Genomic DNA, 57,671 nt, shown 5'->3' on the forward strand with positions numbered 1-57,671 from the left:
CACTTATTATTGGTTTGACGGCGTTGTTCCTGCTGGTGGTCTTTACCGTACCCGCCTGTTTGGGATATGCCGTGACTTCAGGGGGACAGCAACAGGGATTTAATGTTGATATGACGACATTGATAGCTTTGTTAGTGTGTCTGATCCCGACCACCATCGGCGGACTTTTAAGCGCCATCGGGATCAGCGGGATGGACCGGCTGGTGCGCCGCAACGTGTTGGCTACCAGCGGACGGGCGGTGGAGGCGGCCGGAGACATAGACGTGCTGCTGCTGGATAAGACCGGCACCATCACCTTTGGCAACCGGATGGCCACCGACTTTATCCCGGCCCGGGGCGTCACTTCCGGTGAGTTGGCTTCCGCCGCCCAATTGGCCTCGCTGGCCGACGAAACACCGGAAGGCCGTTCCATCGTGGTGCTGGCCAAGCAGCAGTATAACCTAAGGGAAAGGAACCTGTCCGAGCCCCATGCCCAATATGTCCCTTTTACGGCCAAAACAAGGATGAGCGGGATTGACCTGACCGAAGGCGACCGGGTGCGGCAGATCAGAAAGGGAGCGGCCGATGCCATCCTTGGCATGATCCGCAGCCAGGGGGGCTCATTTCCCGATGAGGTGGCTAAGGCCGTGGAATCCATATCCCGGCAGGGCGGCACGCCATTGGTGGTTTCTGACAACCGGCAGGTGCTGGGGGTGATCCAGCTGCGGGACGTGGTCAAGGGGGGGATCAGGGAGCGTTTCGCCCAGATGCGGCGGATGGGGATAAAGACGGTGATGATCACCGGCGATAACCCCCTGACCGCGGCCGCCATCGCCGCCGAGGCCGGGGTGGACGACTTCATGGCCAATGCCACGCCCGAGGATAAGATGGTCAGGATCAAGCAGGAACAGGCCAAGGGCAGGCTGGTAGCCATGACCGGGGACGGGACCAATGATGCCCCGGCCCTGGCCCAGGCAGATGTGGGTGTGGCCATGAACACCGGGACCCAGGCGGCCCGGGAAGCCGGCAACATGGTGGACCTGGACAGCAATCCCACCAAGCTGATCGAGATCGTGGAAACCGGCAAACAGTTGCTGATGACCCGTGGGGCATTGACCACCTTCAGCATAGCCAACGACGTTTCCAAATATTTCGCCATCATCCCGGCTATATTCGGAGGGCTTTACGCGATCGCCGGCCGTTCCGGCCCGCTGTCTGCGCTGAATATCATGCGGCTTTCCTCGCCCCAGAGCGCGGTGTTGAGCGCGGTGATCTTCAACGCTCTGATCATCATAATGCTGATACCCCTGGCCCTGCGAGGCGTGACCTACCGCCCGCTGGGGGCGGCGGCATTACTGCGCCGCAATTTGGTGGTCTACGGTTTGGGCGGTCTGATAGCGCCATTCATTGGCATCAAGATTATTGACCTGATGATCCATTGGCTGAGAATAATTTAAAGGCAGATATGAGAAGAATATTTTTTATCGCATTAAGACTGTTCCTACTGATGACGGTCATCACCGGGCTGCTTTATCCGCTGGCGGTCACCGGCCTGGCAACAACCTTGTTCCCCAAAGCGTCCCGGGGCAGCTTGGTCACCAGAAAGGGCGAGGTGGTGGGATCATCACTGCTGGCCCAAAGCTTCGACTCTCCCGCCTATTTCTGGCCCCGGCCATCGGCTTGCGGTTATGGCACCATGCCCTCGGGGGCCAGCAACCTGGGTCCCACCAGCAAGGCCCTGCGGGTCCAGATCGCTGGGCGCATTCGCTCATGGGAAGCAGGAACCGCAACTGACGGGGTTCTTTTTCCGGAAATGGTCAGCGCTTCCGGTAGTGGACTGGACCCGCATATCAGCCCGGAAGCGGCCAGGGCTCAGCTGGCCGGAATTGCAAAGGCCCGACGGTGGAACCCGGAACAGATGGAAGCCGCACGGCAGACTTTGGGCGAATTTACCGAGCACCCCCTGCTCGGATTCATCGGACAGCCCCGTATCAACATTTTCTTGTTGAATTTGGCAATGGATAAGATATAATACCTCTATGGCTGAAAACACCAAAGATAGCCTTTCCCCGGCCCCGGTCTCCCAAACGGGACGGTTGAAAGTATTTCTGGGTATGTGCGCCGGAGTTGGCAAAACGTACGCCATGCTTCAGGATGCCCGGAGGGAACTGCAGGCCGGCCGGGATGTGGTGGCGGCTTTGGTGGAGACCCATGGCCGGCGGGAGACCCAGGCGCTGTTGGAAGGATTGCCCCGGATACCCAAGCTTAGGACAAGCTACCGCGATATCACGCTGGAGGAGATGGACCTGGATGCGGTGCTGGAAAGAAGGCCCCAGCTGGTGCTGGTAGACGAGGCGGCCCATACCAACATCCCCGGCAGCCGGCACCCAAAACGTTACCAGGACATCGAGGAGCTCCTGGCCGCCGGCATTTCGGTCTACACCACCCTCAATGTTCAGCATCTGGAAAGCCGGGCGGACGTGGTCCGGCAGATAACCGCGGTGATGGTCCATGAAACGGTGCCCGATTCGCTGCTGGAAAGGGCCGATGAGATCCAGGTGATAGACCTGACACCTGATGACCTGCGGGAGCGACTGGCCGAAAAAAAGGTATACCTGGGGCCGGCCGCGGACATCGCCGCCGTTAATTTCTTCAAATCCGAGAATCTGACCGCCTTGCGGGAGATGACCCTGCGGGTGGCCGCCGAACACACCGACAAATCGCTGAGGGACGAAATGCGGGTGCGCGGGATCGACGGCCCCTGGAAAGCCGGGGAACGACTGATGGTCAGCATAGGTGCCAGCCCTTATTACGAAAGCCTGATCCGCTGGACCCGGCGGGTGGCCGGGGCTTTGGACTGCGGCTGGCTGGCGGTGTACGTCGAAACCGATGTCCCTCTGGGAAAAGCAGAGACGGAGGATCTGACCGGCAACCTTTCCCTGGCCCGGCAGCTTGGGGCCGAGGTCATCATCGTGGCCGGGCATAATATGGCCCAGACCCTGCTGCGGGTGGCCCGGGAGCACAATGTCAGCCAGATAGTCATAGGAAAATCCCAGGAGCCATGGTGGCATTCCCTGATGCACGGCGGATCCCTGGCCCAGAGGCTCATCCGGCATAGCGGCCTGATAGATATCTACATCGTACAGCCGGATAAAACGCAGACCAACAAACAAGCCCCCTTCCGGCCGAAAATCTCTGGCACCCCCCAGGCCTGGCTGGCAGCTGGCGGCATCACCGCCGTTCTGACGGTGATCTTTCTCCTATTCTCCCGGACCATAGGATATGCTGCCATCGCCCCGCTTTACCTGCTGTGGGTGGTGATAGCCGGGCTGAAATTCCCGCGAAGCATAGTGCTTACAGTGGCGGCCGTCTGCGCTTTGCTGTGGAATTACCTTTTTATCCCGCCCCAATATACCTTTGACATCAGGAATTTTCATGATGTCACCATGTTCTTGATGTTCTTCGTGGTGGCGCTGGCCATCGGCCAGTTGACCGCCAAATTAAAGGCTACCGAGTCCACCGAGCAGAAAAGGGAGCGCCGGACCGCCGCGCTTTATGAATTGGCCAAACAGGCCGCTCTAGCTCCGGAACTTAACACCGGGCTGGAAGCCGGGGCCAGGCTGGTGGAAAATCTGCTTAACAGCCGGATCGCCCTGACCTTGCGGCAGCCGGACCGCAGCCTGGCTGCCCAATCACATCCGGCAGGGTCGCTGGAATTGAGCCCCAAGGAGTACAGCGTGGCCGCCTGGGTTTTTAGCCGTGGCCGGCCGGCCGGCCGGTTCACCGACACCTTAACGGATGCGGCAGCACTGCATCTGCCGCTGCAGGCCCGCACCGGGATATACGGCGTGATATCGGTTCAGCCGGTGAGAAGCAGGGCCTTCGACATCAGCGAACGTGATTTGTTGGAGGCACTGACCGGGCTGATCGCCGCCATCCTGGAAAAGGACCATTTCATCCAGGCCTTCAACCGGGCCGAGGTGATCGTGGCCTCGGAACAATTGCGCCGGGCCTTGTTCGACAGCGTTCCCCACGAATTGAAGACCCCGCTGGCTGCCTTGAAGACCGGATTTGAAACCCTGCTTATGCTTACTAAACCGGAAAACGAGGCAGCGGTTGAAGCCCGAGCGGAAGTGCGCGGTGCTTTGCACCGGATGCAGGTAGTGGTAAATAATCTGCTGGACATGACCAGGATCCAGGCCGGAGTGGTGCGGCCCAAGCTGGATTGGGCCGATGTCGAAGATGTAGTGAACGCAGCCGTAGATCTGGCTGGGGATGCTCTTTCCCGGCACCGGGTCATCGTCCGGATAGGGGAAAATGTGCCGGCGATGAAAATTGACCAGGCCCTGCTGGAGCAATCTATATGCAACCTTCTGATCAACGCCGCCAACTGGGGTCCGCCGGGCTCTGGAATCACCATCGTGGCTGGCGTCAAACAGGGAAGGTTTAAACTGTCAGTAACGGATGAGGGACCTGGTATACCCGAGCGGGATCTGGACAGGGTGTTCGATAAATTTTACCGGGCTTCCAATGCCCCCACCGGCGGCACCGGCCTGGGCCTTTCCATAGTCGAAGGTTTTGTGAAGGCTCACGGGGGAAAAGTAACGGTAAACAACCGGCCCGAGGGCGGGGCAGAATTCGGCATCGACCTGCCTGTGGAAACCATGTTAATCGGGAAAGAAGAGGCCCAGAATGAAACCTAAGACCAAAGCCCTGATCATAGACGATGAGAAGGCTATCCGGCGGCTGATACACCTGGTGCTGGCCGAGCACGGCTATCAGGTGTTCGAGGCCGAGACAGCCGGGCAGGGACTCAGCGAGGCCGCCCAGCGCAAGCCCGATGTGGTTCTCCTGGACCTTGGCCTGCCTGACATGGACGGGCAGGATGCCCTGAAAAGGCTGAGGGAATGGAGCAATGTCCCGGTATTGATCCTTTCGGTGCGCAGCGGTGCCGAGGAAAAGGTCAAAGCCCTCAACCAGGGAGCCGACGACTATATCACCAAACCGTTCGACGTGCCGGAACTGATGGCCAGGCTTAATGCCATCCAACGCCGGGCGGCGGACACCACCGTCGATCCGGTCTTTGCCGCCGGGCCGCTGATGATTGATTTCAAAAACCGGGTGGTTCAGGTGAATCACAAGGAAGTCAGCCTAAGCTCCACCGAGTACGCCCTGCTGCGAATACTGGCCCAGCACCTGGGAAAGGTCATAACCCACAAACAGTTGCTGCGGGAAGTATGGGGAACCGCGGCCGAGGACCGTTCTCAATATTTAAGGGTATATATGACACATTTAAGAAAGAAGATAGAAGGTCCGGCCGGGAAAAGGATGATCAAGACGGAAGTGGGCATCGGCTACCGGCTATCTGTTTAATCTTCCGAATATAGATATAACTAAAACAGCCCCACCTCCGTTGAGAGATGGGGTGGTGCGCTTGGGCGTAGGGCAAAATCATTTTTCCGCTAATTGAATAATAGTCCGTTGCCGAAGGTCTGGGATGTAGATATAGCCCTTGTATTCTCAGACAGCGATTCGGTCTTTGTCCACTACCCTAGCCAGTGATACAAAAGAGGCAACCCATTGGGTTGCCTCTTTTGGCTTGGTCGATCAATCCTTATAGACGCAAACCCGGTTCCTGCCGTATCTTTTGGCCTTATAGAGGGCCACATCGGCCGATTTTAACAGCCCGTCCACTGTTGCTTCCTTGGATGCCGTAGCGGATATGCCTATCGATACCGTGAAGAAGACGGCATCGCCCCCGGGGAGGGTGACCGATGTCTCGGAAAGTTTTTCCCTGATACGCTCGGCTATAGTTTGGGCCTGGATTTTGTTGGTTTCGGGAAGAACTATGGCAAACTCCTCCCCGCCCATGCGGGCAAAAATGTCTATGTTGCGGATCATGCCCAGGCAGGTCTTGCAGAGCGCCTTAAGCACCTGGTCTCCGATATCATGCCCGTGCGTGTCGTTGACCTTTTTGAATTTGTCGATATCCAGCATCAGAAAAGCCATCGGTCTGCTGGATCGCTTGCCTCGCGACAGCTCCCGCCCGGCCAGTTCGAAGAAATGGCGTCGGTTGCTGATGCCGGTCAAATGGTCGGTCTGGGCCTGCCGTTCAAGCTCCTTGGATTTTTCCACCAGTTGATCCTTTATTTTCAATAGCCGGCCGGCCAGCAGTGCAATGCCGATCAGCAGTCCGAAGATCAGGACCAGGCCGGCGATCTGATAGAGGCATTGCTCCCTCCATTGCTCGAGGTCCTCCTTGACGGCCGAAGATACTACCACTATATAGGGAAAATCCCCTACCTTATAAAAGGCGCTAATCCTTTCCTGTCCGTCCCAGGGAGACACAGTTATGGACTGCAGCATTTTTATACTTTTGGATAAAAAAACCTCCAAGACCGGATAGTTTGCTTTCTTTCCTTCGGCCTTGGCAATCTTAGGTATGTGCAGCAACAAGATCCCGACCGGATCGACCACGGCTATGGCCCCGGTATTTGCAAAATCAGCGTCCCCAAAAAGACCGGCCATCTGTTTTGCGTAAAGGCCGGCATAGATGACCCCGAACAGGCCATTTCGCCCCTCCATCCGGATGGCGCGGGAATAGGCGAACCATATGTCCTTGGTGTTCAGTTCTTCGAACGCTCCCGAACAGTGGATATCCTCGTCGGGATGCGATGATAGATAGGAAAAGTACTCCCTGAACGAGCGGTCGGCCCCGATGCTTTCCTTGACCGGCCCGGACCGGTCAACCCCGCTGACAAAGACGCCCTTGGCATTCATGATACCCAGTCCGAATATCCAGGGATGGGTGTTGATCTTTTTCAACAGAACCGCATTCAGCTTGTCCGTGGCCTCTTTATTTGGGCCGTCTATAAGACGGGGCATCCTGCCGTTGACATCGTCATGGATGCCGCGCATGATGTAGTCGATCTCCCTGAGTGCACCCGATAACCGCTGGGCGGAGATCTTGGCGATATTGGCATTCCGCTGTTTGGCGTTTTCGATCAGAGTTTGGCGGGTATGCACCAGTTGATAGACCTCCAGAAGGCCAATCATCGCCCCTGCCAGCAGGGCCAGCAACGGAAAATAGTTCTTTTTGATCTCGATCTTCACAATGATCATGCTCCGGTAAACAACATCGCTGATTCGATGTTCTGAAGAAGGGTGGGGTTAATCCACTGCTGGGCCATATTTGACCTTTTCTTTGCCCTGTGCTTTTAATGCTATCACTCCATACAGCATTTGTCAACTATAAATCCAGCATAAAGTCGCACCATTTTCTATCTTGAAAATTAAGCGGGCCGAAGCAAATTGCTTCGGCCCGCTTCTACAAAACAAGTTATTCGCCCTCCAGGGCCCGCAGGATCTTGTCCAGCTTGATATTTATCTTATCCAGCTCCTTTTGCACCTGGTCTCCGCTGCCCTGGCCGGAATGCTCCCGGGGGGCAAACCGGTCGGGCCTGGAAAACCGCGGGCGCTCGGGCCGGTCAAAGCGCCGGGGCGCCTCCGAGCCCTCCATTTTCCTGAAGCAGTCACGGCAGTAGATGGGCTTGCCTCCGGTGGGCTTGAAGGGGACCTCGCAGCTTGTTCCGCAGCTATCGCAGGTGGCCGGATGCATCTGTTTATCAAAGCTCCCTTTGCCGAAATCCTTCCCCCCGCGGGGGCCGAACTTTTTGGGGCCCCGGCTGGGGGGTCGGCTGGAACCCTTTTTTTCAAATTTGTTATCGCGATCGAATTTTTTCATTTTTTCTTCCATTATCTATTATTTAATTAAGGTCAGGGCCATCAATACCGGCCACCCCTTTGAGATAAGTATACACCGGTTGAGCCTTAATTACAAGCCTAAATGGATAGGGTGGTTTACCGGCTTTTGCCGATCGGCACCGGGTAAGGCCCGCGGTTTTTTGACTATTGACTTTTGGGGGATAATATTATAGAATATACATCTGTTCAATTAAAATACTGGGTTTGCTTGACCATAAAAGAGGCGGGATCTCACACATAATCTGCGGCGCTATCGTCTAGTGGCCTAGGACGGATGGTTCTCAGCCATCAAACCGGGGTTCGATTCCCCGTAGCGCTACCACATAAAGGGATGCCTCTTGCGGCATCCCTTTATTATAAATAATGATTTTACCGCCTATTTACATTTACAATTTTCCCCCTTATAATGATAAGGCAAGTGTTTGCTGGATTGGTATCCATCAATAATAGATATATTTTAACCATAAATAAGGATGACATCATGGATACTTTCATCAGATTGTTGGGCGACCGGGTCCGCAAGCTGCGGAAAGCCCAGGGGCTCTCCCAGGAGAAACTGGGAGAGAAGGCCGGTTTTGATTACCGCTACATAGGCTTTATCGAGCAGGCCAGGGTCAACCCCACCATCAAGACCCTGGAGAAGGTGGCTAATGCCCTTAATGTATACCTTTGCGACCTCTGTCCCAGTGAGGAGGATCTCAACAAGAACAAAAAGGGCGTTCCCGCCCAGGCCACCGAGCGGGAGAAAACCCTGTCCAAGATCATGCGCCACCTGAACAAGATAGACAACAGCAAACTGAAGAACATAGAACGCATCATCAAGATCACGGTAGAGAACGACAATTGATCAGTCCGCCCCAACGGAAAAGACCGGCATAAAATGCCGGTCTTTTTTATTTTGGGCCAACCTCTATGATGGTTTCATTCATCCGTTCTCATAACCTGCCAATTACCTTCGGCCTGGGAAATAAAAAGCCCAGCCAAAACAACCACCATTCCTATTATCTTTTGCCAGCCGAAGCTCTCCCTGAACCATAAATAAGAAAACACCGCCGTAATAACCGGAATGATATTTGCAAAAATGTTGGTCCGGCTTAATCCCAGCTCCCGGACCGCCACGGTTATCAGCAAGAAAGCCAGGGTAGAAGCAAAAAGGGCCAGGTTAAGCAGGGTTATTATAAGGTCCCTTCCGGGAACGATGCTGATGAAATTCTTAAATCCCAAGAACATAAAGATCGGTAAAAACAAAAGCCCTCCGATGATATTCTGGTTCCTTACTATTACCAAAGGGGAATAGACCGCCGAAAGTTTCTTGAGCATTATGCCATAAAATACCGCACTTATTACAGCACAAAATAATAGCAGAATTCCCTTCAGCGAACCGGATAAAGAGCTTTCCGGACCGCTGATCATCAGCACCACCCCGGCAAAAGATAGGATAAGACCAATTATATTGACCGCCTTGAGTTTTTCCTTAATAAAATAAAAGGCTATTACCGGCGTCACAACAGGGATGGTCGAGATTATAATGGCAGCGGTGGTGGGAGAAACCAGCCTTATCCCATAGCTCTCGCCCAGGAAATAACAGAATGGCTCAAAAAAAGCCAGCAGCAGGAATTTTTTCAGGTCTCCGGAACGGATTTTCTGTTCCTTCTTAAAGACCCATATGAAAATCCCCAAGAATACAGCCGCCAGCACCACTCGGATGAATACCGTCGTTATCGGCTGATAATACTGGTAGGTTTGCTTCATCCAAATGAACGAGAACCCCCAGAAAAATGACGGAATTACCGCACAGGAGTATATCAGTAGTTTATTCTTCAATGCTATTGGTGCTTCTGGCCGAAAAAGCGATCTTTGGCTTCCTTGATCACCATAACCGCTGCAGCTTTGTCCTGCCAGCCTTCAATCCGGACGCTCTTTCCCTCCAAATCCTTGTAGATGGAGAAGAAATGGTTTATTTCTTTTAGCAGGTGCGGCGGCACATCATTTAGCGAATTACAGTGGTTCCACAAAGGATCGGTGGTAGGAACACAGAGGATCTTCTCATCCTGCCCTTTTTCATCAAACATGACAAAGACCCCGATGGGCTTGGCCTCAATGACGCATCCTGGGAAGGTCGGTTCCCAGACCAACACCAGGACATCCAGGGGATCGCCGTCCAATGCTAGGGTATTGGGAATGAAGCCATAATCGCTGGGATAATGCACTGAGGAGAATAGCATGCGGTCGAATTTTATAGCACCGCTTTCCTTATCATATTCATACTTATTGCGGCATCCCTTTGGAATCTCTATGGTAACTGTGATGACGCTGTTTTGGATGTTCATATTTCCTCCACTGTGTTTTTAGTATTCACCCGCATATGATCTGGTATTGGCATTGTCCGCAGCTGCGCTCGTTTTTGACCGGTTTGAAATTGCCCGCCCGGATGTCCTCCACCGTTCGGTTGACTGCCGCTTTTATCTCTTCCATCTGTTTTTCGCTCCTTGCCGTGCTTATTTTCTCCCCCTGTTTAACAAAGTAAAGCGAATATATTTTCGGTTTAAGTCCCAAAGCCTGGTGACAGGCCAGGGCATACACCGTAAGCTGCTCGTCCTTGTCCACCTCTTTCTGGGGTCGGCTTTTTCCGGTCTTGTAGTCTATGACCTCGTAATCACCATCAGGCAATCGGTCTATCCTGTCTATCCGCCCCACCAGCTGGCAGCTTGCCAGCCTTACGGAGAATTCCTTCTCCAGCATTTCCGGGACGGATTCCCGGCGGGCATCCATCTGGCAGTACTTCTCCAATAATTCCAGGCCTTCCTGATACATCGCCTGCTCATGTTCCTGGCTTTTGTATCCCACCGGCACCCAGCGTTTACGGTATATCTCCTTAAGCTGTTCTCCGTTGATGCTTTTGCCGGCGGCTAGATTTTGATGATATTCATTCAAGGCATCGTGGATGCTTTTTCCGAAGCTGGCATTGTGGGCCGGGGTCTCCGGGATCTTGAGGATATATTTCAACTTGTAGAATCTGGGGCATTTTTCATAATCCTTGAACTGGCTGTAGGAAAAACGCGTTACCTCCGCTGGCGACGGGGGGGGACTCTGCTCCCAGACCAAGGCTTTGGTCTGGGCCGCCGCTGGCAGCAGCCCCACCCCGGCCGGGATCATTTGGGGCGGAGTTTCCCCCAAAGCCTCGGCAATGAAGCCAGACGGCTTGAACAGCTTTTTGGCGGTATACATTTCAGCCGCGGTCAGATACAGCTGCTCCCTGGCCCTGGTCAGGCCCACATAGAAAAGCCGCCTCTCCTCCTGAATATGAAAATCTCCGGCCGGCTTATCCTCGGGGACCAATTCATCGGGCAGTTCTATCTGGTCGCTCAGGTTCCTGCCCGGGAAACGCAGGTGCGCCAGCTGCACCATGAACACCATCGGATATTCCAGGCCCTTGGCCGAATGGACCGTGGAAAGTGTCACCACGTCAACATCCTCGATCACCGCCTGGGCCGGATCGTCCCCGGCCTCGTCCATCAGCTTTAGCCACTCGGCAAACGCCTTTACCGTCCGGTCTCCACTCAATGATTCGAACTGATTGAGCTTGGCCAGGAACAAACCGATGTTCTTGATCCTGAGCTCCTCCTCCGGGGTCTCGGGGAAGCCGCCGATGCGGGCATAATTGGTCTGCCGGATGAAATCCAGCAGGACCAGGGAGGCCGGCTGTCTCCGGGACAGCTCCAGGTGGGTCTCTATCAGATCCTTTATTTTCTTGATCTTTTCGATGCTTTCCGGGGTGATGGCATTCAGAGCCGAAAATCCTTTTTTCTCGGTGTGGTGGTCATCGGATCCAGCTGCCTCAGCTTTTGCCTTTTCGCTGGGATTGGCCGCTGCATCCATGGTTTCATACAAAGGCTGATTGATCAGCCGGGAATGGGCCAACAGCCGGGTGATATCCTCCATCGGCAGTTCAAAGCATTCCAGGGTCAACAACCTGAACAGGGCGGCGTTATCGTAAAAATTGTGCAGCACCTGAATGTAGGCTATCAGGTTCTTCACTTCCTCCAGGTCATAAAGTCCGCGGTTGCCCACCAATTGGTAGGGGATGCCCCGCTGTTTCAAGGCGGTTACGAACGGCAGCAGATGATCGTTGTTCCGCGACAGAATGGCGAAATCCGACGGTCTCCGCCCTCCGCCCTGCAGATGCCGCCAGATCTCTTCGGACACCCAGGAAGCCTCATCCTCGGCTGATTTAAAGGATAGGTACCGGATGTCGTTATCCGCCTTTCCGGCCAGGGACTGGAGCTTCTTATCCACCCTCTCCGATGCCTCCAGCCGGTCGGGGTTGTTGAACTGTATCAAACGATAGGCGGCATCCAATATCCTCTGACCCGAGCGATAGTTGTCGGTGAGCACCACGGTTCTAGCTTCCGGAAAATCCCTTCGGAATTGCAGGATATTGCTGATGGATGCCCCCCGGAACTTGTAAATGGACTGGTCGTCATCCCCGCAGACGGTTATATTTTTCTCCTGTCCCACCAGCAGTTTCAGCATCTGGTTCTGGCTGTAATTGGTGTCCTGATACTCGTCCACCAGAAGGTATCTGAACCGTTTCTGATATTTCATGCCAAGGCCGGGCTTTTCTCTGAGGGCCTTCAGGCAGTAGGTCTGTAGGTCGGCAAAATCCATGAAACCATGATCCAGCATCAGTTTTTGGTAGCCAAGATAAGCCCGGGCCACTTCCAGCTGTTTCGCAGCATCCTCCAGGGTGGCCTTATCATCGCTTTTAAGATCCGCCGCTTTTTTATCGTTGTCCTCCGCCCATTGTAAATATCTCCCGGCTGAAATATCCTCGTCCTTGGCTCTGGAGATGACCCTCAGCAGGGCATGAATGAACTGGGCCGGATTTGACAGCGGCCGGTAATAATCCAGCTGAAATTTGAATAGATTCTGCCGGACGAACAGCCAGACCTCGGGCTCGGTCAATATCCGGTAACTGGTATCCAATCCTATCTCCAGGCCGTCCTGGCGCAGCAGCCTCTCGCAGAACGAATGGAAGGTTGATATCCAGATCTCCTCGTGCCCGATGGGCAGTCCGGCGTCCACCCGGTCGGACATCTCCCGGGAGGCCTTCTCGGTAAAGGTCAGAGCCAGTATCTCCGAGGGCTTGGCCTTCTTTGATTCTATCAGATATCTTATCCGCTCGGTGATCACCCTGGTCTTGCCGGTGCCGGCCCCGGCAATTATCAGCAGCGGCCCATTCCCATGCGTGACGGCGCTTTCCTGTGATCTGTTTAATCCCCTGGCCATATCAGCTCATTCCCCTTGGCATTCAAAGATATTTTTCCCGGCTCATTTCCCGATCCCGAAAAGGCCGAGAATAAAGGCATATTCAAAGGCCTCCTCCTTAAGGTAATCGAACCTTCCGGTCAAGCCCCCGTGGCCGGCCCCCATATTGGTTTTCAGCAACAGAAGATTATTATCGGTCTTAAGGGCCCTGAGCTTTGCCGTCCATTTGGCCGGCTCCCAGAAGCCCACCCGGGGGTCGTTCAGCCCGGCGGTTATCAGCATGTTGGGATAGTTCTGCCTTTTTACGTTATCGTAGGGCGAATATGATTTCATATAGAAGTAATAGGCCGGGTCTCCGGGGTTGCCCCATTCCTCGTATTCAGCGGTGGTCAGGGGGATGGAAGGGTCAAGCATGGTGTTGATGACGTCCACGAACGGGACATTGGCCACCACTCCCTGGAAAAGATCGGGCCGGATATTGGCCACCGCCCCCATCAGCAGCCCCCCGGCGCTGCCTCCGGTGATCACCAGTTTGTCCGGCGAGGTATACTTTTGAGATATCAGGTATTCGGCACAGGCAATGAAATCGGTGAAGCTGTTCTTCTTGTTCAGCAGCTTTCCCTGGTCATACCACCGGCGGCCCATCTCCCCGCCCCCCCTGACATGGGCTATGGCATAAATAAATCCCCGGTCCAGCAGGCTCAGGCGGGCGCTGGAGAAATAAGGATTGCTGCTGGCCCCATAGGCCCCGTAACCTTCCAACACCAGGGGGCTCTTGCCATCCGTCAACCGGCCCTCCTTATAGACCAGCGAGATTGGTATCATGGCGCCGTCACCGGCCCGGGCGAAGATACGTTCGCACCGGTAGTCATCCTGGTTATAGCCGCCCAGCACCTCCTGTCTTTTCAGTGATTCCTTGGCCCTTTTTCTGACATCATAGTCGTAAACCGTGCTGGGAGTGACCAAGGAGGTGTAGGAGAACCTCAGTTTGTATGACTCGTATTCCCAGTTGCGGCTGGGCCAGAAGCTGTAGTCCGGCTCCGGGAATTCCACATAATGTTCGGTACCGTTTTTACTGTCGATGATCCTTATATTCTTCAGGCCGTTGCGCCGTTCATATACCGCCATGAAATCTTTGAAGGCATCCACCCCCTCCAGCAATACGGAGTCGCTCGGGGCGATGAACTCCTGCCATTCTCCGCCCGCTTTGACCGAAGCTCTCAGCACCTTAAAATTGACGGCGTTTTGGTTGGTCAGAACATAAAAATACCGGCCCTGATGCTCAAGGTAGTATTCGATCCCCGGCCTTCTGGGTGATAGTATTTTCAACCCGCTCCGGGGCTTGTCGGCTTCGATGTAGCGCTCTTCGGTGGTGGCCTTGCTGGAGATATGGAGCACGATGTATTTCCGGCTGCGGGTCTTGAACAGCTCCAGGGAGTATTTAGGGTCGTCCTCCTGGTAAAGCAGAGCGTCACTCGATTGTGGTGTTCCCAGGATATGCCGGTAAAGGCGATAGGGCCGGTGGGATTCGTCCAGGGTCAGGTAGAACAGGGTCTGGGCGTCGTTGCCCCATTCCAGGCTGTTGTCGATCCGGGCAATGCTGTCGGCCAGGGGCCGTCCCTGCCTGATGTTTTTAACATGAAGCGAGTAGTATTCCGATCCGGTGGTATCCAGGGTATAGGCCAGCATCTTTTGATCGGGGCTGATCCGGTAGGAACCGACATCGAAATATTGGTGCCCCTGGGCAGCGGCATTTTCATCGAAAAGGATCTCCTCGCCGGCAGGCCGCCTGTCTTTTTTCCGGCAAAATAAAGAGTATTGCCGGCCCTGTTCGGTCCGGTAATAATAAAAATAGTTCCCCATTTTTTCCGGCACCGTCAGGTCGGTCTCCTTGATCCTGCCCCGCATTTCCTGATACAGGATTTCCTGGAGTGCCTGGGTGGGCGCCATCACCGCTTCGGCGTATTGGTTTTCCGAAGTCAGATACCTGATGACCTGGGGGTCCTCCCGCTGGCGCAGCCAACGGTAGTTGTCCCTCCGGATATCTCCGAACAGGGTGTCCGAGACGGGGACAATTGAGGCCTCCGGCGGCTTTGGGAGATGGGTCCCGGGCTGGGCAAATGAAAGGGAGGCGCACAGGGCCGCTGCCAGCATCGCAGCTGTCCAATATTTTTTCTCCATCGATCCTTTTTCTGCCTTCAAAATTGAAAAACAGGGCGCTAAAACGCCCTGTCAGTCCAGCTTCTCTTTTATCAACTCCAGAACGTCCGGCATTTCGGCCTTGATGAGATCCAGGGTCCTTAAGTAATCCTCCAGGGTTCCCCCGATGGGATCGGGGACCCCGTCAGGGGATAACAGCTTCACTTCATTTTCGGGAACCAATATTTTGACGTCCCGGCGGTGCTTCTCTTCCATGGCTATTATCAGGTCCGCCTGCCGCACCAGGCCCTGGGTGCAGGACGATGACCGGTGGCTGATGATGTCAAAGCCGTTCCTGGATGAGGCCTGCTGGGAGTTGCCCATGGCCGGCATTCCCGGCAGGGCGCCGGTCCCGCACGATCTTACCACAACCCTGTCCTTCCATGTCTTGGGAAGGATATGCTTCAGGTAGCCCTCGGCCATGGGGCTGCGGCAGGTGTTGCCGGTGCAAACGAACAGCACCTGTATTTTGCTGAGTTTCACCGGAATTCCGATCTGCTGCTGGATTTGGTTCGGAGAGACGGCCCCTTTCCGGAGGATCACCGGATGATCTCCGGTTATGTCCAGCACGGTCGAAGGACAACTTCTGGTTATCTGGCCTCCGTCCAGCATCAGGTCCGCCGGACCCGGCAATGAATCCATCACCTCCTGGGCGGAAAATGACTCTGCAGCCCCGCTGCGGTTGGCGCTGGTGGTCGCCAGCGGCATTCCGGATGCCTGGATGATCTCCTGCAGCAGGGCGTTGTCCGGGACCCGGAGCCCGATGGTCCCTCCCTTGTCAAGTTTCCAGCCGACCACCCGGTCGGAAGCCCTGACCACCAGGGTCAGCGGCCCCGGCCAGAATGCCCGGAGCAGCTTTTCAGCATAGGCCGGAAGCTCTTTGGAATATCGCTGGATCTCCCCGGCCGAACCGATGAACAGTATCAGGGGGTTTTTGAAATCCCGTCCTTTTAATTTGAATATGGCCCGGACCGCCTTGGCCGAATCGGCCCGGCATCCCAGGCCATAAACGGTGTCGGTGGGAAAGGCGATGACCCCTTCTTCCTTCAGGATACTGGCCGCCCGCCCAACGGCAAAAGAGCCCGGCTGGCCGGACTCCACCTTGATGATCAAACCTTTTTTACGGCCGAACATGGATTGCTTCTAATCTTGATTCAACTTCTTCAATTTGGTCTTCAGGAGCTGCCTTTTGATGGTGCTTAGATGATCTATGAACAGCACCCCGTCAAGATGGTCGGCCTCGTGCAGGAACACCCGGGCCAGGATGTCATCAGCCTCATACTCCAGGGCATTGCCGTCAAGATCGAAACCCGACAGGGCGATCTTCTTGGGGCGGCTTACCTCGGCATAGATGCCGGGGAAGCTCAGGCATCCCTCCTCGTAAATGACCTCCCCTTCCCTCAGGTGTATCCGGGGGTTTATCACCACCAGCGGTTGTTTGACCTTCTCGTCCAACAGCGGCAGGTTGATGATGCAGATCGATTTGGATTGCCCCACCTGCGGGGCCGCCAGCCCCAGGCCCCTGGCCTGGCTGAGGGATTCCACCATCCCCCTGGCCAGCCGGGCTATCGAGCCATCGATATTCTCTATGGCCTGGGTTTTTTTTCGCAGCACCGGATCGCCGAAGATCCTGATGGGCATTATTTTATTGTCTTGCCCGATCACTGGAAAGCCCTACTTATTTTCGATCTTGGAGGCCACGGTTGATTTCTGGACCTCTATTTTGACGTTCTCGTCGATCTTCAGGACCACGATGTTCCTCTGTTCGTCGACCCCGACGATGGTGCCGTGGATGCCCCCGGCCGCCACCACCCTGTCGCCCTTCTGCAGGGTGTTCAGCATCTCCTTGTGCTTCTTCTGCTGTTTCTGCTGGGGAAGTATCAGCAGCAGATAGATGATCACGAACATGATGATGATGGGCAGCAGTCCCATCAGCCCCCCACCCGAACTGCTTCCGGACGGCGCTCCGCCCTGTCCCAATGCAAATGCTATTCCTAACAATTTGGTATCCTCCTTTAATGTTTATTTTAGTGATTTTGGCCCGAAGGCAAACGGCAGTAATTTCTTCAGGGTGGTTTTGACAGTTCCCTTCTTGCCCGGCATGATGACCGATATATCCGGGGCGAATTCATTAAGCACCTGGCGGCAGGCCCCGCAGGGGGCGGTAGGTTCATTGCTGCTGGACGCTATGGCTATGGCCAGAAAATCTTTCTCCCCCTCGGACAGGGCCTTGAAAACGGCGTTCCTTTCGGCACAGCAGGCCAGGCCGTAGGAGGCATTCTCCACATTGCATCCGGTGTATATTCTGCCGCTCTTACCCAACAGGGCGGCTCCCACCTTGAACCCAGAGTATGGCGCATAGGCCTTTTGACGAACCTTTTTTGCAGCCTCGATCAGGCTTTTAGCGTTTAGAGGATAGGGTTTAGGCATTTTTTATGCTCTCCAAAAAAAATCTTGGCATCTTAACGGTTTATCAAACCCAAAAAGCTCTGCACGTGCTCCAGGCCGGCTATCTCAAACATCTCCGCCAGGGTGGCGGCTATGTCGGAAAAACTTTCTCTGACGCCCAGATCGATGCCGCTTTTTAATCCCGGTCCGTAGACCAACAGCGGCACATATTCCCGGGAATGGTCGGTGGATGATGTGGTGGGATCGTTGCCATGGTCGGCGGTAATGATCAGGATGTCTTCTCCGGTCATTGCTTTGAGCAGGCCGGGCAGCCAGGCATCGAAATCCTGCAGCCCCCGATAAAACCCCGCCACATCGTTACGGTGGCCCCAGGTCATGTCGAATTCCACCAGGTTGGCCATCAGCAGGCCCCGGGAGAGCTTTGGCCAGGCGTCAATGATCTTGGCCATGCCGTCATGGTTGTCATCACTGTGGAGGCTCTGGGTCAGCCCCTGGCCGGCATACAGGTCGTGGATCTTGCCCACCCCCACCACCTCCAGCCCGGCTTTTTTAATATGATCCAGAATGGTGGGCCGGGGCGGCTGGAGCGAAAAGTCCTGCCGGTGCGCTCCCACTCTCTGGTAACTGCCGGAGGTCCCGATGAAGGGCCGGGCTATCACCCGCCCCACCGCATGCTCACCGGCCAGAATATCCCGGGCCTTCCGGCACCAGTCGTAAAGCTGTTCCAGGGGGACCACCTCCTCGTGGCAGGCTATCTGAAAGACGCTGTCGGCCGAGGTGTAGATTATCGGGAGGCCTGTCCTGACATGCTCATCGCCCAGTTCCTTGATGATCTCCGTCCCCGAGGCGGTCTTGTTGGCCAGAATATCCCGGCCGATGGCCTTTTTGAACGGGTCGATGACCTCCGGAGGAAAACCTTGGGGGTAGGTGGGAAACGGCTTTACGGTCACCAGCCCGGCCATCTCCCAGTGCCCGTCGGTGGAGTCCTTGCCCGGCGATCTTTCGGCCATCTTGCCGAAATTGGCCGAGGGCTTGTCTGACGGCTCCATTCCGGCCAGGGGGATGATATTGCCCAGCCCCAATTTTTGCAGATGGGACAGCTTAAATCCCCCCGGTATCGCCCGGGACAGGTTGCCCAGGGTATTGCTGCCGCTATCCCCGTATTTTGCCGCATCGGGCAGTTCCCCCACCCCGCAGCCGTCCAGCACTATCAGCACCGCTTTTCTCATAATCTTTTTTATTATCTCATATTTTTTCATGATTGTAAATAGCAAAAGCCCCCCGCCATAGGGCGGGGGGCTTTATTAAAGGAATACCTTACTAGTACACTTCTAAACGGATGTTGTCAATATAAAAGCCTTCAGAAGGCCAAACGTTGCCCACGGCATCGGTGTCAAAGGCCAAGGCAAAACGCACTTTTGTTCCCAAATAAGCATTTACTGACCAGCTTGCAATTGACCATCCGGGTGAGTTGCCGCTCCAGGTTAATAACGTTGTCCAACTGGCTCCGTTATCGGTGGAGGCGATAAGCCGGCAGGCATCGGCCGCGCCATCGGTGTAATACCATCTATCATACCGTAAACGGCAGTTGCTGTAGATGTTATAGGCGGTAAGGTCCATCTCCGGCATCATCAGGGTATCGTGAACCGCGGTGGGGCCGGCCACCAGATAGCTGGAGTCGGCATCCACCCCGCAATGCCAGGCATATAGACCGCCGTTATTAGTATTTGCAGATACGCTTCGGGTGCTGCGATGCCATAGCTGGGGAGTGGTCCCCCGGGTGGTCCAGCCTACGTTTCCATCCTCTGCCATGTCGTTGAACAGGATCATCACCAGGCCGGAATTGTAATTGATGGAGGCAAACAGGTCGTCGGAAACCTGATAGGTGCCCTCGCCGGTGGTATAGGCGGCCTCGCCGGAGATGCCGTTGTTGTTCTGGTCCAGGTAGAATCCGGCGGTGTCGCGCACCAGACGGCTGACCCACAGGTAGCCCGAACCGTCGTAGTTCTCCAGAGAGTAGCGCACCCCCATGGTGTCGGGAAGGATGCTGATGCTGCCCGGGATGTACTCGGTGTAATCGGCGTTATTGTAGATCTTGATATTGGAGGTGTTGAGGGTGGCCGGGTTCATCTTGCGGGTGAACCGGATCACCAGGCCCCGGTTGGCATCCACATAGGCGGTGGACAGCACCCGCAGGTTGGTGTTTTGGGTCGGTATGCCGCCGTTGCGGGGATCGAAGGTGCGGAATTTGATCCGTTCCCGGTCCAGGAACTCGTTCTCGGCGTCTCCATTGTTGTTGCCGTCAAGCATGTTGCCCTTCATGTCCTTTATGGTGGTCCTGACGGTGAAGAAATAATCGTTGGAATCAACCAGAACCGTGGCCAAGGGCCGGAACCGGACTATGTACAGGGTGGGGGCGAACGATTCCTCGACATACATGGCCGGCAGGGTGACCACCTGGCCGTTGGCCTTGGTCAGCACGAAGGCGTCCTGGGTGATGCTGGCCCGGTCGACGCTGTCGTTGTCCATGATCCATATCTCGATGGAATCGGTGGTGCTGAAATAGATGGCATCGTTGGTGGGCCTGGCCATAGCCACCGTGGGAGGCGTAACGTCATAGGCCGCGGTGGTAGTGGTGAAGCCGGTGAACTGCTCCCTGTAAAAGTCCTGCGGGTCCACCCAGTCGTTGCCGTTGCCGTCCAGGGCGTGTCCGTGGATATCCCTGGCCCCGGTGGTGACCGTTACCAGATATCTGGCGTCGTCATCCCAGCCGTTGGTGGCTTTGATGGTGGCCTTTTTGGAGGCCTTGTCATAGCTTACGGTGTAGGTCAGGGGGGTGGCCAGGTGCTCCACCTCCTGCAGCAGGATGGTGCTGGTGTTTATGGTCGAGGGATTCATATCGGCGTCGAACAGCACCACTATCTCATCGTAGGTCGGCGACTCATAAAGGGCATTATTGCCGTCCCGGGTGTTGATGCTCAGCACGGTCGGACCCTGGGATTCCATGGCGGTAGTCGGCAGGTAGGAACTGGTGATCGGTTCGAACGGGTTCTCCTTCTTGCCACATCCCACGATGACGGCCCCGATCAAAAGGACAACAGTCAGAGTATATAAGGCTTTTTTCATCTCTTTTGCTCCTCTCTTTTAGAATTTAAATACGGCTGAAAGCTTCCAATTGGTCAGGTCGTTCAACTGGGCGAAGCCCATGAAGTCCAACTGCAGGTTGGGGGTAACCTTCCATCCAGCACCGTAGGTGTATTTGGTATCGCTGGTCGCTTCTTTGAGCGTCCAGGATTCTCCGGTTACATCATCCAGCGGGTTGGGATCGTAAGCGGTGGTAGTTGTGCCGTCGCCATGGCGGGAAACTATGGTTACCATCTCACTACCGCCAGTCAGGGTCTCGTTGCGGGTGTTATTTAAATTGCTGATCTGATGATCGGCTCCCAGACGGAAGACGATATTGTCGGTCAGATTGAACTCGACTCCCACCGGCAGTGAAAGCAGGTATCCAGCCTCGGTAGTTTTGTTTTCCCACGCTTCGCCCCAGCTTAGAGTTGAGTCATAACTGGCCGGCAATGTAGCATTATTAAATTCGCGATATGTAAAGACCTCCCGCTCAGCCCGATCACTGGTCTGGGTCATCTCCGTGCTGCTGGTGGTGAAGCCCAGCCCTATGGCGAATACGGCCTTCTCCAGCTTGGCGGTGTTGACCATCCGGAAATCTATCTGATTCTGGGTGTATTCCCCGGTGACCGCGTCGGTATAGCTCGCGGTATAATAATCCGAGTTCACGGTCACGTTCTGCTCATGATAGGTTCCCTCCCAGGTCGCCTCATCCGCGGTGTAGCCCAAATGGGTGAACTGCAGGTCAAAGCGGGTGTTAACGTCGTCGGTCCACTTGTAGACATAGGCGCCGCCGCCGGAGAAGGCGGTCCCGGAATATTTTATGTCATTGTTCCAGTCCTCGGTCTCGCCGTAGCTGTCGCCGCCGGGATAGGCCGAAGCGAAGGTATAATCATACTCGTCGATAAACTCGACGCCACCCATGCCGATGGCCAGCCGCAGGCTGAGGTCCATCTTGTCGTTCATCGGCTTCCAGACCGAGGTGCCGATCCAGTTCTCGGTCTGGGTCATGGCGTAGCTGCCGGTATCGTTGCCGGTCTCGGTATAAATGGTCTGGCCGGTGATGATGTTCTGCTCTGAGAGGTCCCAGTTGCTGAAAGCATCCTCTTTGTATGATTGGGCGGTGCGCTTGAAGGCCAGGCCCAGCCTCATATCGTTGACCTGCTTGGCCCATCCCAGGAAATAATCGGTCTGGCCTTCCTGGCCCTGCCACTGTTCTTCTTCCTTGGTGGTTTCCCTGAAATCGTATCCGGGATTGGTCCCGGGATCGATATCGGTCAAGGTCACATTTTCAACAACCTCGCTGTCGGCCTCCATTATGTAGTTGCGGGAATACAGCAGGCCCAGTTTGCCGTAGCCGAAGATATCCGAGGTTCCGCCCACCACATAGGTGCCGGCATCGGAGGGATTGAACTGTTCCTCGTTCTTGTTATAGATGTTGGCCAGGTTGGTGTACAGGTACTTGCCATCGATCAGGTCGATCCGGGCCGGATCCAAGAAACCCCAGCGGCCCAGCATCAGGTCCAGGTTATCTTCCAATAACCCGGCGGTCGACTGGTTGCGGAACGAATTGTACCAGGGATAGGTTTGTTCAGCTGACATCTGGGCCAAAGCTGTTGACGCTATCGCTAGTAAAACCAGGATAGTCAAAACTTTTGCTCTCATTTCTCCTCCAATTATTAGTTTGGCTTTAGGTTGATGATATTAATGTAAATTAAATTGATCCCTAACCTAAAATTTACGGTGAATTGGAACCTCACCCCCTTTCGTCTTTAATGTTATAATAATACATTTAGATAACATTCATGTCAAGCATTAATTTATAAAATTATTGACTATTTTTACCCAGATGGTATAATAATAAGACAAATTGATAATTTTTTAGGTTTATGAAAAAGACTCTGCCCTTGATGATATTCGGATTCCTGTGGATCGTATCCCTGGGATGGTTCGGATATCAAAAAGCCGGCTGCCAGAAACCGATCTCCACCCTGCAGGGCGATACCACCGCCTACAAGGAGATCTGGCACGGCATCTATTTCTCCGGGCAAAAGGCCGGCTACTCGGTGACCGTCACCCAAAGGCTGGATGACGGAGGACGCCAGGTCAGCAACCGGGCTTTTTTAAGGATCAGCATGATGGACACCCCCCAGCAGATCAAGACCGCCACCAGCTACCAGCTGGACCGGAATTATTTCCTGCAGGACTTCGCTTTTGTGATGGAGGGAGCCGCCGAGATCAATGTCCACGGCCGGGTGAACGGCAAACAATTGGACATTGATGTGGCCACCGGCGGACAGAACCAGCGGCAGACCATCAAATTAGACGGGCCGGTATACCTGCCGGATGCCATCGAGCCGATGATCGCCAATAAAAGCATAAAAAAAGGCAGTAAATATAATTTCTCCACCTTCGACCCCACCTCCCTGTCGCTCCAGCCGGCGGTGATCGAGGTTCAGGCCCAGGAGAGCCTTAGGATCGATGACCAATCACACTGGGCCACCAAATTGAGCCTAGAGATGGCCGGCACCACCAGCACCATCTGGGTGGACTCGGCGGGAAATACCATTAAAGAGAACGGGCCGCTGGGCATAACCCTGGTCCGGGAGACCAAGGAATCAGCCCTGCAGATCCCGGCTGATGACACCGGGATAGACCTGCTGACCCAGCTTTCGGTCCCGGTCACTGGGATGGCTTTGGACAAACCCCGGGATATTGAGTATCTTAAGATCAAAATATCCGGCCTGGATATAAGCCGGATGGATATTGCCGGAGGTCGGCAACAGATTCTGGATATCAAAGAGCAGATAGTTTCCATATCAGAATTGAGAGGCAATATACTGGACGCTGTTCGGCCCGACAGTTTAAAAAAATATCTGGAGCCCACCGCCCTGATCCAATCGGACGATAACCGGATCAAAGGTACTGCCAAAATGATAATCGGCAAAACCCAGGGAAGCTGGGAAAAGGCCCTGGCCATCAGCCAATGGATCAACCAGAACCTGGTCAAACAGATGACCGTCAGCCTGCCCTCGGCGGTGGAGGTGCTGTCGTCCCGGCGGGGGGATTGTAACGAGCACGCCACCCTGTTCGCCGCCCTGGCCCGGGCCTCTGGCATCCCGACCAAGCTGTGCCTGGGCGTGGTCTATATGGACGGGCGGTTCTATTACCATGCCTGGAATGCCGTGTACTGCGGCAACAAATGGATAGAGCTGGACCCCACCTTCGGCCTTAACCCGGCCGATGCCGCCCGGCTGCGGATCATCGAGGGCGACCTGTCCCAGCAGAACCGCCTGCTGCCGGCTTTGGGGAATTTGAAAATAGAGATATTGGAGTCCCGATGACCGCCGGGATAGAATTGATCCGGGCCGTCAAAAGATTCGGAAACAAGACCGCGGTGGACGGCCTCAGCATCAGCGTGGCGCCGGGGGAGATCTTCGGGCTTTTGGGCCCCAACGGGGCCGGCAAAACCACATCCCTGAAGATGCTGGCCGGGCTGATGAGACCCGACCAGGGCGGCGCCGCCATCTGCGGGATGGACATCCAACGGGAGCCTGAGAAGGCCAAGATGCAGCTGGGCTACATCCCCGATGATCCATTCATCTACGAACTGCTGACCGGCCGGGAGTTTTTAAGGCTGGTGGCCCACATCTACCAGATCCCGAAAGGTGATATCGAGCCCCGAATAAACCTCCTGGCCGAGGAGCTGGACGCCCCGGCCTGGCTGGACCAGCGCACCGAGGGCTATTCCCACGGCATGCGCCAGAAGGTGGTCATCGCCGCGGCCATGCTGCACGACCCCCTGGTCTATCTGATAGACGAGCCGATGGTGGGCCTGGACCCGGCCAGCATGATCACGGTGCGCAATATCTTCAAACGGGAGGCCGCCAGGGGCAAGGCCCTGCTGATCTCCACCCACACCCTGTCGCTGGCCGAGGCGGTCTGCCACCGGATCGGGATCATCGCCCAGGGCAGGCTGGTGGCCCTGGGGACCCTGGACGAACTGCGGGAGCTCTCCCAGAAGAAGCACCAGGGCCTGGAGGATCTTTACCTGGAATTCACGGCATAAAATTATATTTTTGGATATTAATTTATGTCATATTGGCTATCAACAAAAGACAGGGATGGATCAAAACGTATAGTTTTGTTTGATATCCCTCCTTTCATTCTGGTCATTTGTACGGGAATATTCGCAGCCATAACGATACCCAATATCTTTGTCCATCCCAAAGGTTCTTTCATTATCATTTGGACAGTGCTAATTACCGGACTCATCCTGTTTATAATCACTAAAATCACAGTTTTCAAAAAAGGTCTCTTGATGTCTTTTGGTACTAAAGCTATGACCCCTTTTTATCGCAAGTTATATTATATAGGCTATACATTGATTGTTTTGGGGTGTTTGGCGTTGCTTTTATATATTAAATTTGCGTAACATTTATCTGTCATTCCCGCATAGGCGGGAATCCAGCAAAAATATGGATCCCTGCCGGAGTTTACACTGGATTAAATGAAGCGTAGGAATGACAAGCCTGATTCTTAATTATCAAAAGATTCTTCGGCTTGTCAGGCAAGTAGACAGACTCAGAATGACGGAAGGGTTAATCAAAGCCCGTACCCCCAATATCTAACATCTAAAACCTATTATCTATTAAGATGGCTCTTGAAGGCAACATATCGGAATTCAGCCTGCCGGAGATACTGCAGCTGCTGTCCAGCCAGCGCAAGACCGGCGTGCTGCAGCTGGAGCAGGAGGGCGACAGCGCCGCCTTCGATTTCGAGGAAGGGAAGATCACCGGCGGTTTCTACCGCCGGAAGGACCGCCAGGAATTCCTGGGCGGCTACCTGTTCAAGACCGGGCTGATCACCGAGAGCGCCCTGGCCCAGGCCGAGGCCCAGCAGGAACGGCTGAACATCCCCCTGGAGGAGGTGCTGATCGAGAAGGGTTTCATCTCGGAGGAGGATTTCACCGAGGTCATCCGCTTCAAGATCCAGGAGATCATGGACGAGGTCTTCATCTGGGTGGAGGGGCATTATACCTTCGACCTGAAGACCCGGCTCTACACCCAGAGCAAGTACCCGGTCAGGCTGGACACCGACGGCTTTCTGCTGGAGGGCATGCGCCGGCTGGACGAATGGATGAGGATCCGGTTGCTGATCCCCTCCTCCGAGACCATGGTCCACCTCAAACCGGGATTCCGGCCCGAGGGGCTCAACCCAGAGCAGGAGAAGGTCCTGGAATTTCTGGGATCCCGGCATCTGGCGGCCGGCAAGCTGGTGGAGATCAGCGGCCTGGGCAAGTTCATCACCTGCCAGACCATCGTCGAGCTGGCCGAGATGGGCGCCATCAGCATCATTCAGACCAGGCCGGAGCAGGCCAAAACGGGGGTCCAGGGGTTCAACGCCGCCGCCCAGGCCAGCGTCATCAGTTTGATGCTGAAGCACCTGGGCTCGCTGATCCGGCGTTTGTCCGTCTATCCCTTCAACAATCCCCGGGTGCTGTCGGCCCTGGAGGAATTCTTCTACCTGTTCAACGGCCTGGGGCTGGCCGAGGAGGGTCTGTCCATCGTTCCCGGCCTGGATGGCGCCAGGATCAACGGCCAGTTGATAGATCCCCGGCATGACCTGATAACCCAATTCGGCCTGTACTTGAACCAGCGCCGGATAGAAAAGCTGGAATTGCTACCCCAGCTGAAGAACGACGAACTGCGGACCTTCGCCTACCTGCTGGCCATGCCTTCCGACCTGGTGCAGATGCTGGACGGGCCAGCAGCGCTGATAAAAGGACACCACCTGCCGCACATCCGGATCGAGCATTCCCGGCAGCGCCTGGAGCCACTGATGCAGAACGAGCGGGTCTTCGTGATCCCCAGCCGCTTCATGGAGCTGCTGGACGACCAGGATAACGAGGCTATCAGGCAGAAGGACAGCCGGCATCTGTTCGAAAGCCTCAAGCAGGTGATACAATTCCCGGCTCCGCCCCTGGCCCCGGAGGACAGCCTCAAACTGGAGGAGGCCGAGAACTCCGCCGAGAAGGCCTTTGGGGTTTACAGCCGCGGGGGCCGGGAGAAGTACATCGAGAAGACCGTCCAGGTGCTGATGCGCCTGCCGCCCGCCGCCCGTCTGGCCTTCCTGAAGCGCAAGGTCAACGATGTCCGCTGGCTGTTCCAGCTGGACAACGTGACGGCCATCTCCCGGGACCAGTTCGACCGCATCTTTGCCGGCTCGAAAAAAAAATGAACCTGCCGCTCTACATCAGCCGGCAGAATCTTAGGGGCTCCTTCAGGAAACTGCTGGAGCCCCGGCCGGGAAAGTTGCTCCAACTGGCCTCCTATCTCTTCGCTTTGACCCTGTTCCTGGCCGGCGGCTACCTGCTGTTCCACCGGCTGTTCGCCTACCTGCTGGCATTGGAGGCCATCGGGCGGTCCCTGCTGTTCCGCCTGCTGTCCTCGTCTTTTTTGACCTTCTTCATCATGCTTTTTTTAAGCAATCTGATCACCTCGCTGTCCACCCTGTTCCGCTCCCGGGAGGTGGATTTTCTGCTGTCCACCCCCCTGCCCCCAAAAGCGCTTTTTGAGTACAGCTTTTTCAAGACCTTCTTCTACAGCTCCTGGGCCACCTTGATCCTGGGACTTCCGCTGACCGTGGCCCTGCTGGTGACCCTTAAAGCCGGCCTCTGGGGCATCCTACTGGGCCTGGCCCTGCTGCCGCCTTTTGTGGCCATCCCGGCCGCCCTGGCGGTCTCGCTGCTGCTGGTGGCAGTAAGGGTCTTCCCCAGATTGAGCCTGCGGCATCTGCTGGCCGGCCTGCTGGCCTTCCTGGCCCTGGCCTCCTGGACCTTCTTCGCCTTTGCCCGGCCCCAGGGGCTGTCCATCTCCCAGATAAACACCATGCCCGAACTGGAGAGTTATATGTCGTCCCTGGCGGTGGTCAATTCCCCGCTGCTGCCCAGCACCTGGATCACCGAGGGACTGATGGCCGGAGTGGGGGGCGGCATCTCCACGGCCCTGGGCCGGCTGTGGCTGCTGGCCATCACCGCCCTGTTTTTGACCTCGCTGTGCCATTACCTGAGCCAAAGGTTCTATCTGAACAGCCTGACGGCCCGGGTGACCGGCTCCCCGATGGAGGTCTACGGCTCCAACCGCCGGCTGACCTCCTGGTGGGCCCGAAAATTCCCCATCGCCGCCAAGGACAGCCTGCTGTTCCTGCGCGACCCCACCCAGTGGGCCCAGGGCCTGATCTTCATCTCCCTGCTGGTGATCTACCTGGGCAGCCTGCGCCGCTATCCCATGTTCTTCACCTTTCCCATGTGGAAGGTGGTGATCACCTTCATCAATTTCGCCTTTGCCGGGTATATCCTGGCCACCCTCTCGGTGCGTTTCGTCTTCCCGGTGATCAGCCTGGAGGGACCCACCCTGTGGTTCATCAAATCCTCCCCCATAAAAGGATACAGATTGTTCGCCGAGAAGGCCTTCGTCAGCATCATCGTGGCCCTGGTGTTGACCGAGACCTTGAGTTTGATATCCAACCAATTGCTGCACACCATGCCGGGCTTGAAGGTGATCAGCCATATCAGCCTGGGACTGATGTGCCTGGTGCTGACCAGTCTGACCATCGGGCTGGGGGCGATGATACCGGATTTCAAGGAGCGCAACCCCAGCAAGATCGCCTCCGGGCTGGGCGGCCTGCTGGCGGCCCTGGCGGGCCTGGCCTATGTGGCCCTGTCCATTGTGGTGTTGGCCTGGCCGGCCTATTTATATGCCATGAACCAATGGAGAAGCCGGGTGAACTACGGCCAGGCGCTGGTGATATCCTTCGGGATATTTCTTTTGTTGTCGGGCATCGCCATGTATCTGCCGCTGAAGTTCGGGCTGAAGAGGATAAAAGAGATGCAGGTATAATATATTTGTAAAACAAAAGCGGCTGGAGGAAACTCCAGCCGCTTTTCAATTTATCCCCCGTCTCCTTTATGGGGTCCCCGCCGGGGGCGACCAATCCTGCCTGGCAGGCAGTTAGGGGCACGATGCATCGTGTCCCTACAGTAATTTGCCAACCTTAGATGTTTCTCTTGCAATGATTATTTGCCAGAATAAAATTCTCTGTGTTCTTTGTGCGCTTTGTGGTAATAAATCCTGGATTCCCATTGGAATTTATCCCGCACTTGATGCGGGACGGGAATGACACGTTGGGATGACAACCGGGTCAGGGCGAACGGCCGTTCGCCCTGACTACAAATTGGGAAACGGTTCTGGATCCCCAACCCTACCCTTCCCTCCCCTCGAGGGGAGGGTTAGGGAGGGGTCAAATAAAACCCCCTTCCCGCATCGGGAAGGGGCAGGGGTTAGGTCGCCCCGTCAGGGGCGGTCTCTTATTTCCCCGCTATATTCACATCCTTGAACATCACTGCCGGGGTGACAAAACTCCCCCGCGACACCACCATCTCCTGGTCATCGGACAGCTCCACCACCTGGTCCTTGAGCATCTCATAGACATTGCCCGAGATCATCACGTCCTTCACCCGGCCGGCGATCTTCCCGTTCTCTATCTTGTAGCCCAAAGCGATATTGGCCGAAAAATCCCCCGCCAGCAGGTTGCTCTGCCCGGCCCCCAGAAAATCGTAGACGATGATGCCGGACTTGATGTCCTTTATCATCCCGGCCAGTTTGGCTGTTCCGGGCTTGATCACCAGATTGCTGACCCCCGGCGACGGCAGGCTGCTGAAATCGCGGCTGGCGTGGCCGGTGGATTTCTCTCCCAGGATCCCGGCGGTCTGCAGGTCGTAAATAAAGCCCTGGAGCACCCCTTGGTCGAACAGCTTCATTTTGGCGGTGCACACTCCCTCGTCGTCGTAGGGCGAGGAGCCCACGGCATATTCGTAGCCCGGGTCGTCGCTGATGGTGATCTTCTTGTTCAGAATATCCTGGCCGATCTTGCCGGTCAGGGGCGAGGCCTTCTTCTGCACCTGCTTGCCGTTGACCCCCATCCCGATGGCCAGCCACAGCAGATAGGCGGCGTCGGTGGAGAATATCACCGGCATCTTTCCGGTGGCGACCGCCGCCGGCTTCTGGGCCTCCCTGTAGAGTTTGGCGATCTTGCCGGTTATTTTGGCGCCCTCCCGAGTCAATTGACAGCCGCTTCTCCCGTCGCCCACGTACAGCAGGCCGTTGGGGGTGACCGCCATCCCGGAGATGCTGTGGGAGAAACCGCTTTTCCGGTAGGAGACATCCAGCCCTTTGCTGTTGGCCAGGTAGACCTCGGTCAGGCCCTGGCGCAGGGTGACATCAAGTTTGAGTTTGGGGGCCTTTTGTTTGAGCGTTTCGATGTTCTTCTTCCCCTCGGCGATGGCTTGGTCGGAAGTATATTTCTCTAATTTTGGGTCGTATATCGCGGCCTTTCTGACCGAGCATTTACCGGGGAATTCAAAGAAGGCCTTTTGGCCGAAACCGGCGCTGGCCACGGCATTGTCCACCAGTTGGTCTAATTTCGACAGATCGGTGGTGGAGGAGAAGCCTATCCGGCCGTCCTTGATCACCCGCAGGCCCAGCCCGGTGCTCTCCTTGTGTTCCACCGAATGCAGTTTCCCGGTCCTGAACTCCACCGGCATGGACTGTCCGTGAAAGGCTATCACCTCGGCCGACTGGACCCTGCTCCGGCACTTGGCCAATACTGTATCTATGATGTTCTTCATCTATTTGCCTCCGATCACTACGTCTTTTATTCTGATATGCGGTCCGCCGTCCGATACCGGCAGGGGCATCTGCCCGCCCTTGCCGCAGCCCCCCAGTCCGCCGTGCAGCTGCAGGTCGTTGCCGATGGCGTCGATGTTCTTGAGGGTGACAAAGACGTTGCCGGTCAGGATGACGTCCCGCACCATCGGGCCGATCTTGCCTTTTTTGATCCGGTAGGCCTTCATGGCCGAAAAGGTGAACATTTCGGTCTCGGTCATTCCCCCCAGGGCCGACACCACGTACAGCCCGTCCTCGATCTCACCGATCATTTGCTCGAACTTATAATTGCGCGGCTCTATGTAGGTGCAGCCCATCCGGACGATGGGTTTGAACTGGTAGCTGATGGCCCGTGAACTGCCGGTGGGCTTTTCGCCCATGATCCCGGCGGTCTCCCGGGAATGCAGCCGCCCCACTAAAAGACCGTCCTTCACCAGGTAATTCTTTCCCGATGGCACGCCCTCCTCGTCGTAGGCATAGAACCCTCTCTGGCCGACAATGGTGGCGTCGTCCAGGATGGTCAGATCGTTGTTGCCGAAGCGGGTGCCCAGCTTCATCAGCTTCTGCAGTTCCTTGTTCTGGTATATCTCGTCGGCCTCCGACAGGTGCCCGAAGGCCTCGTGGGCGAACACCCCGCACATGATGGGGTCTATCACCACGGTATATTTTCCGGAGGAGACCTTTTCCGCCTTGACCAGCTCCCGGGCGTCGCGCACCGCCTGCTCGGCCTTATGCTCCTGGCCCAGGGCGGTGCTGTATCCCCTGGTGTCCCCCACCGAGGCATGGGCCCGCTGGACGTTGGCCCCCTCCTTGGCCACCGCGGCAAAGGCCGCCCCGCAGTAGATCCTTTCCTGGGTGATATAGCTGCCCTCGCTGTTGGCGTAGGTCTGCTTTTTAAAGACATCCTCGTACCGGGTGTTGGAGCTGATGATGCCGGGCGAGTCCATGATCAGGCCGTTGTACCGCTCGGTCAGCTCTTTTTTCTGGGCCAGCGATATTTTGCGGGGATCGTCCTTTAGGCTGACCCGGACATGGTCCCGAACCGGCTTGACCTTGGCCAGCTGGGACCGGCCCCTGCCCACCTGCCTGGCCGCCTGGCAGGCCTGGGCCACCTTATGGTCCAGCTGTTCCAGGGAATTGAACGAGGAGAATCCCCAGCCGCCCTTGTGCAGGGCCCGGACGTTGCCGCCGAAGGAGTTGTTTACCCCGATGTTCTCCAGCTCGCGGCCCACGTAGTTGACCGAGGTGACGGCCCTCTCCTCCAGCCGTATCTCCAGGTAATCCACCGCCCCCAGCCCCAGGGCCTTTTTGATCACATTCTCCATGAAGCTCCTTTTTCAGACACTTATATTTGAATTTTAATTTTTACCATTTGTATTAAAACTCTATCCCCTTCCTGGCCGGCACCCCCTGCTGGTAATAATGCTTGACTTCTTTGACCTCCGAGACCAGGTCGGCCAGCTTGATCACCTTGGGATTGGCATCCCGCCCGGTGATCACCAGCTCCATCTTCTCTGGCTTTGTGGCTATCAGGTTCAGCACATCTTTGAGGGGAACCAGATGGAAATCCAGGGCTACGTTCAGTTCGTCCAGGATGATCATGTCATATTTACCGGAACCGATGGCCTTGGCCGCAAAGGCCAGTCCCTCCCGGGCGCCCTTGATGTCGGCCGGGGCCGGGTTCTTCTTGTCCACGAAGCTGGGCCGGCCGAACTGCTTGATGGTGAAGCCCGGCAGTTTTCTGGCGGACCTCAGTTCCCCGTAGTTGACCTTGCCCTTCATGAACTGGACCATCAGGATCTTTTTCTTCTGTCCCGAGGCCCGACAGGCCAGCCCCAGGGCCGCGGTGGTCTTGCCCTTTCCGTTGCCGGTGTAAACCTGGATCATGCCCTTCATTTGATAATATCCTTATATTAATAATATCATAATTTGCCAGCCAACGCCACCGTGGCCTTTGCCTTGATGGTGCCGTTACTGGAGGTCCCTTTGGCCTCCAGCAGGATCACGTAGATCCCCATGGGACATTTCCTTCTGTCCTCATCCCGGCCATCCCAGGCATAACAGCCGTCTTTGGCCGAATGATAATTATTCAGCAGGTTTCGCACCCGGCGGCCCAGCCGGTCGTATATGCTGATGTTCACCACCGCCTCATCCCAGGGCAGCTTGTAATTGAGGATGGTATGATCCTCAAGGCCGTCATCATCCGGGGAGAAGGGGTTGGGGCCGGCCGTGATCTCGGCGCCGAACGAGCAATTCTCCAGGTAGATGCTGTTCCGTCTGCCGGGGGTGGAGCCGAAGGGGTCCTTTGACAGCCCCCAGCTGGCGGCGGTATTGGATATCAGGAGCGGATTGATCCTCTCCAGGGTTTTTCCCTGTCCCTTGCCCCAGTCGGGAAGGTACTGGACCATATCCTCCTGAATGCTCCTAAGATCCCGGAGCCTGACCAGGTCACCGTAGTCATTCAGGGCCGGCCAGCCGCCGCTGGGCTTTATCCGCAGGCATTCGGCCAGCGGCTGATTGTCAATGGCGGTCAGTATCAGATAGCTCCGGGGCGTCATTATCAGGCTGGAGGATGTGATCAGATGGGGTGTTCCCAGATTATCCTCCACCGACCAGCCTCTGATATCCACCGGCCCGGCGGAACGGTTGTAAAGCTCCATCCACTCGGCCAGACTGCCGTTGGGATAATACATGATCTCGTTGATGACCACCGGGCTGCCAACGGTCAATTTAATATTGCGGTAATTATTGGCCGTGTAGTTTTCGCTGCTGCAGCTGGCCGAGACCGCCAGATCGTATTGTCCCTCGGCCAGCCCGGATATTTGGGCCAGGGCGGTGCGCTTGTCGCTTAAAAGGTCCCAGGATAAAAAAGCGAACAGTTTTTCGGCCGCATCCCTGATGGAATCGCCGTTCCTGTCCTCAAACACTTCGATCACCGGCAGATAAGCGGTGTCCAGCCCCATGTTGACTATCTCGACCGAAAGGGCGAACTTCCCTTCCGGCAGGATGCTTTCGGGAGAGACAATGATGCTTGAGACAGCGATATCCACCGGATAGGGCTGGTTGGTATGCCCGGGAGTTGGCCCGACAAACTCCTTCCAGTCGGCCTTGCGGTTTGAATCAGAACCGTCGCTTATAAGCCCCAGTGAATTGCCGCATAAAGCGGTGTCCAGGAAAACGCCCCTGGTCCAGATGCCGGCGGCGGCGGCGGTGGCCTCGTAGGTCATGCTGTCGTCGCCGTACTCCACGAAATCAACGATGGTGTCCTTGTTGCTGTTGGTAAAAAGGGCCAGCGAGCCCTTGGTGTTGGTCATGTTGCTGGATATGCCGGCAGTCCCCTCGTAGATCTCGGCGCCGGTATTGATGCCGTCCCTCCGCAGATATACCAGGATGAAGGATTGCGGCCCGATCTTGATCCCGGCAGGAAGGATAAAATGCGGGCTGCGCGAGGGGTACAGGTCCCAGCCGGAGAGGTCCTGCTCGGTGGAGTCGGAATTGTAAAGTTCTATCCACTCCAGTCCGGTGTCGTTGCTGGGGTGGGGATGGTAGCAGAATTCGTTGACCACCACGGCGGGATTTGCCGTCGTGGCCCCAACGGCGATCAACCCTGCCAAAATTAATTTGCTTAAAACTGTCATATCGGTTATATGCAAAAAATGTGGCCCAGGGCCACAGAATAATTCAGGTTTTTGGTTGTTTGCAGATCAGTCGGACATCGGCAGGCTTACCGAGAAATGGCTGCCCTTGCCGACGATGCTTTCCACGGCTATGCTGCCGCCGTTGGTCTCTATGATCTCCTTGCAAAGCGACAGCCCGATGCCCGTGCCCTGAAGGGTGTGCACCTTTTGGTCGGTGCGGTAGAATTTTTCAAAAATATGCGGCAGATCCTGGACCGCGATGCCCACTCCGGTGTCGATGAAGTTTATTTCCATCTTCCAAAGCCCTTCCTCCAGCCGCCAGCCGCCGGTTTCAACGGTCACGCTGCCGCCTTCATTGGTGAATTTCACGGCATTGTCCAGTATCTGGCTGAAGGCGAACCTTAAGGCGTTGATATCTCCCTTGGCCGGGGAAACGCTCTCCGGGAATTTTTTTATAATGGTAATATTCTTTTTCTGGGCCTTGTGGCTGAGGTCGTTGACCACCGTATTCAGCAGGCCCAGGACATCAACCTTTTCCTTCCTCAAACCTATCTGTCCCGAGCTGGCATAACGGAAATTCAAAATCGAATCAAGGATGTTTGCCAGGCGTTCGCTCTCGTCCAGCACCACTTTCGTCAACTCGGCATTCTGCTGGTCGGTTTTCTTCGCTTCGTCGTACAAAATCTCCGCATAGCCCTTTATCACCGTCAAAGGAGTTCGCAATTCGTGGGAGATGTTGGTGACGAATTCATCCCTTAATTTGTTGAAATCCACCGCCGGGCTGGTGGGCATGAAAACCCAACCCAGGTTCTTTCCCGAATCATATTTCCAGAGCCGGGAATTAATGGTGATATCCCTGCCGTCCTTGGCCACGATCGTCTCCTGCTCCTTTTCGGCCTTATCCTGATCAGTCAGACAGGACTCTATTTTGGCGGTAATGTCGTTCCCGGAATTCTTGAATACTCTATTCCAGTTTTTGCCCAGTATATCCTTGGCCGTCCATCCGGTAATATCTTCCATGCCTGGATTGGCAAACAAAATCCTGCCTTCGTAATCCGCCAGTATCAGGCCGATCGGCTGCTGGTTCAATACCTTCTCGTATTTACCGGCCTCCTCCAATTGTTTCTTTGAAGCTCCGATGATCTCCTTTAGTTTTGATATCTCCTGCCCGCTGATGCGCTGCTGGTTTTGGATGTTCTCCTTAAGAGAGTCGCATTCCCCTTGCGCCTGTTGCAAAGCATGGAGCTGTTTCTTCTGCCTGGAAAACAAGACCAGGCCCCAACCGCCCAGCAAAGAAGCAGCGCTAAAAGCCGAGATCTTCAGGAGCAGGCTTCCCGGCAGAAAAAGCATCATTGCCGCAAAGGGCAGTGATAGAAGCCATAAAAGATGCAGCATTATTACTTGGCATCCCCTATCATGCTTTTCACCAGTTCCAGAAGCCGGTTGGGGCTGAATGGTTTGGTGATATAGTCGCTGGCCCCCATCGTTAAGCCCTGCTCCCGGTCCCGCTCCTGGCCCTTGGCGGTCAGGATCACCACGGGAATGCCGGCCAGCTCGGCATCCTCTCTGATCTTTTGGCATACCTCATAACCGGAAAGCCCGGGCATCATTACATCCAACAAGACCATGTCCGGCTTCTCTTCCTTGATCTTCTGCAGACCGCTCTGGCCGTCATTGGCTGAAATGACGGTATACCCCTCCTGCTCTAGCTTGAATTTAATCACCCTGGCAATGTAGGGTTCATCATCCACCACCATGATTTTTTTGGCCATTATCGCACCTCTTGATCTTTATATTTAGAAATTTTGTCCTTGGTTATTATCGGGGCAGGCTGAAAATAAATCTGCTGCCCTTTCCCACCTGGCTCTCCACCCATATTTTTCCGCCGTGGGCCTCAACCAGTTTTTTGCACAGCGGCAGACCCAGGCCGGTGCCGGTCTTCCGTCCGTGCCGGCGTTTCTCAACCTGGTAGAATTTTTCAAACACCTTATCCTTGTCCTCGGCGGAAATGCCTTCCCCGGTATCGCTGACGGCGATCTCAATGCTGTCGGTGCGTTCAGCACTCTTAAGAATTATGCCCCCCCCCCGGGGGGTGAATTTCAGCGCATTGGATAGCAGGTTTGATATCACCCTGGCCAGCTTTCCTTCGTCCCCGGTAATTGTGATAGTGGGGGGCGTTTCCTGCAGAAGCTCTATATTCCGCTCTCGGGCCAGGGGGGAGAAATCGGCCACCAGTCTGGATATCAGCTGGGCGATGTCAAAGTTTGTTTTCTCCAATTTGATCTCGACGGCATCGTATTTATAACCATCCAGAAAGTCATTAAGCATCTCCAGCATCCGTCGGCTGTCGTTCATGGCGTTGCCTAAAAACTGGTTCTGATTTTCGTTCAACTCTCCCAGGCTCCCGTCCAGGGCCAGCTCCAGGGTGGCAATAATGGCGGCCAGCGGGTTTCGCAGATCATGGGACAACATGCCCACGAATTCCTGCCTCAGTTCGGCGATCTGATGCTCGGTGGTTATGTCCTGGCTCAGTATCACCAGGCCGGTCCGCGGCCGATCCAGCTCCTCCACCGGAAAGGAACTGATCTTCAGGTGCTTGCCGTTCTTGAGCTCCAACTCCACCGGAGCGACCACCCCGGTGGTGGAAATCGCGCAATCCTGGAAAAAATCTATCAAGCCCCTGGGGTTCGCCAGATTGTTTGTCAACAAAGACAAAATACCCTCCTGCAGGGCGGCCCCCGGCCGGATGGTCTGCTTCAAGCCCCACAATCCCTCAAACCCCTCATTGCTCATGATCACTTTGAAATGGGAGTCCACCATCAACAAGCCCTCGGGCATGGAATTTATGATAGCCCCTACCCGGCTGCCCTCCCGGCGAATCTCCTCGTAAAGGACGGCGCTCCTCAGGGCGAAAGTGACCAGGGGTGAGAGCTCCTGGAGAAGGGTCAGATCATCATGTCCGAAATAGCTGATCTGCTTGGACAGGGCGCTGATCGCGCCTATCGGCTTATCCTTCAGCTTCAACGGCAGCCATAGTCCGGAACGCAGGCCTTGGTACTGGCCGGCTGACAGAAAACGGGGATCGGATTTAAGGTCGGGAACTATCTCCGGTTCTCCCCGGGCTATGACCGTGGCCGTGATCTCCTTGATCTCTGACAATCTCTCGTAATCCAGCTTTATTCCCGAGCTCTTCATCAATTCCAGGAAACCGCCGTTTTTACCGGTGGACTGAATGGCTTTGCCGTTCCATTCCCCCAGGACCTCGTCGAAAAAATATATGCCCATCTCGTCGATCTTAAGCTCTTTGGCGATGGTCCTGATCATCAGGTTCAGCAGACTGCCGACCTGAAGCACCGAGCCCGAGGCAAAACCGATTTCGTACAGCTTGGTTCGCAGGGCATTTTCCTGTTTAAGCTTGCCGGCTACCCCTATCTGCCATAATATTTTAGAGAGCCCGGTGCTTAATTCATCTATCATGGCTACATTGGTTTCGGGGTAGGCGGCCTGGTCTTTTTTGGAAAGGACCATCAAACCGGTATTTTGACCTTTGAATATCAAGGGGGTTACCAGCACCGAGCTGGCTCCGGCCAGGGGTTTTCCCATTCCGGAAATTCCCAGCCCCTCTGCCAGGGATCCCTCTTTTCCCGCCAAGCCCAGGGTCCGCCCCTCATTGATGGCGGCTTCGGCCAACCCGGTAACCAGATTAAAAGTCATGTCCGGATCGTGGTCGATCATCGCCCCTTGGCTGGCCAAAAACCTGAAGCTGTCGCCCCGTTCCCGAAATAATATCGAGCCGGCATCGAAATCCACGAAATGCCTGACCGCCTTTAAAAGTATCTGGGGAAGCAGCTCCACGTCCTCCAGGGCCGCTACCATCCCGGCCAGTTCTTTGAAATATTCCAGCCCTTCCTGCTTAAGGCTGTGGATCTTAATGATGGATCCGGTATATTTTTTGCTATCAAAAAATCCTTTTATCCCAATGGAGCAGTAGCTGTCCTTGATGATTATCTTTTTTTCGGCTTCTTTGGTTGCCCCCTTTGAGACATCATCCAGGGCGGTGGAAAGCCATTCTTTATCGTTTTGATTAAGGGGGAGTTTGTCGATGCCCCCCTGCCGCAGATCGGTCAGCTGCTGGGCGGAGTTATTGACAAAAACAATTCGTTTGATCGAGTCTACTATCAGGACCGCATCATCGATATTCTTTATATAGGCCTCCAACACCTCTTTGCGCGAGGTCCACTCGTCTACGGAACGCACCCGGAACAGGGCCAGAGCGATCTGGGTGGCCAGCATGCCCAGAAAATCGGCGGTGGGCCGGTCCAGCTCCCCGGAATTGAGACCGGTGACTGTCAAAACGCCCAGAGATTCTTTTTCTATCTCCAGTGGCCAGCCCATTTTTATCACTGCTGGTTTTTCCGGATGGACCGTGATCAGCTCGGTCTGCGGCCCCTGTTCTGCCACCCGGCCCAGCCAGGCGCCGTCCACCGAGGTCAACCCATCCATCTGCTTCCCATCCCTCAGTACCAGGGGATGGACATAATAACTGCCCTCCTGATTGGCTATCGAAACCACCAGTTCAAACCCCTTGAGGGCCGTTCCGATATTCTCGGCTATGGTCCGCCAAAATTGGCCGGGGTCGCTGACCTTTTCCAGTTTCTCCACGGTCTGGATCAATATCCGGTTGAAATTGCTGTTCTCCTCCCGTTGCAGATACAGCAATCCTCTCTCCAAGGCACAGCCGGCTAAGCGGGAAAAATAGGAAAGGTACTTAACCTGATCGGCCTCCTTTTCGGCATCCTTCACCACAACCATTATCAGTCCGATCATGGCGGTCCCAGAACTTAAGATCGGGGTCAGTATCACATCCCCTCTTCCGTCCAGTGCTTCCTCCCCCAGGCCCGGGAGATAACGGGATGCTTTCATCCCCTCCCAGACCGGATGATCGGCTTTGATGATATAGCTTCCCGATCGAAGGAAGTCCTCTGTTAAAAGCTGGGTTCTGATAAGGGGATTGGGGCTGGTTAAAAGTTCAGTGCCTGTATCCGGGTCCACCGATTCCATCCACAGAGGTTTGAATGCGCCAATATCATTTTCATAAATGCTTAAGACTATTACCTGGTATCCCAGAGCCTCCTTGATCGATCGCCCGACTTCCTGCAATATCTTGGCCGGCCCGGGTTCTCCGGACAAAGCCTGCGACAGCCTTAGGGATTCGCTCAACACCTTGTTTTGCAGAGTGGCAGGGTCTTGTCTCTCAGCCATCAAGCTTGATCTCCGTCTTTTTTATATTGGCTATGAACAGCTTCACCAGCTGCGGATCGAATTGGCTGCCGGAATTCTGGCTGAGCTCTTTTAAGGCCTTGTCCAGCGAAAAACGGGTGCGGTAGGTACGATTCATGGTCATGGCGTCGAAGGAATCGGCCACAGCGATGATCCTGGCAAACAGGGTGATATCCTCCCCGTCGATGCCGTTGGGATAGCCCTGCCCGTCGAACCTCTCGTGATGCTGGCCGATGGCCGGCAATATGGATTTAAGCTGGGCCACATGGGACAGGATGGAGACCCCTATCTCGGGATGCATCCTGACCAGCTCCCACTGGGTCTCGGACAGGTATTCCTTTTCGTTGTTGAGGATGATGTCCGGCAGGCCGATCTTTCCCACGTCATGCAGCAGGGCCGCCAGCTCCAGGCTTTTCAGTTCTTCGGGACCGAAATTCAGGCCCTGGCCTATGATGTGGGAGTACCGCCGCACTCTCTCGGAATGGCCCCTGGTGCTGGGATCCTTGGCATCGACCGCCTCGATCATGCTCTTGATGGTGCTGAAGAACAGGGATTCCAGGTCCTCGTAAAGCCGGCCGCTCTCCAGAAGCAGGGAAGCATAGGCCCCCAGCGTGGTCAGGAGCTTTATGTCGCCCGAGCGATAGGCGGCCTTGGCTTTGGGGCCCAGCACCAGGGAACCGATTATATCTCCCCGGCTGACCCTGAGCAGCAGGGCGCAATGCCTGTTCTCCTCGACAAAATTTTTTGTGTGTTCTATGGTCTCTGCCGCCAGTTGGGCCAGTTTTTCGGACTCCACTTTTTCCCGATTGACCCAGCACCAGTGTTCCTGGCTGTTCTTCATCAACAGGCAGCCCCCCACCGCACCCACCGCATCTATGGCGGTCTCCAGAATGGCCTTCATCCTGCTCTGATTATCCCTGGCCGCCCCCAGCCGGTCGCTCATCTCGAACAGCAGCGACAGCTGCTGATACCTCTCCACTATCTCCTCGGTCAGGGAGATGCTCTCCAGCTCCTGGTCGGAGATGATGTCCGCCAGCTTGACCAGGGCATCGTTCATCCGGTCCATCAATTCGGCCGGCCCGGATAGTGCTATCCGCTGCCTGAAATCATCCAGTTCGATAACCCGGACATTTTTGGCCCCCGATCGTCTATCCTCGCCGTCTACGGCATCAAGAAAAACTATCTCAAAACCCCAGCTGCTGGCCATGGCACCCAGTATTTTCCGCAGCCGGTCGGCCGGAAGGATGATGTTGTCCTTTACCTGCTTTCCCATATCTAGTAACTATACCAAATTCATGCTAAAAGTCAATAAGTTTTTCTTGACTTTGTCAAAACAGTCTGTTAAACTAAACCTGGGTGGACAGCTTGATGCTGGCTAAGTGGTTTTCAGCCGATAATTTACTATGCGAAAATATGCCCAAAATAGATGAACTGTTGAGACTGCTGGTCACCCAGCAGGGCTCGGATCTGCATATCAAATCCGGAGAGCCGCCGGTCTACCGGATCCATGGCCAGCTGGTCCGTTCCAGCCTTCCGGTGATGACCCCCGACGACACCCAGGAACTGCTTTATGAGATCATGAACCAGGAACGCCGGGAACGCTTCGAGAAGACCCACCAGCTTGACATGTCTTACTCCATTCCCGGCGTTTCCCGTTTCCGGGTCAATGTCTTCCGCCAGAAACAGTCCCTGGGCTCGGTCCTCCGGGTGATCCCCCTTCTGATAAAAAGCATCGACGACCTGGGGCTGCCCCAGAACATGAAGAAGATCTGCATGCTGCCCCGGGGGCTGGTCCTGGTGACCGGACCCACCGGCAGCGGAAAATCCACCAGCCTGGCGGCCATGATAGATTATATCAACGAGAATCGTTCCTGCCACATCATGACTGTGGAGGACCCCATCGAGTTCCTGCACCGCGATAAAAAGGCCTGCATCAACCAGCGCGAGGTGGGCATCGACACCCACTCCTTCGCCAACGCCCTGAAACACGTGATGCGGCAGAACCCGGACATCATCCTGGTGGGCGAGATGCGGGACCTGGAGACCATCTCCCTGGCCATTACCGCGGCCGAGACCGGCCATTTGGTGATGGCCACTTTGCATACCGCCGACGCCGCCCAGACCATCGACCGGATCATCGACGTTTTCCCGCCGGGCCAGCAGCAGCAGGTCAGGCTGCAGCTCTCCACCACCCTCCAGGCCATCTACTCCCAGACCCTGCTGCCCCGGGTGGACGGCAAGGGCCGAGTGGTGGGTTATGAGGTGCTGGTCTGCATGCCTGCCATCCGCAGCATCATCCGGGAGGGCAAGACCCACCAGATATTCAGCGTTCTCCAGAGCGGGGGAAAGTTCGGCATGAACACCCTGGATTCGTGCCTCAAGGAGCTCTACCAAAAGGGCCTGGTGACCATCGAGGAGGCCATGGCCAAGTCCACCAACCCCCAGGAGTTTGAAAAATTAGCGATGAAGGCTTTTTAAGATATGGAAATTGCCGACCTGTTAAAAATGATGGCCGAACAGGGGGCCTCCGACATGCAGATCAAGGTGGGCAGCCCGCCCCTGCTGAGGGTAAACGGCGAACTGTCCCCCTGCAAAATGCCATCCATCAGCCCCGATGACGTCAAGAGATTTTTAATGACCATCATCACCCCGGCCCAGGCCCAGAGATTCGGCCAGGAGCTGGAATTGGATTTTGCCTACAACCTCCCCGGCACCGGACGTTTCCGGGTCAACCTTTTCCAGCAGCGCAACTCCCTGGGGATAGTCTTCCGGCTGATCCCCGAGAAGATCCCCACCATAGATGAACTGGGGTTTCCCCCCATCGTAAAAGAGGTCTCCCTGAGGCCCCGCGGCCTGGTGCTGATAACCGGGCCGGCCGGCTGCGGCAAGTCCACCACCCAGGCAGCCATGATAGATTACCGCAACGCCCATGACCCCTGTCACATCATGACGGTTGAGGATCCCATCGAATTCGTCCATGGCGACAAGAAAGCCATCGTCAACCAGCGGGAGCTGGGACGCGACACCCTGACCTTTGCCGATGCCTTGAAGTACGTCCTGCGGCAGGACCCCGATGTGATCCTGATCGGCGAGATGCGGGACCTGGAGACCATCGCCCTGGCCATTACCGCGGCCGAGACCGGCCATTTGGTGCTGGCCACCCTGCATACCACCGACGCCGTCCAGACGGTGGACCGCATCATCGACGTCTTCCCCATGCATCAGCAGGAACAGATACGAATGCAGGTGGCGGTGAACTTCGTGGCCGTCATCTCCCAGATCCTGGTAAAGAGGGCCGACGGCAAGGGCCGGGTGGCAGCCTTCGAGGTGATGACCGGCTCCGGCGCCGTCCGGAACCTGATCCGGGAGGGCAAGACCTATCAGCTGCAAAGCCTGATCCAGACCAGCATCAAGCAGGGGATGACCACCCTGAACATGTCCCTGGCCAACCTGTGCCGCAAAAATGTCATCACCCTGGATGAGGCCATGAGCAAGTCCGGCGATCCCGATAACCTGCAGATGGTGTTGAAGAGCCTGTCGGCCTGAAAATTTATCCAATGACAAACGGCTGGAGTTTTCTCCAGCCGTTTGTCATTTTGGGATCTACCATTATATAAAAATCAAGGCCCTTGCGCTTAAGGTTTACTTCTTTTTCTTCCGTTTCTTCAGCTTCTCCCGCTCCTGCTTCAATCGATCCAGTTCCTCGGCCATCTTTCTTTCCATTTCTTCGATCCTCTTCAATTCCTCCAGATCGCTGTGATCCGGCTCCGCCTCGGCCTCACTATCGCCAGGTTCGGATTGTTCGACGGTATCAGCCGGTTCGGCCTCTTCCTCGGATCTATTGGGGTTGGCCTTCACACCATCTTCCGGGATATATTCGGAGGGATTCAGTCCCAGCTCTCGCAACAGGTTTAAGGCTTCATCCTCCAGATCATCCAAACTGGTGCTTTCCGGTTCATTTATTTCCTGGTATGGCAGCCAGGGTTTGTCTGATGCGGCGGCATCCGTGGACGGGGATTGCCCGACCTCCCGATGACCCTTCATCTCCATAAGAAGCCCGTTATCCCCGGAGCCGATGCCGGAGGAAGCATCCACCCCGGCCAGTTCTGCCTCCAGCGAGGCCAGGTCCCTGAGCAGGGCGTCATCCCGATCAGAATCCCTTGCCGGCTCGGCTTGGGGTGAAACAGCGTCCACCACCATCCCGTAATCGACCTGATCCTCTGCCTGTGAGGATTCCTCTCCAGGCACTCCGGGTTCCGCCGAACCAGGCTCTGTTAAGGTTTCCCTATCCGGGCCGGCATCATCGACTGCATTGGAGGCTATCTCCAAATCGTTTTGGAATCCAGCTTCTGGACCGGCGGGTTCCATTCCGATCTCTGCTAGGATTCCAGGAGCATCCGCCTCTGAAGGGGACGGATACTCCTGGTCGTCGTCTATTATCTGGGCCATGCTGACCTGATCCCCTGATTCAGGCGCTTGGGCTTGAATTGGCTCAATGGTTATTTTCGGTTCTGCTGAGCTCTTTTTCGGGCTGACAGCCGGGGTTTGGGATGTTATGTTTTCCGGGGTTTTCCCAGGTTTTATTTCTTCAGTCCATGATTCGGTATCTGCCGTTTTCATCGGAGGCCCGTCATTGAGTATGATCGGTTCCTCAAAATCGTCGGTTATTTTATCTTCAGTGGCCTTTTCCGGGGCAGCCCCCAGCGGTTCGATGGGTTCAGCCTCTTGGCCTGGCTCTGACACTTCCGACAGTTCTTCAGCCCCGCCGGCTGGTCTAAGCTCATCCTCCTGCGCTGGCGCTGCAGCGGACAGGTCGGCGGGCGCAGGTTCGGTTGTTTCCGGCGGCTCGTCATTTGCTAATTCCGGCGCCTCGGCCGGTTTATCGGCTGCGGTATCTCCCGGCAATTCATCTTCGTTGGGCTCCGGTCCTTTTGCCGGCTTCTCCTCATCTTCGGTCCACTGCAGTTCGATCACAGCGTTGCCTGGGTTAAAGACGGTCCCCCATCGATCCTGCTCGGCCTGCTGGGCCTGCAGAAAGGCCTGTTGTGCGGCATCCACCAGATTGTGCCTCTGGTAGAGAAAACCCAAATTGTAGCACAGCTCCGGATTGTCGGGTTCAAGTTCTATGGCCTTTTTGCAGTATCTTTCGGCCTCGGCCAGCCGGCCATTGAACATCCCCAGGGCCAGTCCCAGCTGGCTGTAAAAATGACTCTTCTCTGGGTCGATTTTTATGGCCTGGGTGAAAAAATCAACCGCTGCCTGGAACCTCTTTTGTTCTATGGCATTCAGCCCGGATTGGTATTTCTTGTCGGCCGGTGTGGGATTGTCGGGATTCTGCACTATGTATCTGCCCACCACCTTTTGCAGCAGCAGGTCATAGTCCTTGCGCTTTTGAGGGTTGGACAGGGTGCGGTAGGCCTGGGTGACATCGGAAAAAAGGAAACTATATCCCGCTTCCTGAAATTTTTCCCTCAGGATGTTCCGGTAGGTTGCCGTGATCTCAGAGGTGCTGGCTTCCCGACGGACGCCCAGCAGTGAATAATAGTCGCTCATCAGGAGGATACCTCCGATCCCTGTTTCTGAAGTTTCTCTAACCTGGTCCGGGAGCCTTCCAGTAGCTGCATGATGGCCGTCAGGTTCTGCTGTTTTTCGGAGACCTCGTTGGAGAGCCTTTCATGCTCGGCGCTCCACTGTTCGCAGACGTTGGCCAGTTCTGCGATCTGCGACTGCAACTGCTGCCCCCGTTCCTCCAACTCGGCGTTCAACCGCTGTCTCTCCTCGATGGTCTGTTCCAGTTCGCTCTCCTCCACCCGCTTCTCTGCTATGAACTGGACCAGGTTCTGCACCTCGGTCTTGGACTGTTTGAGCCACTGAGCCAGGTTCTCCTCCCCCTTCTTGAGTTCCACCATCCGCTGGTTCAATTCCGCCTCCTGGTGCTGGACCCGCTCCAGCCTCTTGTCCAGTTCTATGCCCTCCTGTATACGGTCCGACAGATGATTGCTGACCTCCTCCAGTTTGGTCTGCTTCTCCCTGAGCAGGGTTTCGAATTCTATCAGCTGTTTGCGCCCCTCATCCAGATGACTGTCCATCTGTCCCCGTTCCTCGCGCAGCTTCTTGACCTGGCCGGCCAGGTCGTTCTCCTCGGAGCGGAACATCTCCAGCCAGCGGTTATGGTCGGCGGCCTCGGCCTCCACCCTTTTCAACTCCTTGCGCTTGTTCTCCAGATCCTTCTCGATGTCCTTTTTCTTCTGTTCCAGCTTGTCGAAGGCTTCGGTTGAGACCTCGGCCGCTTTCGATTTGGGACCGAAGATCATCAGCAGGAACAACATCACCAGGGCTGCGGCCTGGCCGGCCAGGATATAGATGGACCGCGGGGGTTTGACCGCCCCGGCTGTCTTGGCCCTGCCTTTAAGCTGGAGGTAGACGCTGCCGATCCTCTCCCGCCCCAGCAATACCGGGGCGGCGGCCCAGTACACCTTGTCGGCAGATTTGGGATTGGCTGCCGTTTGAACCAATACCGATTCCCCGGCCAGTTTTTTTATGCCGGAGGGAATGATCAACTCATCCCCCACTGCGGTCTCGTTGCTGGATGCGGCAACAGTGCCCTTGAGATCGATCAGATACAGGTCGGCCACCTCGGAATAATCCTGTTTGGTCTGGGCGATGATCTCGGACAATGCCAGGTCATCCTGGTTGGCAAATGGGTCCGAGACCACCCGGGCCAGGTTCTTGGCCACTAGTTCGGAGCGGATCTTCAGCTCGTCTGGCTGGCTGGCGCCGGGCTTCTTTCCGGCCGGCATATTTGCCCAATAGGAAAGACCCAATACTACGGCTGTCAACACCAGCCCGATCGTTATTCTTAAGGTATTGTTCATTAGCACTTTAGGGGTTTATAACGTTTATAGTATAGTCAAATATAATTAAACTGTCAAGGAAAATTATATAATAAAAAGGCACCGATGGTCATCGGTGCCTTTCAAAACAGATAGGGCCTACCTTATCAGCATCATCTTTCTTATGACGCTGGCCCCTTCGGCCGACAGCCGGAACAGATAAACCCCGTTGGGAAGACCCTTCCCGGTGCCGTCCTTGCCGTCCCAGGCCGCCTGATACTTCCCTCCTCCCCGGTTTTCATTGACCAGGGTCCTTACCAACTGTCCGGCCACGTTGTAGATTGATAAATTTACCGGCCCTCCACTTGCCGTCTGATAACTGATAACTGTGGCCTGACTGAACGGATTGGGATAGTTGCTCCCCAGTTTAAATTCGGCAGGCAGCAGCCCGCCGCCATCCAGCGGCAACTTCACCGGCCCATAATAAGTTATCGTGCCCGAGAAATCGTATTGGGCGATCCGGTAATAATGATCCCCGGCCGGCAGTTGCTGGGGATCTGTGAATATATATTCCGAGGGCTGATTGGTGGTCCCGTTCCCGGCTGTTTCTCCGATCATGACATAACGGGCAGAAGGATCATCCGTCCGCTCAACTTCCCATCTGTCGCAGTCCTTTTCGCTCTCGGTGCGCCATTTGATCTCAGCCCGGCCTTGGGCATCGGCACTGGCGGTCAAAAATGAAAGCTGCACCGGATTGGGATATTTGTCGCTGCTGTTGACGGTGAAGGTGTCGGCCGTCACCTCTATCCAGATGTTGCTGCCCACCACTTCACCCCGACCGGCGGGGATGGTCCCGCCCGACCCCAGCTCCGTCTGGTAGATATAGTTATTCGCCCCGGGATCGTTGCACAGCCGGTCCAATGCCAGTTGGGTGGGATGGCCGTAGCCGTTGTTACCCACCGAGATGACCGAGACCCTGGGATCCAGGGTGGATACCCAGTAGGGATTGCTGCTGTACTGCGAGCCGTGGTGGTTGGCATGCAGCACCGAGACCTTCCCGATATCCGGGGCCAGGATGGATTCCACGTCCTTGTACCCCCCGGAATTGTATCCTCCCAGGTCGCCGGACACTATCATCCTGAAACCGCCGTATTGTATCAGCAGGCCTACCCCGTAATCGTTCTCATCGGAGGGAGAGATGTTGTCGCCATAGGTCTGGCCGTTTACCGCCACGCATTTGGCGCTTACCCCGGATCCCAGATCTATCACCTGACCCAATCCGATGGTCTTTCGCTTGGCCCCCAGGGCTGCTGCGTAATCGGTAAAAGCGGTTGAGGCGTAGGTTCCGCCCCGGTCGTATCCCCAGCTTAAGATGGAATCACTGCCCCCCAGGCTGTCGATCACTTCGTCCATCCCGCCGATATGGTCCTCGTGGTAATGGTTAACCGCCGTATAGTCCAGATGGTGTAGATTCACGCTGTCCCTCAAGAAAGGCCAGATCTTGCCGTATCCCTTGCCGGTCTCGCCGGCATCGAACAACAGCGACTTTCCGGAGGGCGAAAGCACCAGGGTGGCGTCGCCCTGGCCCACATCCAGGCAGATGATCTTCAGGGGGATGGTGGCCGGGTCGGGCTGGGTGGCAAAACGGAAGGGGTTGGGTTTGGGTCCCGGGACCAGATCGTTATTGGAAAGGTCCTTGGCCGCAGTCACCTGAAATTTGTAGGTGGTGACATAGCTGAAGTTAGCATGGGTCAGGGTGGCCGTATCGCCGGCGCCGTTCCAGGAGACCGACCAGCCGGCGGTTCCGGTGGAACAGCTATAGGCAAAGCTGGTCGGGTTTATGGCCTTGTTGAACCCGATTGTTATGGGGGAATTTATCGCAACATTGGCGGCATTGTTTGCCGGTGAGGTGTAGATGATGGTGGGAACGTTGGGCAGGATGTCGAAATTTGTGGTGTCCCCGGCGGTGATGTTCCAGGGCGGGGTGCTTTTTACGTAGAAATTGACCGGATTATCGGACATATCCCTGACCTTGAAGGAGTCGATGGTTCCGGCCGGGGCCGTGAACATGACATAACCGGGGTCGCCCGAATCATATCCTTCGACGATAGTGTTGTTCTCGGTGATGTAGGAACCGACGATGGTGTCCGCCCGGTAAGCCAGCACCACATAGTTTGCCAGCGGGGCAGAATATGACGGGTCGCTGTATACATGGCCCTCCACCCAGGCGCCCTGGGCGGTCATGTCCATCACCGTCACAATTTGACGGGGAGAATCGCGGTTTGAACCGGTGACCGTGGTATCCACCAGCCTTCGGATCCTGGCCAGGATATATTGTGACTGGGGGGTGGTATCACATTTGGTGATGAACCAGACCTTGGTGGTCTCCCCGGAATCGGCGGAGGCAATATGCCTGGAATTATAATAGGCCGCCAGATCGCCGCCCCAGGTATTTCGCACGCCTGAGTCCCAGGCGGTACTGTCCTGCCAGTGGAAATGGTTGTTCCCGGCAGTGGTGCTGGAACTGCCGATCCGGCATCTGCCCACAAAATCCTCGCCGGTGGTATCGGGGACAATTCCCACCAGAACCGCAAAGGGATTCCCGGTGCCGGACGTCGCCTGGCCGGATATATAGGCGGGGCATTTTATAATGACCGAATAATCCGTGGCCAGAATTTGCTGGGCAAAAAACATCTGGGCAAAAAACATTATTAAAAGTGTTGCCTTTTTCATAAATACCCGCCATTTACTGTGTTTACTTAACTACATATCATACAAATATCATACCCATGATCAGGAATTTGCTGATATCAATTTAAGGCTATGGAAACATTATAGTTATGATAAACTATAGACTGGCGTATAGTAATACCTTATTAAATACCAAATCACAAATGCAATAACTACTCCCAGTACTATGATATTTTGCAATTTTTGTTAAAATTTTGCACGTAAAAAGCGGCTCTATCTCCAGATAGAGCCGCTTTCTCTATTTTTGATTTTATCCCTTGGCTTTTTTCAAGGCATCCAGTTTTTGCCGGGTTTTTTCCAGATTTCTTTTAGCCTGGCTGTGTCCGGGATCTGCCGCCAATATTTTCTGCCAGACCCTCAGGGCCCCCTGATAATCCCCGGAGCTGTACAATTTGCTGCCTTCCTTATACAGGGCATCAATTTCAGTTGCTGTCAGCTTGGGCGGTGCTGGTTCTTTGGCTTTAATGGTGACTCTGTCCTGCTGTTTTGGGGCCCGGGCTGCTTGTTTTTCGCTTCCAGCGGACCTCGGCTTGGTTTCTGCTCTTGGGGCAGTGTTTATCTTGACCGTGCTCACTCCGCCGAACACCACTTTCTTTACCGGACGGATCTTTTTTACCACGGCAAATTCCAGGTGGTTGGATATCTCCCCCTGTCTGATGTTTATCAATCTGGAAGGTTCGCTTTTTAGCTCGTAATCCGGTGGAATACTGTTGAGATCAATGTTCAGTGTCTGCTGGCCGGTGGGAGCATTGGTGATGCGGAACATGCCGCCACCGTTGGAAATTGCGGCAGTGTTGGAGGGCTGTATTATAATCATAACCCCGGACATTCCGTAATCGTCTCCGTCAAATATCCCGTTATTGTTGTTATCCACAAATACCCGCCCTTTGATCCCGCCCAGGGCCGAAACGGTAAAATTGACCAGGGTGGACCGCCAGCCCCCCAGGGAAGCCTGCTTCTCTCCGGCGCCGATGATGTTATATTCGGCCGAAAGGCTTGTCATGTCTATTTTAACCGTTGGGTTGCTGCTGTTGATATTGGTGAATGAGTATTTCCCCCTGGCATCGGTGATGGTCTTTCTACCGTTGGAAAGATTCAAGATTATCCCGGGCAATCCGAATTCCCCGGCGTCCTGAAAGCCATTCTTGTTGGCGTCCAGAAATACCAACCCCTCCAGATCGTTGCCGGAGATGTCGATCCTTCTGGTGAAGAACAGGCCCAGCCGCGACCTGTCGCGCAGGTAGAAGAAGCCGGTATCCTGGGCGATATTGTTCTCGTTCCACCAGGAGAGGTCCAGCAAATATTTTTTCGAAAGGTTGAATTTCAAATTCAGGCTGGCAACCATGCTTGTATTATTTCGGTCGCGTTGGTCGACCCGCTGATTGAATCCCAGCTCGACAATGGCCCGGCTGCCGCCCCATAGCCCGGCATTGGTTCCGGCCCGGTAGCGATTGTAATATCCGGAGGTTGTCTTCTGGTTATCGCTCCACCGGTCAAATTCCCCGCTCAGCCAGAAGGTGGCCAGCTGCGACCGGTATTGTGGTTTCACCATCCACAGGTGCCGGGAGGCATTCATTGACTGATCTATTCTCTCTTCCCGGTTTTCAACCTGGTATTTTAATTTCATTTCCAATTGGTTAAAGTTTTGGCTCAATTCTATCGTTTGTCCATCGGAAACATACCGCCGGGCATTGGGCCCGCCCCAGCTAACTTTGTTATCTCGGCTGGTATAGCCGACCTTCAGAGAGGGAAGGTTTGATAACTTGACACTGGAGCCCGCGCCCCAGGTGTTGGTGATCATGGGATAGAGGGTATCGCCGTCGGCATTGTAATTGGTAAATCTGCCGTCCATTCTTATTATTTCGTTTGGCCTCCAGCTGGCGTAGAACCTGGGGCCGTAATAATTCTTGGTCTGTAGCGGCCGGAAATTGGCTCCCAGAAAGTCCAGGCCGGCCGAGAAACTGTATTTTTTAGCAGTCCAGGCGATGTTGGCAGAAACCCAGGGAGCCGAGCGGGAGATCATCACTCCGGTCCTCTCCTCTTGGCGTTTCTTCCAGGCCGTAGCCATCATCATACTTAAGCCCTGGGATATCGTTATATCCACCTGCTGGCCAAACCCGGTTGCCCTCCGGTAAAGGGAGTCGACAGGCAGGCTGCTGGATTCCTTATAGAGGAATATCTTTCCCGAAAACCAAGTGGCCGGTTTATAACCTACGTATGAACCCAGCACATTGCGGCTGTTTAATGAAGCGCTTTCCCGATAAAGGTCCGAGGGGGTTCCCCCGAATACCCCGGCAGATAAATTATCATACTGATAATCAGCACTGGCGCCCCGTATGCGGTTATTCCACAGACCGGCATTGTAGGGCAGGTTGGGGTTGTTATCCCCCAGGCCCACACTGAGCAGGCTGTGGCCGAAAGACATCTGGCTGAATGCCAGCCTGACGGTTTGAAGGTGGATCTGGTCCAGGCTGCTGTAGTACATTGAGTATTCGGACAAAAGCTTAAAATTGTCCATTTTCTTTTCCAAAGCGCTTTTCAGGGTATGGCGGTATTCCTGCTGACCGTAGTATTGCCCGACCAAACTATTGCCCTCCTCAAAACCATAGGTAAAATAAAGCTGATCCCCGGCCTGCACAAACGCAGGACAGGAAATAATCAACAATACTATGATTTTAAGGAATCCTCGCATCTATCCTTTTATCTTTTTCAAGGCGTCCAATTTGGCTTTGGTCCGTTCCAGGTTCTTTCTGGCGGTGGTATTTCCGGGGTCGGCTTTTAAAAGTTTCTGCCAGGTGGAAAAAGAAGATTGATAATCACCTGCCGTATATTGATTGGTGGCCAGACCAAAGAGGCTTTTTATCTCCTCGGGGGAAAGCTTGACCGCCGGCGCCATCGGCTTGGCCGCTTTGCCGGAGTTTTTTATGGAGCTTTTCGACTGTGGTATCGGCCAATCGTGTCTGGGAATTTCTGTCGCCACCAGATTGACCATGGTCTCTCCGGATAAAATCTCGGCTCCTCCGTAATCCACCAGGGCAAATAGATTATAGCTGCCGGGTTTTATATTGACAAGCGGGATCCTAAAGATTCGTTCGGAATTTGGCAAAACCGCCTGATTATCATCATTGAGAACCAATTTGTCGACCGTCCAGCCATCATTGGTTTTTATTTCCACCGTACCCCTGGGGCGGATCAGAACGTTTCCTTTATTTAAAACCCCCAGCTCTACCTGGGCGGTGGCGGTTTTAACCGTATTGTGCAATGATAGCGAGCTTAACTCCCCATCCTTGTGCCCGGTGCCGGCAACATTGATGACGAACAGGGTGCCAACCCTGACTGATAAACGGCTGCCGCTGTTCTTGGCCCCATCCTGAGGTTTGGTATGAAAAAAAATTGATGCCAGATAGGTTCCCGAGGCATTGTCCGGAACCTTTAAAGTATACCGGATCTTCTGGTTGGTGCCCTGAGAAAGAAAGAAATTTTCCGGGTTGACCAAAAACCAGGATTCACATGATGTGGCCAGAGTTCCTCCCTCGGGAAAAAGGAGCTCGCCGTATATATCCATGCCGACATCGGTGATATAACATAATACCTGGGTTTTTTCCTTCCCCTTGTTATCCACGCTGATAACACCAGTCCGGCTCTCACCCGGCACAACGCTAATGTCCACCCTGGACGGCCAAACGTTTATGGAAAGCGCCCCCTGGCCCAAGGCAAAAGCGGTTGATAAAATAGCAATCAGCGTTGATGCAACGACATTTTTCATCACTATCGGGCTCTAAAATTAAAGTCAAAAGCGGGGCACCCCTTAAATAAGTGATGCCCCGCCTTGTTGAAATGCCAGCTTACGGGGTGGCGGTCAAAGTATAGGTGATGACGTTGGTGTACAGACCGGCAGCCGCAGGTGCAGGGATGGTTAGGCTCAGGGTGGTTGTTAATGCAAGCCCCGCCGCAATCTTGTCTTCCGCAGGCGTTGCTGACGTGTAGGCCGTGGCGGGTGCTAAGGAAAACTCACCATTGACCCAGGTACCGGCTCCACCTGCTCCGGCATAGGTGAAGTTAGCCGACGGGATCGATTCCAGGGCTACATCATTGGTCAGGTCACGATCCTTGTTGAGCTGCAAACCCCAGGGTATCTTTTGATTCGACCTTACGGTTGCAACCACATCTGCCGGCGTTGCAATATCGCCCGGCTCCAACAGGCCAAAGTCAATTGCCGCCACATCCAGCGTAATTGACCAAATACCATTGACAGTTACCTGAACATCCACGGTGGCTGTTTCGTCCGCAGGTTGGGCCAGTGCCATCCCGGCAAACAGAGCGATTACCAAGCTGGCAAGCAAAAGTTTCTTCATTTTACCTCCTTGTTTGTTTAGTTGATAATTATTTTAATTGTTGTCTTGACAATAATTGCATGCAATTTTTATTCCCATTTGGGAACAATATTCGTTCCACAATATTTTGTTATTCTATTATTAAAATACCCCACATTTAGATTTCTACAATTAACTTCTTTTTATATGTGCAAATTCTTCTCTTGCTTTTTGCATATATATAACTTATTAGGCGTCAATACTGATACACAAGGATAATCTTTTATAACTTGGTATTGCCATTGTAGGTTGAATAATAGCTATGCTTTGATGCTTATTGATTGTCGTGACGGACAGGCAACATCTTTTAGTGGTTAACGTTTTTTCTTTGTCATCTTGGCTTCTGCCAAGTTACAGTGAATTTGTGAAAAACCATGACCCCGATAGATCGGGGCGACCTCCTGCGTCGTCCAGTGGTGGGCGATGAGGGGATCGAACCCCCGACCTCCTGCGTGTAAAGCAGGCGCTCTAACCAAGCTGAGCTAATCGCCCAATGATAAATAAAGGCCTTCGTATGATCGTAGTATATCTCATTTGGTGGCGATTTGTCAAGCAACGTCCAGCCTGGAAACATACAACAATAGCCAAGGATCTATCTTTCCTCAGCTATTTTATAAACTCTCCCAAATGATCTATATTTGCACTTATGGGTAAGACCGGGAAATAATACATCTGATCATTTCGGCTCGGCCACAAACGAAGCTTCAAATTGGTAGTCGCCAACCGGGGTATTGTCGCTCAATAGATATCTTATATCCAGGGAGACCTTGGAGCCTCGCTCTATTTTATAGCTTTCGTATATGTCGTGCAAGCTCCCGGTGACTTCACGAAAATTTTTCTCGCCGGATAACCTATAGAGCATCTTCCCTTTTGTCTCTCTGTTTGAAGGGTCTATCTGGCCCATTACCCTGGCGCCATCGGTACTGTTGCACCAAACTTTAAGAACAATGGCCTTCGGCAGATCGACATATCCCCTGGTTTTATCTTCGTTGCCGACACTTAACATATTTGATGCGCTCAGCACTTCGATCCGGGCCTTTTTGGCCACGCTTACCGACACATTAACGGTTCGGTAGATGTCGCTGGGGTTCAATAAAGCAACCGTCTGGCCGAAAGCTGATTTTGTGCTTATTGCCAGGATCGCGATCATTATTATTTTGACATGCTTTTTCATTTTTCTCTCTCCAATGGCATATAAAGCATGGAGCATGCCAATACGATACCTAACTCATATAGCGTTGATTCCCTTTATGTTCCGTTAATAGTTGGAAAATATTAATGTTTTATATTACCCGGTTTTGTCAAATATATGTGACAGCAGAACTCCATAAACGACAAAAGCCCCGGCGTATAAACGCCGGGGCTTTGACCATCTTCTTGGCTTATTCTCCCAGATCGCCCATATAGCCGATGGGGTCGACCGGTGTGCCGTTCATTCGCACTTCATAATGCAGATGCGGCCCGGTGGAGCGCCCGGTGGAGCCCACAAAGCCGATCACCTGGCCTTTTTTGACCCGGTCGCCTATCTCAACATTGAATTTAGAGAGATGCCCGAATCTGGTGGTATATCCTGTTCCATGGTCCAATTCTACCAGATTGCCGTAATCGCCCACCCGGCTCCTGATGGTCACCACCCCCTCGGCCGGTGCGCTTACCGGCGTACCGCGGGGCACGGCTATGTCCAGCCCGTAATGATTCTCCGAGTGCCCGCTCCGTCTCCACCTGCGAACACCGAAGGTGGAGGTCATCTTACCGAACAGCGGCGCCAGTTCGGGGGTGGCCGAAAGCAGGCATTCCTTGGTCTCCAGGTAACCGTCAATTTTTTTAAGCTCAGAAACCTGCTGGAAGATATCGGGGATGACCCGGGCCTCCAGTTGGGCCGTTTCAACAGGCCTATTGATATCATATCGGCCGAGGGTGATGGGCGACTCCGGACCGCCGGCGTCCTCCCCCTCCTCCACTATGTTGGCGGTCTTGAAGCCGGCCTGGATCTTGACCTTGACCGCCAGTTTGCGCAGATTATCCACCTGCCGGGCCAGGCTGCCCACCGAGGCCAGGTAATTGCTGCGCTCCTTTTTAAGCTGGGCCTGGAGAGATGAGATGTCGTGGGATAAAGAGTCCTTGACCTGGTCATATCCCTTGCGCTCTTCCTTTAAGACCTCGTTCTCCTTGAAGGTGGGCTCAAAGGCGGTCTTGAGTTTATGGTGGAACAGGTAATGCCGGGCGATGAAAAAACCGGAGATGCCCGCCGCCGTTATAGTTGTCAGCAAAATGGCATTCAGCCACCAAGAGTGAAAGAACACTGACTTTCCCTGCTCCCCGTGATGCGGCAGGATGATGAACGAGTATGATTTCTTAAATATCATAAGCACTCCCATTCTTTAAATGCAGACGGGCCAATTACTAATTTGTAATTACGAATTAGTAATTTCCCTCATTTCAATACCCCCAGTTTCTTGCCCACCTTGGTAAAAGCTTCGATGGCCTTGTCCAAATGCTCCCGCTCGTGGGCCGCCGATATCTGGACCCGGATCCTGGCCCGGCCCCGCGGCACCACCGGGTAGAAGAACCCGACCACGTAGATGCCCTCGTCATAGAGCATCCGGGACATCTGCTGGACGATCTCGGCCTCATGCAGGATGATGGGCACGATTGGGTGAATGCCTTCCCTGATGTCGAACCCGGCCTCCTTCATCTTCTGCCTGAAGTACAGGGCGTTGCTCATCACTTTGTCCCGCAGGGCGGTGGAGCCCTGCATCATTTCAATCGCCTTGATGGTGGCGGCCACTACCGACGGGCTGATGGTGTTGGAGAACAGGTAGGGCCTGGAGCGCTGGCGCAGGATATCCACGATCTCCTTGCTGGATGACACGCAGCCGCCCGAGGCCCCTCCCAGCGCCTTGCCGAAGGTGGTGGTGATGATGTCCACCCGTCCCATCACGTCGAAATGCTGGTGGGTGCCGCGGCCGGTGGGACCCACGAACCCGCTGGCGTGGCTCTCGTCCACCAGCACCATGGCCTCGTATTCTTCCGCCAGGTTGCAGATCTGCTCCAGCGGAGCCAGGTCGCCGTCCATGGAGAAGACCCCGTCGGTGACGATCATCCTAAAGCGCTTGTTCATTGTCTGCTTCAGGTGATTTTCCAGGTCATGCATGTCCATGTGCTTAAAGCGGCGCCTCTCGGCCTTGCAAAGCCTGATGCCGTCGATGATGGAGGCGTGGTTCAGCTCGTCCGAGATCAGGGCGTCCTCCTCGCCCAAAAGGGCCTCGAACACGCCCAGGTTGGCGTCGAAGCAGGAGGAATACAGGATGGCGTCCTCCATCCCCAGGAATTTGGAGATCTTCTGCTCCAGTTCCTTGTGTTTGTCCTGGGTGCCGCAGATGAACCGGACCGACGACAGCCCGAAGCCCCGCTCCTCCAGGCCCTTCTGGGCCGCGGCCACTATGGCCGGGTGGCTGGAGAGCCCCAGGTAGTTGTTGGCGCAGAAGTTGATGACCTCCTTCTGGGGCGAGTTGGGCGGGTATTCCACCATGATGCTGGCCGCCTGGGGCGTGTGGATGTAGCGCTCCTCCTTGAAAAGATCGGCGTTCTTCAGCTCCACCAGTTCGTTGCGGTAAAATTCCTTTACCTTGATGTGCAGTGCCATGATGTGTTGGTGATTACCCCTTGTGTTATATTAGAAAGAAATAGTTAACGAAGTCAGTGACCATTTTTTATTTGCTAAATAATATCTTTAAATTCTCTAGGCATTAACAATGCCTATTTAAAATGACCTGTAAGAAAAATATGGAAATATTATTAAGTGGAAAATCGACATAAAATATATGTATATAAAAAGATTAATTGGTATGATTTTATAAAAGTCTTTAATAAAAAATATTCTATTGATTGCTAAAAAAATACCTAAATAAATCACTGATGACAGTGTAAAATAAATAACATATGAAACGAACCCTGAAAAAACAGTGACATTTAAATAACTTAATAAAAACATAACTAATCCAATTATTGGAAAGCATAAAAAGCCACACAAAATGCTTTTAAATATCTGCCATTTCTTTAAAATAATTTTTATACCAAAAAAATAAAAGATCATAGGTAATATAAAATTACCCAACAACAAGATTGTAGTATAAATTGGTGCGTGTGGTGATGTTAAACCAGAACCTGGCATAATACACTCCTTTTCAATTTTATATGTAGAGTGCAACCTGTAACAAATAAAAGTAATACTATACAAAGCACAAACGGCGGGACGGGAGTTGAATCCCTTCCCGCCGCATAGTTACTCTCTAAATTACGGCTTGTATTTACCAAGACACCCCTCTC

At 54.6% G+C, this 57,671-nt stretch carries 41 protein-coding genes and 2 tRNA genes (1 of these 43 only partly in view); 12 read left to right on the plus strand and 31 right to left on the minus strand.

Going from position 1 to position 57,671, the window contains the following annotated elements; all coding sequences use genetic code 11:
* The 4 genes in view from kdpB to RDU76_05115 are tightly spaced (at most 8 nt apart) and all read left to right on the plus strand, a layout consistent with a single transcriptional unit that may run on beyond the window.
* Positions 1–1,436, plus strand: partial view of a potassium-transporting ATPase subunit KdpB gene (gene kdpB / locus RDU76_05100; protein ID MDQ7798306.1) — the 3' portion only. It extends 640 nt beyond the left edge of the window; only the last 1,436 of its 2,076 coding nucleotides appear in the window; its start codon lies beyond the left edge, outside the window; the stop codon is at positions 1,434–1,436.
* Positions 1,437–1,444: 8 nt separating this feature from the next.
* The gene (kdpC, locus tag RDU76_05105; GenBank protein MDQ7798307.1) at positions 1,445–2,011 is read left to right on the plus strand and encodes a potassium-transporting ATPase subunit KdpC; all 567 of its coding nucleotides are present in this window, start codon (positions 1,445–1,447) and stop codon (positions 2,009–2,011) included.
* Positions 2,012–2,018: 7 nt separating this feature from the next.
* On the plus strand, positions 2,019–4,682 hold the full coding sequence (locus RDU76_05110) for a sensor histidine kinase KdpD (protein ID MDQ7798308.1): 2,664 nt from the start codon (positions 2,019–2,021) through the stop codon (positions 4,680–4,682).
* A complete protein-coding gene (locus RDU76_05115; GenBank protein ID MDQ7798309.1) occupies positions 4,672–5,352 on the plus strand; it encodes a response regulator transcription factor in 681 nt (226 codons plus the stop codon). The genes RDU76_05110 and RDU76_05115 overlap by 11 nt, the downstream gene beginning before the upstream one ends.
* Before the next feature lie 234 nt (positions 5,353–5,586).
* Here the strand turns inward: RDU76_05115 and RDU76_05120 are convergent, their stop codons facing one another.
* Positions 5,587–7,092, minus strand: coding sequence for a sensor domain-containing diguanylate cyclase (locus tag RDU76_05120; protein ID MDQ7798310.1), 1,506 nt, complete (start codon positions 7,090–7,092; stop codon positions 5,587–5,589).
* 226 nt (positions 7,093–7,318) lie between these two features.
* Positions 7,319–7,723 carry a CxxC-x17-CxxC domain-containing protein gene (locus RDU76_05125; protein MDQ7798311.1) on the minus strand — a complete coding sequence of 135 codons (405 nt, stop codon included), beginning with the start codon at positions 7,721–7,723 and terminating at the stop codon, positions 7,319–7,321.
* Between the two features lie 266 nt (positions 7,724–7,989).
* On the opposite strand from RDU76_05125, the gene RDU76_05130 reads away from it, so the two are divergent.
* A tRNA-Glu gene (locus tag RDU76_05130) sits at positions 7,990–8,065 on the plus strand.
* Positions 8,066–8,224: 159 nt separating this feature from the next.
* Positions 8,225–8,590, plus strand: a complete 366-nt coding sequence (locus RDU76_05135) for a helix-turn-helix transcriptional regulator (protein ID MDQ7798312.1) — start codon at positions 8,225–8,227, stop codon at positions 8,588–8,590.
* 74 nt (positions 8,591–8,664) lie between these two features.
* Here the strand turns inward: RDU76_05135 and RDU76_05140 are convergent, their stop codons facing one another.
* From RDU76_05140 to RDU76_05190, 11 genes are all read right to left on the minus strand, one after another.
* Positions 8,665–9,567, minus strand: a complete 903-nt coding sequence (locus tag RDU76_05140) for a DMT family transporter (protein ID MDQ7798313.1) — start codon at positions 9,565–9,567, stop codon at positions 8,665–8,667.
* A gap of 2 nt (positions 9,568–9,569) precedes the next feature.
* The gene (locus RDU76_05145; GenBank protein MDQ7798314.1) at positions 9,570–10,073 is read right to left on the minus strand and encodes an inorganic diphosphatase; all 504 of its coding nucleotides are present in this window, start codon (positions 10,071–10,073) and stop codon (positions 9,570–9,572) included.
* 25 nt (positions 10,074–10,098) lie between these two features.
* Positions 10,099–13,032, minus strand: coding sequence for a UvrD-helicase domain-containing protein (locus tag RDU76_05150; GenBank protein ID MDQ7798315.1), 2,934 nt, complete (start codon positions 13,030–13,032; stop codon positions 10,099–10,101).
* Between the two features lie 42 nt (positions 13,033–13,074).
* Entirely contained in the window at positions 13,075–15,192 is a 2,118-nt protein-coding gene (locus tag RDU76_05155; protein MDQ7798316.1) for a S9 family peptidase, read from the minus strand.
* A gap of 51 nt (positions 15,193–15,243) precedes the next feature.
* Positions 15,244–16,344: an L-threonylcarbamoyladenylate synthase gene (locus RDU76_05160; GenBank protein ID MDQ7798317.1), complete on the minus strand. Its 1,101-nt coding sequence runs from the start codon at positions 16,342–16,344 to the stop codon at positions 15,244–15,246.
* A 9-nt stretch (positions 16,345–16,353) separates the two neighbouring features.
* Positions 16,354–16,875 carry a peptide deformylase gene (gene def / locus RDU76_05165; protein MDQ7798318.1) on the minus strand — a complete coding sequence of 174 codons (522 nt, stop codon included), beginning with the start codon at positions 16,873–16,875 and terminating at the stop codon, positions 16,354–16,356.
* Positions 16,876–16,884: 9 nt separating this feature from the next.
* Entirely contained in the window at positions 16,885–17,211 is a 327-nt protein-coding gene (gene yajC, locus RDU76_05170) for a preprotein translocase subunit YajC (protein ID MDQ7798319.1), read from the minus strand.
* A gap of 21 nt (positions 17,212–17,232) precedes the next feature.
* Positions 17,233–17,640, minus strand: coding sequence for a cytidine deaminase (locus RDU76_05175; protein ID MDQ7798320.1), 408 nt, complete (start codon positions 17,638–17,640; stop codon positions 17,233–17,235).
* Between the two features lie 32 nt (positions 17,641–17,672).
* The gene (locus tag RDU76_05180; protein ID MDQ7798321.1) at positions 17,673–18,851 is read right to left on the minus strand and encodes a phosphopentomutase; all 1,179 of its coding nucleotides are present in this window, start codon (positions 18,849–18,851) and stop codon (positions 17,673–17,675) included.
* A gap of 88 nt (positions 18,852–18,939) precedes the next feature.
* Complete coding sequence (locus RDU76_05185; protein ID MDQ7798322.1) at positions 18,940–20,745, minus strand: Ig-like domain-containing protein; 1,806 nt, start codon at positions 20,743–20,745, stop codon at positions 18,940–18,942.
* A gap of 18 nt (positions 20,746–20,763) precedes the next feature.
* On the minus strand, positions 20,764–22,407 hold the full coding sequence (locus RDU76_05190) for a hypothetical protein (GenBank protein ID MDQ7798323.1): 1,644 nt from the start codon (positions 22,405–22,407) through the stop codon (positions 20,764–20,766).
* A 224-nt stretch (positions 22,408–22,631) separates the two neighbouring features.
* Here RDU76_05190 and RDU76_05195 point away from each other — a divergent pair, with 224 nt between their 5' ends.
* The 4 genes from RDU76_05195 to RDU76_05210 all read left to right on the plus strand — a co-directional run bounded on the left by RDU76_05195 (position 22,632) and on the right by RDU76_05210 (position 28,643).
* Entirely contained in the window at positions 22,632–24,086 is a 1,455-nt protein-coding gene (locus tag RDU76_05195; protein ID MDQ7798324.1) for a transglutaminase-like domain-containing protein, read from the plus strand.
* Complete coding sequence (locus tag RDU76_05200; protein ID MDQ7798325.1) at positions 24,083–24,811, plus strand: ABC transporter ATP-binding protein; 729 nt, start codon at positions 24,083–24,085, stop codon at positions 24,809–24,811. The genes RDU76_05195 and RDU76_05200 overlap by 4 nt, the downstream gene beginning before the upstream one ends.
* A gap of 587 nt (positions 24,812–25,398) precedes the next feature.
* A complete protein-coding gene (locus tag RDU76_05205; GenBank protein ID MDQ7798326.1) occupies positions 25,399–26,982 on the plus strand; it encodes a DUF4388 domain-containing protein in 1,584 nt (527 codons plus the stop codon).
* Entirely contained in the window at positions 26,979–28,643 is a 1,665-nt protein-coding gene (locus RDU76_05210; GenBank protein ID MDQ7798327.1) for a hypothetical protein, read from the plus strand. The genes RDU76_05205 and RDU76_05210 overlap by 4 nt, the downstream gene beginning before the upstream one ends.
* A 467-nt stretch (positions 28,644–29,110) precedes the next feature.
* Here the strand turns inward: RDU76_05210 and RDU76_05215 are convergent, their stop codons facing one another.
* From RDU76_05215 to RDU76_05250, 8 genes are all read right to left on the minus strand, one after another.
* On the minus strand, positions 29,111–30,430 hold the full coding sequence (locus RDU76_05215; GenBank protein ID MDQ7798328.1) for a TldD/PmbA family protein: 1,320 nt from the start codon (positions 30,428–30,430) through the stop codon (positions 29,111–29,113).
* Positions 30,431–31,792 carry a TldD/PmbA family protein gene (locus tag RDU76_05220; protein ID MDQ7798329.1) on the minus strand — a complete coding sequence of 454 codons (1,362 nt, stop codon included), beginning with the start codon at positions 31,790–31,792 and terminating at the stop codon, positions 30,431–30,433.
* A gap of 52 nt (positions 31,793–31,844) precedes the next feature.
* Positions 31,845–32,363, minus strand: a complete 519-nt coding sequence (cobO, locus tag RDU76_05225; GenBank protein ID MDQ7798330.1) for a cob(I)yrinic acid a,c-diamide adenosyltransferase — start codon at positions 32,361–32,363, stop codon at positions 31,845–31,847.
* 26 nt (positions 32,364–32,389) lie between these two features.
* On the minus strand, positions 32,390–34,081 hold the full coding sequence (locus tag RDU76_05230) for a lamin tail domain-containing protein (GenBank protein MDQ7798331.1): 1,692 nt from the start codon (positions 34,079–34,081) through the stop codon (positions 32,390–32,392).
* 90 nt (positions 34,082–34,171) lie between these two features.
* A complete protein-coding gene (locus tag RDU76_05235; GenBank protein MDQ7798332.1) occupies positions 34,172–35,500 on the minus strand; it encodes an ATP-binding protein in 1,329 nt (442 codons plus the stop codon).
* A 2-nt stretch (positions 35,501–35,502) separates the two neighbouring features.
* Entirely contained in the window at positions 35,503–35,877 is a 375-nt protein-coding gene (locus RDU76_05240) for a response regulator (GenBank protein ID MDQ7798333.1), read from the minus strand.
* A 46-nt stretch (positions 35,878–35,923) separates the two neighbouring features.
* Positions 35,924–39,367: an ATP-binding protein gene (locus RDU76_05245; GenBank protein ID MDQ7798334.1), complete on the minus strand. Its 3,444-nt coding sequence runs from the start codon at positions 39,365–39,367 to the stop codon at positions 35,924–35,926.
* Positions 39,360–40,658 carry an HD-GYP domain-containing protein gene (locus tag RDU76_05250; protein ID MDQ7798335.1) on the minus strand — a complete coding sequence of 433 codons (1,299 nt, stop codon included), beginning with the start codon at positions 40,656–40,658 and terminating at the stop codon, positions 39,360–39,362. The genes RDU76_05245 and RDU76_05250 overlap by 8 nt, the downstream gene beginning before the upstream one ends.
* Positions 40,659–40,798: 140 nt before the next feature.
* On the opposite strand from RDU76_05250, the gene RDU76_05255 reads away from it, so the two are divergent.
* Together RDU76_05255 and RDU76_05260 are read left to right on the plus strand one after the other, a co-directional pair.
* On the plus strand, positions 40,799–41,863 hold the full coding sequence (locus tag RDU76_05255; GenBank protein ID MDQ7798336.1) for a type IV pilus twitching motility protein PilT: 1,065 nt from the start codon (positions 40,799–40,801) through the stop codon (positions 41,861–41,863).
* Between the two features lie 3 nt (positions 41,864–41,866).
* Positions 41,867–42,931 carry a type IV pilus twitching motility protein PilT gene (locus RDU76_05260; protein MDQ7798337.1) on the plus strand — a complete coding sequence of 355 codons (1,065 nt, stop codon included), beginning with the start codon at positions 41,867–41,869 and terminating at the stop codon, positions 42,929–42,931.
* Between the two features lie 96 nt (positions 42,932–43,027).
* Here the strand turns inward: RDU76_05260 and RDU76_05265 are convergent, their stop codons facing one another.
* The 10 genes from RDU76_05265 to RDU76_05310 all read right to left on the minus strand — a co-directional run bounded on the left by RDU76_05265 (position 43,028) and on the right by RDU76_05310 (position 56,988).
* Complete coding sequence (locus tag RDU76_05265; protein ID MDQ7798338.1) at positions 43,028–44,938, minus strand: tetratricopeptide repeat protein; 1,911 nt, start codon at positions 44,936–44,938, stop codon at positions 43,028–43,030.
* Positions 44,938–46,260 (minus strand): hypothetical protein, encoded by a 1,323-nt coding sequence (locus tag RDU76_05270; GenBank protein ID MDQ7798339.1) that lies wholly within the window; start codon positions 46,258–46,260, stop codon positions 44,938–44,940. Before RDU76_05270 ends, RDU76_05265 begins: the two co-directional genes overlap by 1 nt.
* 117 nt (positions 46,261–46,377) lie before the next feature.
* Positions 46,378–48,951 carry an Ig-like domain-containing protein gene (locus RDU76_05275; protein ID MDQ7798340.1) on the minus strand — a complete coding sequence of 858 codons (2,574 nt, stop codon included), beginning with the start codon at positions 48,949–48,951 and terminating at the stop codon, positions 46,378–46,380.
* A gap of 268 nt (positions 48,952–49,219) precedes the next feature.
* Complete coding sequence (locus RDU76_05280; GenBank protein MDQ7798341.1) at positions 49,220–51,553, minus strand: SdrD B-like domain-containing protein; 2,334 nt, start codon at positions 51,551–51,553, stop codon at positions 49,220–49,222.
* Positions 51,554–51,661: 108 nt separating this feature from the next.
* Entirely contained in the window at positions 51,662–52,735 is a 1,074-nt protein-coding gene (locus RDU76_05285) for a hypothetical protein (GenBank protein ID MDQ7798342.1), read from the minus strand.
* A 79-nt stretch (positions 52,736–52,814) separates the two neighbouring features.
* On the minus strand, positions 52,815–53,324 hold the full coding sequence (locus tag RDU76_05290) for a hypothetical protein (GenBank protein MDQ7798343.1): 510 nt from the start codon (positions 53,322–53,324) through the stop codon (positions 52,815–52,817).
* 432 nt (positions 53,325–53,756) lie between these two features.
* A tRNA-Val gene (locus RDU76_05295) sits at positions 53,757–53,834 on the minus strand.
* 184 nt (positions 53,835–54,018) lie between these two features.
* Complete coding sequence (locus RDU76_05300) at positions 54,019–54,516, minus strand: hypothetical protein (GenBank protein ID MDQ7798344.1); 498 nt, start codon at positions 54,514–54,516, stop codon at positions 54,019–54,021.
* A gap of 208 nt (positions 54,517–54,724) precedes the next feature.
* On the minus strand, positions 54,725–55,708 hold the full coding sequence (locus tag RDU76_05305; protein MDQ7798345.1) for a M23 family metallopeptidase: 984 nt from the start codon (positions 55,706–55,708) through the stop codon (positions 54,725–54,727).
* Between the two features lie 68 nt (positions 55,709–55,776).
* Entirely contained in the window at positions 55,777–56,988 is a 1,212-nt protein-coding gene (locus tag RDU76_05310) for a glycine C-acetyltransferase (protein MDQ7798346.1), read from the minus strand.
* Positions 56,989–57,671 lie beyond the last annotated feature (683 nt).

The sequence above is a fragment of the Candidatus Edwardsbacteria bacterium genome (genome assembly GCA_031082425.1).
In the GTDB taxonomy this organism is placed as follows: Bacteria; Edwardsbacteria; AC1; order AC1; family EtOH8; genus UBA2226.

Bases quoted from the DNA above. Each gene is read 5' to 3' on its own strand.
- kdpC (MDQ7798307.1), top strand. From the start codon at position 1,445: ATGAGAAGAATATTTTTTATCGCATTAAGACTGTTCCTACTGATGACG.
- RDU76_05110 (MDQ7798308.1), top strand. From the start codon at position 2,019: ATGGCTGAAAACACCAAAGATAGCCTTTCCCCGGCCCCGGTCTCCCAA.
- RDU76_05115 (MDQ7798309.1), top strand. From the start codon at position 4,672: ATGAAACCTAAGACCAAAGCCCTGATCATAGACGATGAGAAGGCTATC.
- RDU76_05125 (MDQ7798311.1), bottom strand. From the start codon at position 7,723: ATGAAAAAATTCGATCGCGATAACAAATTTGAAAAAAAGGGTTCCAGC.
- RDU76_05135 (MDQ7798312.1), top strand. From the start codon at position 8,225: ATGGATACTTTCATCAGATTGTTGGGCGACCGGGTCCGCAAGCTGCGG.
- RDU76_05145 (MDQ7798314.1), bottom strand. From the start codon at position 10,073: ATGAACATCCAAAACAGCGTCATCACAGTTACCATAGAGATTCCAAAG.
- RDU76_05150 (MDQ7798315.1), bottom strand. From the start codon at position 13,032: ATGGCCAGGGGATTAAACAGATCACAGGAAAGCGCCGTCACGCATGGG.
- RDU76_05155 (MDQ7798316.1), bottom strand. From the start codon at position 15,192: ATGGAGAAAAAATATTGGACAGCTGCGATGCTGGCAGCGGCCCTGTGC.
- RDU76_05160 (MDQ7798317.1), bottom strand. From the start codon at position 16,344: ATGTTCGGCCGTAAAAAAGGTTTGATCATCAAGGTGGAGTCCGGCCAG.
- RDU76_05175 (MDQ7798320.1), bottom strand. From the start codon at position 17,640: ATGCCTAAACCCTATCCTCTAAACGCTAAAAGCCTGATCGAGGCTGCA.
- RDU76_05185 (MDQ7798322.1), bottom strand. From the start codon at position 20,745: ATGAAAAAAGCCTTATATACTCTGACTGTTGTCCTTTTGATCGGGGCC.
- RDU76_05190 (MDQ7798323.1), bottom strand. From the start codon at position 22,407: ATGAGAGCAAAAGTTTTGACTATCCTGGTTTTACTAGCGATAGCGTCA.
- RDU76_05195 (MDQ7798324.1), top strand. From the start codon at position 22,632: ATGAAAAAGACTCTGCCCTTGATGATATTCGGATTCCTGTGGATCGTA.
- RDU76_05200 (MDQ7798325.1), top strand. From the start codon at position 24,083: ATGACCGCCGGGATAGAATTGATCCGGGCCGTCAAAAGATTCGGAAAC.
- RDU76_05205 (MDQ7798326.1), top strand. From the start codon at position 25,399: ATGGCTCTTGAAGGCAACATATCGGAATTCAGCCTGCCGGAGATACTG.
- RDU76_05210 (MDQ7798327.1), top strand. From the start codon at position 26,979: ATGAACCTGCCGCTCTACATCAGCCGGCAGAATCTTAGGGGCTCCTTC.
- RDU76_05215 (MDQ7798328.1), bottom strand. From the start codon at position 30,430: ATGAAGAACATCATAGATACAGTATTGGCCAAGTGCCGGAGCAGGGTC.
- RDU76_05220 (MDQ7798329.1), bottom strand. From the start codon at position 31,792: ATGGAGAATGTGATCAAAAAGGCCCTGGGGCTGGGGGCGGTGGATTAC.
- cobO (MDQ7798330.1), bottom strand. From the start codon at position 32,363: ATGAAGGGCATGATCCAGGTTTACACCGGCAACGGAAAGGGCAAGACC.
- RDU76_05235 (MDQ7798332.1), bottom strand. From the start codon at position 35,500: ATGCTGCATCTTTTATGGCTTCTATCACTGCCCTTTGCGGCAATGATG.
- RDU76_05240 (MDQ7798333.1), bottom strand. From the start codon at position 35,877: ATGGCCAAAAAAATCATGGTGGTGGATGATGAACCCTACATTGCCAGG.
- RDU76_05245 (MDQ7798334.1), bottom strand. From the start codon at position 39,367: ATGGCTGAGAGACAAGACCCTGCCACTCTGCAAAACAAGGTGTTGAGC.
- RDU76_05250 (MDQ7798335.1), bottom strand. From the start codon at position 40,658: ATGGGAAAGCAGGTAAAGGACAACATCATCCTTCCGGCCGACCGGCTG.
- RDU76_05255 (MDQ7798336.1), top strand. From the start codon at position 40,799: ATGCCCAAAATAGATGAACTGTTGAGACTGCTGGTCACCCAGCAGGGC.
- RDU76_05260 (MDQ7798337.1), top strand. From the start codon at position 41,867: ATGGAAATTGCCGACCTGTTAAAAATGATGGCCGAACAGGGGGCCTCC.
- RDU76_05265 (MDQ7798338.1), bottom strand. From the start codon at position 44,938: ATGAGCGACTATTATTCACTGCTGGGCGTCCGTCGGGAAGCCAGCACC.
- RDU76_05270 (MDQ7798339.1), bottom strand. From the start codon at position 46,260: ATGAACAATACCTTAAGAATAACGATCGGGCTGGTGTTGACAGCCGTA.
- RDU76_05275 (MDQ7798340.1), bottom strand. From the start codon at position 48,951: ATGAAAAAGGCAACACTTTTAATAATGTTTTTTGCCCAGATGTTTTTT.
- RDU76_05285 (MDQ7798342.1), bottom strand. From the start codon at position 52,735: ATGAAAAATGTCGTTGCATCAACGCTGATTGCTATTTTATCAACCGCT.
- RDU76_05290 (MDQ7798343.1), bottom strand. From the start codon at position 53,324: ATGAAGAAACTTTTGCTTGCCAGCTTGGTAATCGCTCTGTTTGCCGGG.
- RDU76_05300 (MDQ7798344.1), bottom strand. From the start codon at position 54,516: ATGAAAAAGCATGTCAAAATAATAATGATCGCGATCCTGGCAATAAGC.
- RDU76_05305 (MDQ7798345.1), bottom strand. From the start codon at position 55,708: ATGATATTTAAGAAATCATACTCGTTCATCATCCTGCCGCATCACGGG.
- RDU76_05310 (MDQ7798346.1), bottom strand. From the start codon at position 56,988: ATGGCACTGCACATCAAGGTAAAGGAATTTTACCGCAACGAACTGGTG.